At 70.6% G+C, this 57671-nt stretch carries 44 protein-coding genes (2 of these 44 running past the window's edge); 19 read left to right on the top strand and 25 right to left on the bottom strand.

From position 1 onward, the window contains the following. The 3 genes from OG266_RS14265 to sodN form a co-directional block, all read right to left on the bottom strand. Positions 1-415, bottom strand: partial view of a hypothetical protein gene (locus OG266_RS14265; protein ID WP_371545977.1) — the 5' portion only. It extends 14 nt beyond the left edge of the window; the window shows 415 of its 429 coding nt (coding positions 1-415); its start codon is at positions 413-415; its stop codon lies beyond the left edge, outside the window. A 13-nt stretch (positions 416-428) separates the two neighbouring features. Continuing rightward, complete coding sequence (locus OG266_RS14260; RefSeq protein ID WP_371545975.1) at positions 429-2699, bottom strand: N-acetylmuramoyl-L-alanine amidase; 2271 nt, start codon at positions 2697-2699, stop codon at positions 429-431. Positions 2700-2932: 233 nt separating this feature from the next. After that, a complete protein-coding gene (gene sodN, locus OG266_RS14255) occupies positions 2933-3328 on the bottom strand; it encodes a superoxide dismutase, Ni (RefSeq protein WP_266454427.1) in 396 nt (131 codons plus the stop codon). Positions 3329-3473: 145 nt separating this feature from the next. Between sodN and sodX the strand changes: the two genes are divergently transcribed. Continuing rightward, complete coding sequence (gene sodX, locus OG266_RS14250; RefSeq protein WP_266463747.1) at positions 3474-3908, top strand: nickel-type superoxide dismutase maturation protease; 435 nt, start codon at positions 3474-3476, stop codon at positions 3906-3908. Here the strand turns inward: sodX and OG266_RS14245 are convergent. Then, positions 3812-4441, bottom strand: coding sequence for a CGNR zinc finger domain-containing protein (locus tag OG266_RS14245; protein ID WP_266454424.1), 630 nt, complete (start codon positions 4439-4441; stop codon positions 3812-3814). The two genes, sodX and OG266_RS14245, sit on opposite strands and share 97 nt — an antisense overlap. A gap of 115 nt (positions 4442-4556) precedes the next feature. Between OG266_RS14245 and OG266_RS14240 the strand changes: the two genes are divergently transcribed. Continuing rightward, complete coding sequence (locus OG266_RS14240; protein ID WP_371545973.1) at positions 4557-5315, top strand: trans-aconitate 2-methyltransferase; 759 nt, start codon at positions 4557-4559, stop codon at positions 5313-5315. Positions 5316-6727: 1412 nt separating this feature from the next. On the opposite strand, the gene OG266_RS14235 is transcribed toward OG266_RS14240, so the two are convergent. From OG266_RS14235 to OG266_RS14220, 4 genes are all read right to left on the bottom strand, one after another. After that, a complete protein-coding gene (locus OG266_RS14235) occupies positions 6728-7123 on the bottom strand; it encodes a hypothetical protein (RefSeq protein WP_266454419.1) in 396 nt (131 codons plus the stop codon). 415 nt (positions 7124-7538) lie between these two features. After that, entirely contained in the window at positions 7539-8342 is an 804-nt protein-coding gene (locus OG266_RS14230) for an amino acid ABC transporter ATP-binding protein (RefSeq protein ID WP_323178270.1), read from the bottom strand. Beyond that, positions 8339-9268, bottom strand: a complete 930-nt coding sequence (locus OG266_RS14225) for an amino acid ABC transporter permease (RefSeq protein ID WP_266454416.1) — start codon at positions 9266-9268, stop codon at positions 8339-8341. The genes OG266_RS14230 and OG266_RS14225 overlap by 4 nt, the downstream gene beginning before the upstream one ends. A gap of 33 nt (positions 9269-9301) precedes the next feature. Next, positions 9302-10264 (bottom strand): ABC transporter substrate-binding protein, encoded by a 963-nt coding sequence (locus tag OG266_RS14220; protein WP_266454414.1) that lies wholly within the window; start codon positions 10262-10264, stop codon positions 9302-9304. A gap of 540 nt (positions 10265-10804) precedes the next feature. Between OG266_RS14220 and OG266_RS14215 the strand changes: the two genes are divergently transcribed. From OG266_RS14215 to OG266_RS14205, 3 genes are all read left to right on the top strand, one after another. Next, positions 10805-12055 (top strand): NADP-dependent malic enzyme, encoded by a 1251-nt coding sequence (locus OG266_RS14215; RefSeq protein WP_371545972.1) that lies wholly within the window; start codon positions 10805-10807, stop codon positions 12053-12055. 288 nt (positions 12056-12343) lie between these two features. Beyond that, the gene (locus OG266_RS14210; RefSeq protein WP_371545970.1) at positions 12344-13309 is read left to right on the top strand and encodes a zinc-binding dehydrogenase; all 966 of its coding nucleotides are present in this window, start codon (positions 12344-12346) and stop codon (positions 13307-13309) included. Between the two features lie 338 nt (positions 13310-13647). Then, positions 13648-15600 (top strand): zinc ribbon domain-containing protein, encoded by a 1953-nt coding sequence (locus OG266_RS14205; RefSeq protein ID WP_371545968.1) that lies wholly within the window; start codon positions 13648-13650, stop codon positions 15598-15600. Positions 15601-15831: 231 nt separating this feature from the next. On the opposite strand, the gene OG266_RS14200 is transcribed toward OG266_RS14205, so the two are convergent. Beyond that, positions 15832-16953 carry a helix-turn-helix transcriptional regulator gene (locus OG266_RS14200; protein WP_371545966.1) on the bottom strand — a complete coding sequence of 374 codons (1122 nt, stop codon included), beginning with the start codon at positions 16951-16953 and terminating at the stop codon, positions 15832-15834. Position 16954: 1 nt separating this feature from the next. Continuing rightward, on the bottom strand, positions 16955-17866 hold the full coding sequence (locus OG266_RS14195) for a DUF4097 domain-containing protein (protein WP_371545965.1): 912 nt from the start codon (positions 17864-17866) through the stop codon (positions 16955-16957). 193 nt (positions 17867-18059) lie between these two features. Here OG266_RS14195 and OG266_RS14190 point away from each other — a divergent pair, with 193 nt between their 5' ends. Next, positions 18060-18887 (top strand): hypothetical protein, encoded by an 828-nt coding sequence (locus OG266_RS14190; RefSeq protein WP_371545964.1) that lies wholly within the window; start codon positions 18060-18062, stop codon positions 18885-18887. A gap of 84 nt (positions 18888-18971) precedes the next feature. On the opposite strand, the gene OG266_RS14185 is transcribed toward OG266_RS14190, so the two are convergent. Beyond that, positions 18972-19157 (bottom strand): DUF6104 family protein, encoded by a 186-nt coding sequence (locus OG266_RS14185; protein WP_371545962.1) that lies wholly within the window; start codon positions 19155-19157, stop codon positions 18972-18974. Positions 19158-19341: 184 nt separating this feature from the next. On the opposite strand from OG266_RS14185, the gene OG266_RS14180 reads away from it, so the two are divergent. The 8 genes from OG266_RS14180 to fxsT all read left to right on the top strand — a co-directional run bounded on the left by OG266_RS14180 (position 19342) and on the right by fxsT (position 33442). Then, positions 19342-19914 carry a CU044_2847 family protein gene (locus OG266_RS14180; RefSeq protein ID WP_371545960.1) on the top strand — a complete coding sequence of 191 codons (573 nt, stop codon included), beginning with the start codon at positions 19342-19344 and terminating at the stop codon, positions 19912-19914. A gap of 68 nt (positions 19915-19982) precedes the next feature. Continuing rightward, complete coding sequence (locus tag OG266_RS14175) at positions 19983-22073, top strand: trypsin-like peptidase domain-containing protein (protein ID WP_371545958.1); 2091 nt, start codon at positions 19983-19985, stop codon at positions 22071-22073. 227 nt (positions 22074-22300) lie between these two features. Beyond that, complete coding sequence (locus tag OG266_RS14170) at positions 22301-23335, top strand: AAA family ATPase (RefSeq protein ID WP_371545956.1); 1035 nt, start codon at positions 22301-22303, stop codon at positions 23333-23335. 7 nt (positions 23336-23342) lie between these two features. Continuing rightward, entirely contained in the window at positions 23343-26765 is a 3423-nt protein-coding gene (locus OG266_RS14165; protein WP_371545954.1) for an SAV_2336 N-terminal domain-related protein, read from the top strand. Between the two features lie 27 nt (positions 26766-26792). Continuing rightward, positions 26793-26978, top strand: a complete 186-nt coding sequence (gene fxsA / locus OG266_RS14160; protein WP_266454380.1) for an FxSxx-COOH cyclophane-containing RiPP peptide — start codon at positions 26793-26795, stop codon at positions 26976-26978. Positions 26979-27456: 478 nt separating this feature from the next. After that, complete coding sequence (locus OG266_RS14155) at positions 27457-28602, top strand: FxsB family cyclophane-forming radical SAM/SPASM peptide maturase (protein ID WP_371552787.1); 1146 nt, start codon at positions 27457-27459, stop codon at positions 28600-28602. Beyond that, a complete protein-coding gene (locus tag OG266_RS14150) occupies positions 28599-30284 on the top strand; it encodes an HEXXH motif-containing putative peptide modification protein (RefSeq protein WP_371545952.1) in 1686 nt (561 codons plus the stop codon). The genes OG266_RS14155 and OG266_RS14150 overlap by 4 nt, the downstream gene beginning before the upstream one ends. Positions 30285-30433: 149 nt before the next feature. Beyond that, positions 30434-33442 (top strand): FxSxx-COOH system tetratricopeptide repeat protein, encoded by a 3009-nt coding sequence (gene fxsT, locus OG266_RS14145; RefSeq protein ID WP_371545950.1) that lies wholly within the window; start codon positions 30434-30436, stop codon positions 33440-33442. A 77-nt stretch (positions 33443-33519) separates the two neighbouring features. Here fxsT and OG266_RS14140 read toward each other — a convergent pair whose 3' ends face one another. The 6 genes from OG266_RS14140 to OG266_RS14115 form a co-directional block, all read right to left on the bottom strand. Further along, a complete protein-coding gene (locus OG266_RS14140) occupies positions 33520-37326 on the bottom strand; it encodes a multifunctional oxoglutarate decarboxylase/oxoglutarate dehydrogenase thiamine pyrophosphate-binding subunit/dihydrolipoyllysine-residue succinyltransferase subunit (protein ID WP_371545948.1) in 3807 nt (1268 codons plus the stop codon). A 294-nt stretch (positions 37327-37620) separates the two neighbouring features. Next, positions 37621-38781 (bottom strand): ATP-binding protein, encoded by a 1161-nt coding sequence (locus OG266_RS14135; RefSeq protein WP_371545947.1) that lies wholly within the window; start codon positions 38779-38781, stop codon positions 37621-37623. A gap of 40 nt (positions 38782-38821) precedes the next feature. Beyond that, on the bottom strand, positions 38822-39559 hold the full coding sequence (locus OG266_RS14130) for a response regulator transcription factor (protein ID WP_266454356.1): 738 nt from the start codon (positions 39557-39559) through the stop codon (positions 38822-38824). Between the two features lie 113 nt (positions 39560-39672). Next, on the bottom strand, positions 39673-40350 hold the full coding sequence (locus OG266_RS14125; protein ID WP_371545945.1) for a spermidine synthase: 678 nt from the start codon (positions 40348-40350) through the stop codon (positions 39673-39675). A 120-nt stretch (positions 40351-40470) separates the two neighbouring features. Beyond that, a complete protein-coding gene (locus tag OG266_RS14120; RefSeq protein ID WP_371545943.1) occupies positions 40471-42225 on the bottom strand; it encodes a glycoside hydrolase family 3 protein in 1755 nt (584 codons plus the stop codon). Between the two features lie 44 nt (positions 42226-42269). Further along, complete coding sequence (locus tag OG266_RS14115; RefSeq protein WP_371545942.1) at positions 42270-43574, bottom strand: MFS transporter; 1305 nt, start codon at positions 43572-43574, stop codon at positions 42270-42272. Positions 43575-43858: 284 nt separating this feature from the next. Here OG266_RS14115 and OG266_RS14110 point away from each other — a divergent pair, with 284 nt between their 5' ends. Next, the gene (locus OG266_RS14110; RefSeq protein ID WP_371545939.1) at positions 43859-44578 is read left to right on the top strand and encodes a TetR/AcrR family transcriptional regulator; all 720 of its coding nucleotides are present in this window, start codon (positions 43859-43861) and stop codon (positions 44576-44578) included. Positions 44579-44694: 116 nt separating this feature from the next. Continuing rightward, on the top strand, positions 44695-45570 hold the full coding sequence (locus OG266_RS14105; protein WP_371552785.1) for a rhomboid-like protein: 876 nt from the start codon (positions 44695-44697) through the stop codon (positions 45568-45570). On the opposite strand, the gene OG266_RS14100 is transcribed toward OG266_RS14105, so the two are convergent. The 6 genes from OG266_RS14100 to OG266_RS14075 form a co-directional block, all read right to left on the bottom strand. Beyond that, on the bottom strand, positions 45537-46241 hold the full coding sequence (locus OG266_RS14100; protein WP_329545510.1) for an ATP-binding cassette domain-containing protein: 705 nt from the start codon (positions 46239-46241) through the stop codon (positions 45537-45539). The two genes, OG266_RS14105 and OG266_RS14100, sit on opposite strands and share 34 nt — an antisense overlap. Continuing rightward, positions 46238-46840, bottom strand: a complete 603-nt coding sequence (locus tag OG266_RS14095) for a hypothetical protein (RefSeq protein ID WP_371545937.1) — start codon at positions 46838-46840, stop codon at positions 46238-46240. Before OG266_RS14095 ends, OG266_RS14100 begins: the two co-directional genes overlap by 4 nt. After that, the gene (locus OG266_RS14090; protein ID WP_371545935.1) at positions 46834-47769 is read right to left on the bottom strand and encodes a zf-HC2 domain-containing protein; all 936 of its coding nucleotides are present in this window, start codon (positions 47767-47769) and stop codon (positions 46834-46836) included. Before OG266_RS14090 ends, OG266_RS14095 begins: the two co-directional genes overlap by 7 nt. Beyond that, on the bottom strand, positions 47766-48392 hold the full coding sequence (locus OG266_RS14085; RefSeq protein ID WP_371545934.1) for an RNA polymerase sigma factor: 627 nt from the start codon (positions 48390-48392) through the stop codon (positions 47766-47768). Before OG266_RS14085 ends, OG266_RS14090 begins: the two co-directional genes overlap by 4 nt. Positions 48393-48699: 307 nt before the next feature. Then, on the bottom strand, positions 48700-49377 hold the full coding sequence (locus OG266_RS14080; protein ID WP_371545932.1) for a GNAT family N-acetyltransferase: 678 nt from the start codon (positions 49375-49377) through the stop codon (positions 48700-48702). A gap of 38 nt (positions 49378-49415) precedes the next feature. Next, entirely contained in the window at positions 49416-50189 is a 774-nt protein-coding gene (locus OG266_RS14075) for a GNAT family N-acetyltransferase (protein ID WP_371552784.1), read from the bottom strand. A gap of 265 nt (positions 50190-50454) precedes the next feature. On the opposite strand from OG266_RS14075, the gene lon reads away from it, so the two are divergent. Next, complete coding sequence (gene lon / locus OG266_RS14070; protein ID WP_371545930.1) at positions 50455-52875, top strand: endopeptidase La; 2421 nt, start codon at positions 50455-50457, stop codon at positions 52873-52875. A 93-nt stretch (positions 52876-52968) separates the two neighbouring features. On the opposite strand, the gene OG266_RS14065 is transcribed toward lon, so the two are convergent. Continuing rightward, the gene (locus tag OG266_RS14065; RefSeq protein ID WP_371545929.1) at positions 52969-53811 is read right to left on the bottom strand and encodes a lysozyme; all 843 of its coding nucleotides are present in this window, start codon (positions 53809-53811) and stop codon (positions 52969-52971) included. Positions 53812-54139: 328 nt separating this feature from the next. On the opposite strand from OG266_RS14065, the gene OG266_RS14060 reads away from it, so the two are divergent. Then, positions 54140-54631, top strand: a complete 492-nt coding sequence (locus OG266_RS14060) for a MarR family winged helix-turn-helix transcriptional regulator (RefSeq protein ID WP_371545927.1) — start codon at positions 54140-54142, stop codon at positions 54629-54631. Between the two features lie 210 nt (positions 54632-54841). Here OG266_RS14060 and OG266_RS14055 read toward each other — a convergent pair whose 3' ends face one another. Then, entirely contained in the window at positions 54842-55630 is a 789-nt protein-coding gene (locus tag OG266_RS14055; protein ID WP_371545925.1) for a protein phosphatase 2C domain-containing protein, read from the bottom strand. A gap of 368 nt (positions 55631-55998) precedes the next feature. Between OG266_RS14055 and OG266_RS14050 the strand changes: the two genes are divergently transcribed. Continuing rightward, positions 55999-57671 carry the 5' portion of a nitrate- and nitrite sensing domain-containing protein gene (locus OG266_RS14050; protein ID WP_371545923.1) on the top strand. 1540 nt of this gene lie beyond the right edge of the window, so only the first 1673 of its 3213 coding nucleotides appear in the window; the start codon lies at positions 55999-56001; the stop codon falls past the right edge of the window.

Here is a 57671-nt window from a genome sequence, read left to right as displayed (position 1 = left end):
GCCTCGCTTCCCAATGTTCCGTAAGGATCCCCACCTTCCGGTCGAACCGGCCGTCGATGAAGGACGTCGGGGCGCGCAGCACCGTGCGTCGGCCGTCCCTGGTGTGCACGACGACCTGACGTACGCCGAGGACGCGTCGGACCTCCAACCGGATGATGTCGGTCCAGGGGATCCGCCGACGCCGGTTGCCGCGCACGACGAGAGCCTCCTCGGTGAGGCTCACGCCGTGGTGCCTGTTCAGGAGGGCGATGCCGGCGGCGGCCACCACCGCCGCCGACACGCATACTTTGACCTCGCTGAGCGGCATCGGATCGGCGGTGAACGCAAGGCCCGCACAGACGAGCGCCGTGCCCCCGAGAATGCCGAGGAAGGCAGGAAGGGCCAGCTGGAGAGGCCCTTGCCTGAACGTGATCACCGCGTCCTCCGCCCTACTTGAGGTAGACCAGGCCGTCCGTGGTCACCGTCGGTCGGCCGCTGGTGCCGACGACCACGATCTTGACGGTGTGCTTCGCGCTGGAGGTCCAGGTCTTGGTCCAGATCGCGTCGCGGTACTTGGTGGTGGCCGACTTCAGGTCGACGGTGGTGACCTTGATGCCGTCGACGTAGATGTTGGCCTGGCCGGAGGTGGCGGCGCGCGAGACCGTCCAGGCGACCGAGCGGCCGGTGAAGGTCCAGGTCAGGGAGGCGTTCTTGGCGGAGCTGGTGTACGACTTGCCGCCGAGGTAACTGGCGGAGGACTTGGCCGTCCAGGTGCCGGACTTGGTGGCGGACGTCTCCTGGAGGATCACCGGAGTGCCGGTGACCGCGGCCGTGCCGGTGTTGCCCGCCCGGTCGTAGGCGGTCAGCGACCAGGCAGTGGCGGCGCCGGACTTGGCGGTGTGGGCGGCGCTGGTGACGGTGGGGCCGTACGTCGCGGCGACCGGAGCGGTGAGCCGGACCTCCTTCAGCGCGGTCGTGTCCGTGGCCTTCCAGTTCAGCGTCAGCGGGACGGCGGTGGTGTTCACCGTGCCGGTGCGCAGGGCCAGGCCGGGCTTGGTGGAGAAGGTGGGCGGCGTGGTTTCGGCGACGACCGTGGCCGCTGCCGTGGTCGTCGTCTTCCCGGACTGATGGCGGGCCCGCACGGTCACCTTGTGCGTGCCCGCGCCCAGGGTGGCCTTCGCGGAGGTTGCCGTACCGGCCGTCGTGGCGACGACCTTGCCGTCCACCAGCACCTCGTACGACGAGATCAGCGCGGCAGGCGTCGTGGCCGACCAGTTCACCGTGATGCCGGCCTTGGTGTAGTACGTCGAACCGGAGAGGCCGGCGCCGCCGATGGACTTCAGCGTGAGCCCGGCGACCGGACCGCCCGCCCAGCTGCGGATCGTGGCGAGCTGGCTGTAGAGGGCGTCCCCGGGACACTGGGTGTTGTAGCCGTCACGGTGTCCGTGGATGACCGGAAGGCTCAACTGGGCGCCCTTCACCCAGGACTTGTGGAAGTAGTTGGTGCCGTCCGCGCCCGCGGTCGGGGTGGCGGTGCCGGTCGGGTCGACGCCGTACTGGCCGAGCTTCCAGGCCGCGATCCGGGCGACCGAGGTCATCGCCGCCGTCGAAGGGGCGGTGTCGGTGTAGGTGCCCAGGACGGAGATGCCGGTGGTCTCGGAGTTGAAGCCGTAGGCGTGCGCGCCCATGACCGGCAGGTCCACGCCGCCCTTGCGGCCCTCATAGACGGTGCCGCACTTGTCGACCAGGAAGTTGTAGCCGATGTCCTTCCAGCCCAGTTCCTTCACGTGGTAGGCGTAGATGCCGCGCACGACCGCCGGGGCCTGCTCGCAGGTGTAGTCGTTGGACTCGGCGGTGTGGTGGACCACCACTGCCTTGATCTTCCCGTCGGGCAGATAGCCCGGCTCCTCCGGGCTGATCGACTCGTCCGCGCCCCAGCCGGCACGCGAGGTGATCGCGGGCTTGGGCGCGGTGGACGGCGGAGCCGAGGGGACGCTCGTGGAGGGGCTCGGCGAGACCGAGCCGGAGGCCGTCGGTGACCCGCTCGGTGTGGAACTGGAACTCTCCGATGCCGACGCCGACTCCGAGTCGGAGGGCTCGGACGTCACCGTCTCGGAGGTGGTCGCCTCCGGCGAGGTCGTCGCGGTGGCCGATTCCGTGGCGGTCTCGGTGGTGGACTCCCCGGGGGAGGGTGTGCCGGTCTCCTCCACCACGTACGCGGCCGGTTCCAGCCCCGAGACCGTCCCGCTCCCGGGGTCGACCATGTCGAGGCGCAGTCCCTCGGGCAGCCGCGCCGATCCCTTGCCGTCCACCCGGACTTCCACCCCGTCGGAGGGCCCCACCCAGGCCGGCTCGGTGCCGCCGCGGGCCGCGCCCGACTCGCCCTGGCCGCTGTTCCCGTCCAGCGCCAGCCAGCTCGACCACGTGCCGGTCTCCGTGCTCCGGGTCCGGATCTCGACCGCTCCCGCCACCGCCGCGGACGGATCCGTCCAGGTGACGCCCAGCATGCTGAACGGTTCGGTGTCCCGCTTGCCCAACTGGGCGGACGCACCGTCGTCGGCCACCGCGAGGCGGGCCGATCGTGTCTTGCTCTGGACGGGCCCGGACTTCCCGTCGTCCGCCGAGTCGTCACTCGACCCGCCTGTGAGCCCCTGTACGGCCAGAGCCCCGGAAACCGTCGCGGCCACCAGAGCGGCGGCACCCCACCAACGACGTCTCATGTCGACGCGCACTTCCTTCTCCCGCGAGCGGGCGGTCAAAAAAGATCGAAGAAGAGCCAGACCCTATGCCCTGTGGGGAGGCTGTGGATCAGTGTTGATCGGCTCAGGACAAGCGGAAGGGACCCGGCCGGTTTTCCGGCCGGGTCCCTTCCACATATGAAGGCCCGCTGACCTGCGAGGGTGCACCGCTCGCCGGTCTTGGCGAACTTGTACTACTGGTAATCGGCCCTGGATCAGGCCTTCTTGGTCTCCCAGAAGATCTTGTCGATCTGGGCGATGTAGTCCAGCGCCTTCTGGCCCGTCGCCGGGTCGGTGGACGCCTTGGCGGCCGAGAGGGCCTTCAGGGTGTCGTTGACCAGCTGGTGCAGCTCCGGGTACTTCTCGAAGTGCGGGGGCTTGAAGTAGTCGCTCCAGAGCACCGAGACGTGGTGCTTGGCGAGCTCGGCGCGCTGCTCCTTGATAACGGTGCCGCGGGCCTGGAAGTGCGGGTCGTCGTTGGCGGCCAGCTTTTCCTGGACGGCCTTCACCGACTCCGCCTCGATGCGGGCCTGGGCAGGGTCGTACACACCGCAGGGCAGGTCGCAGTGCGCGCTGACCTTGACCGTGGGGGCAAACAGGCGGGAAAGCATGCTGCTGTCCTTCCTCGTGATCGTCTTCTCAGGTGGGACATTACTCCGTAGGAGACGGGTTTTCGCGAGTGCCCCCATGGGCTTAGGACAAAAGTCCAGGGTGAGACTGGGACTCGTGGAGGATAGGACCGGGGAGGTGCCGGTGATGCCGGAGCTGTCGCAGGAGACCGAGCGTGGGAGGAACGCCCTGCCGTTTGGGGCGGCGGAGGTGACGGGGCCGTCGATGGTGCCCACGCTCGAGCACGGGGACCGGCTCGTCGTGCAGTACGGGACGCGGTTCAGGCCCGGTGACGTGGTCGTTCTGCGTCATCCGTTCCAGCAGGACCTGCTGGTCGTGAAGCGGGTCGCGGAGCGGCGTGAGGGCGGGTGGTGGGTGCTCGGCGACAACGCGTTCGCCGGCGGGGACAGCACCGACTACGGCACCGTGCCCGAGGAGCTCGTCCTCGGGAAGGTGCGGTTCCGGTACCGCCCGCTGAAGAGCGGTCAGCGGTCGCCGTTCGCGCTGGTGCGCTGGGTGCTCGGTGCCGCCAGGCCCGTGCTGTCCGACCGGTCGGCCTCCAGGCGCTTGCGGGCGCGGTAGGCGGCCACGTTGGCGCGGGTCGCGCAGCGGTCCGAGCAGTAGCGCCGGGAGCGGTTGGTCGAGGTGTCCAGGAAGGCGTTGCGGCAGGGGGTCGCCTCGCACTGTCCGAGGCGGTCGACGCCGTACTCCGTCAGGTGGAACGCCAGCCCCATCGCGGCGATCGCCGCGTAGCCCGCCGTCGCGTTCGACGGGTGGTCCGCCAGGTGCATGTGCCACAGCGGGCGCCCGTTGTCGTCCCGGTAGTCGTGGCCGGAGATCTGCGGGCTGACCGGGAACTCAAGGAGGAGTGAGTTCAGCAGGTCCACGGCCAGGGTCTCGTTGCCGCCGTCGGCCGCCTCGAAGACCGCGCGCAGACGGGCCCGTACGGAGCGGAAGCGGGTGACGTCCGCATCCGTGGCCCGGCGGGCCGCCGAGGAGTTGCCCCCGAAGAGGTCACGGACGGCGTCCACCGAGGTGAGCGAGTCCTTGCCCCGGAGTGGTTCCTCGCTGTTCACGAGGCGTACCGCGTAATCCGAGTAATAGGCCAGTTCCACTTGTAGTCCTTACGGTGGCGCTCTATCGTCGTGGCTGCGGAGAAGTAACGGATGACTCTGCTTCAAGGGTATTACGGGCTGTGCCGGTATCACGCGGCCGAGTGAAGGGGCTTTCATGACCACCACCACCGGAACCGACTGGGGCGCCTGGCAGGAGAGCTGGGACCGGCAGCAGGAGTGGTACATGCCGGACCGCGAGGAGCGCTTCCGGGTGATGCTCGACATGGTCGAGGCCCTCGTCGGGCCCGAGCCGCGCGTCCTCGACCTCGCCTGCGGCACGGGCACCATCACGGCCCGGCTGCTCGACCGCTTCCCCGGGGCCACCAGCACCGGCGTCGACCTCGACCCCGCGCTGCTCACCATCGCCCGGGGCACCTTCGAGGGCGACGACCGGGTCTCCTTCGTCACGGCCGACCTCAAGGACCCGCAGTGGCCCTCGCTGCTGCCGCATGACTCGTACGACGCCGTTCTGACCGCCACGGCCCTGCACTGGCTGCACAGCGAACCCCTCGCGGCCCTCTACGGTCGGATCGCGGAACTCGTCCGCGACGGCGGTGTCTTCATGAACGCCGACCACATGATCGACGAGACGACGCCCCGGATCAACGCGGCCGACCGCGCCCAGCGCCACGCCCGTATGGATCAGGCCAAGACGAACGGCGTCCTCGACTGGGCCGAATGGTGGCAGCTGGCCGCCCAGGACCCCGTCCTCGCCGCACCGACCGCCCGCCGGTTCGAGATCTACGGCGAGCACGCGGAGGGCGACACCCCGTCCGCCGACTGGCACGCGCGCGTACTGCGCGAGCGGGGGTTCGGCGAGGCCAGGACCGTGTGGCGGTCGCCGTCCGACGCGCTGGTGCTCGCGGTCAGGTAGGCGCTCCGGTACGGAGATTCAGAGGTGGTACAGGAAAATTCGTACCGCCTCTTCCGTGTCCTGCGGTCCCCGCCGCACTGGAAGGGTGAGACCGCCCATGAACGCGGGCAGGGGAAGGGACGGGATGACGCGCGGTGAGAGAGCTGCTCTGTTTGCCTTCGTGGAGGGCAGGCGTGCGGCACTGTCCGTATCGACTACCTGGTGTGCGGCAACCGTGAAGAGGCGGAGGACCGAGACGGGTACGGCGAAGTGCCGGACGCGGCGGAGCGACCGTGGGCAGTGACACGTGGCTCATGGTGCGGGCTGCTCTCGTGGGGCTCCCGCTCAAGCAGCAGGCGGTGCTGGTGCCGTGTTTCCGGGCCGCGGCCGCCGCCGAACTGCTCGGGATGCGAGCGAGCAGGGTCAAGAGCCAGGCGGCCAGGGGACTCGCGGTGCTCAGGGCCGCAGCGCGGGAGGGACGCGTATGGACCACAAAGAGGTTGAGACCAGCCGGGTCAGGGATCTGCTCGGGCGCGCCCTTGCTGACGTCCGGGCGCCCGTCGGCCGCGGCAGCGAGGCCCTCTTCGCGCAGCCTCCCTGCTGCGGGCGGCGCGCGGGGCGGCAATCAGCGTCGCGCCGGTGGTGGTTGCCGCCGGGCTGGTTCTCGGCCCCGGCCTTCTGAACGGTGGTGAGAGCCGGGAGAGCGTCGCTGGTGAACTCGCCTCCGGCGCGTCCGGGTTCGGGAAACCGCTTCCCGCCGGAACCGGTGAGATCCGCGAGGTGTCCTTGACGCGCCTGATCATGCAGGTGCCCAAGGCGCCGCCGCCGAAGCCGGTCGGGCCCTACGGCGGGGACTGCGCGGTGAGCCGCGACGGCGGTACCGGAGGCATCACCGTGCGGGTGGGCCAACCCGAAGACCGACCCCACGGCCAGGACATGATCGGGGAGGGTCCCTGCGAGGCCTGTCCTCAGGAGGGCCAGCTGGCCTGCACGTCCGAGAAGCTCTCGGACGTGCAGGGAACTCCCCAGGGGCGAGGAGTGCGAAGTCGTCCTCAAGCATAAGAACGACACCATCCTCCACATCCGCGACAGGTTCCGGCTTCCTTGGTGCGGATGTCACCACTGCGCGAAGAAAGGGCGCCACGGAGTTCCCGAACTAATTGCTGGACGGAGCTCCACTGCCGGTCCGGGAGCGGAAAATCGAATCGGAGGTCGGCTGCAGTTGAAAGACGGCATGTTGCTGAAAGTAAATGACTCGACGGATTTCAGCGAGACGGGTGAAAAGGGCCCGATGCTAAATGAATTCTCGTTGACGCCGGAGCAATTGTGCGAGCCGGTGCTCAAGCCGGACCTGTTGCCGTAGCTTCCCGACACGAAGAGGGGGCGGTGTGGAAGCCCCGCGCCGCCCCCTCGGCGCGCTGTGTAAAACGACCTTATCGACCGGATATCCATGCCGTCATCAGATCGGATTCAAACTCATCTGCGCCATTGGCGCCGTTCCGTACCACCGTGGTGAACATCAGAGTGTGCCCTTCCGTAAAGTCGTAATCACACTTCGTGGGAGGGTTGTTGGCGCCATTTGCGTCATGGCACTCGCCACTGCGCCCGTAGTCCGTCGTCCATTTGAGGACGGCACGCTTTCCGTCGACGCGCATGTCCTGGACAGTGAAGTAGTCGCCTGTTGAGTAGAAACATCCAAGGGCAAAGGCGTAAGGGGGGCCACAGAATTTTGTGGTTGCGGCGTGAGCCGGTGTACCGATGGCAAGCAACGCCGCCACCGAAGCGGCCGCTGTTGTTGAAGCCGTAATGATCCTTCGTGTGGCTCGCATATAGGGTCCTTAGCCTTGAGGGATGGGGATGGCGGAGCCCCTAAGTGCTCCAACTCTCTTTGACCCTAAGTTGCTTGATGCATAAGTTGCAAGAGGATTCCGTTCCCTTCGCGTTTCACCGTGTTCGCGGAAGGCTGGCGTGGTGTAGATTGCGCCACTTTTCTGTCTGAATCAGGGGGAGCCCGCCTTGGTCTGTGATTTCCACCACCTCTCATCAGAGGGTGTGTCCGCTGCGGTGACAATTGCGGCCGGATACGCGACAGCAGTCCAAGGGCACCGTCGGGCTTCGAGCACCGCGAAAGTGCTTCCTTGTTCTCGTGAAGCTGCTGCGGTAACAGAGGCGTAGACGGCACCAGGGCACGAAGGAGGGGCGGTACGGATTTCCCGTACCGCCCCTGCTCAGTTGCTCAGTCGGTCACAGCACCTTGGACAGGAACGACTGCGTCCGCTCGTGCTGCGGATTCGTCAGTACGTCGCGGGGGTTGCCGGACTCGACCACCACACCGTCGTCCATGAAGACCAGCGAGTCGCCGACCTCGCGGGCGAAGCCCATCTCGTGGGTGACGACGATCATCGTCATGCCGTCCGCCGCGAGGTCCCGCATGACGTCGAGGACTTCGCCGACCAACTCGGGGTCGAGGGCCGAGGTCGGCTCGTCGAAGAGCATCAGCTTGGGCTCCATCGCCAGCGCCCGCGCGATGGCCACGCGCTGCTGCTGGCCGCCGGAGAGCTGGGCCGGGTAGTGGCCCTTGCGGTCGCCGAGGCCCACCCGGTCCAGGAGCCGCTGCGCGCGCTCCCGGGCGACGGCCTTGGTCTCACCCTTGACCTGGAGCGGCGCCTCCATCACGTTCTCCAGCGCCGTCATGTGGGGGAAGAGGTTGAAGCGCTGGAACACCATGCCGATGTCCCGCCGCTGCGCGGCCACTTCCCTTTCCTTGAGCTCGTAGAGCTTGTCGCCCTTCTGCCGGTAGCCGACCAGCTGGCCGTCGACCGACAGCCGGCCCGCGCTGATCTTCTCCAGGTGGTTGATGCACCGCAGGAAGGTCGACTTGCCGGAGCCGGACGGGCCGATCAGGCAGAACACCTCGCGGGCGTTCACCTCCAGGTCGATGCCCTTGAGGATGTGCGAGAGCCCGAAGGACTTGTGCACGCCCTCGGCTTTGACCATGGGGTGGCCGCTGCTCGTGCTCGGGGCGATGTCCTTGCTGAGACCGCTCATCGGGTCACCTCCGGGCGGCGGAACGAACCGAACAGACGGAGGTTCTTGCGCAGGCGCTGCAGTGGCGTCGGTGGCAGGCTGCGCGACGAACCACGGGCGTAGCGGCGCTCCAGGTAGTACTGGAAGACGCTGAACACGCTGGTCAGGATCAGGTACCAGATCGATGCCACGAAGTACATCTCGACGACCGCGAGTGAGGTACTGGAGACGTCCTGCGCCCGTTTGATGAGTTCGTTGAACTGGACCGCGTAGGCGAGCGACGAGGTCTTGAGCATGTTGATGAACTCGTTGCCGGTCGGCGGCACGATCACGCGCATGGCCTGCGGGAGGACCACGCGCCGCAGCGTCTTGCCCTGGGTCATGCCCAGCGCGTGCGAGGCCTCCGTCTGCCCCTCGTCGACCGACTGGATGCCGGCCCGGACGATCTCGGACATGTACGCGGCCTCGTTGAGACCGAGACCGAGCAGCGCCGCCAGGAACGGCGTCATCACGTCGTTCATCTCGTCCTTGTAGAACCCCAGATTGAGGATGGGGAACACGAGGGCGATGTTGTACCAGAGAAGCAGCTGCACCAGCACCGGAGTGCCGCGGAAGAACCAGATGTAGAACCAGGCCACGGTGCTGGTGACCGGGTTCGAGGACATCCGCATCACCGCGAGGATGACGCCCAGGACCAGTCCGAGCGCCATGGCGAGTACGGAGATGTACAGCGTGTGCCAGACCCCGGACAGGATCGTGCCGTCCGTGAGGTAGTCCGGGATGATGTCGTAGTTGATGTTCGCGTTGGAGAACGCGATCCCGATCAGCACCAACACGGCGATGACCGCCGCGCCGGCCACCCAGCGGCCGTAGTGGCGCACCGGGATGGCCTTGATCTGCTCCGGCGGCACGGACGGCGCCGGAGCCTTGTCGACAGTGTCAGCCACAGTGACTGCCCTTCAGTGTTGCGTCAGGCAGGGTCAGGAGCCGCCGTTGATCTTGGCCTCGGTCACCGCGCCGTCCGTGACGTTCCACTTCTCCAGGATCTTCGAGTACTCACCGTTCTCGATGATCGCGCTCAGCGCCGCCTGAAGGGCGTCCCGCAGCTCGGTGTTCTCCTTGCTCACACCGATGCCGTACGGGCCCGCCTCGATCTGGTCGCCGACGACCTCGAAGTCGTTGCCGCCACCCGACGTCTTCGCGTTGTAGGCCGCGACCGGGAAGTCGTTGAGGTCCGCGACGGAAGCGCCCTGCTTGAGGCGGAGCAGAGCCTCGGGGTCGGTGTCGAAGGTCTGCAGCGTGATGGCCTTCTTGCCGTCGTCCTTGCACTTCGTGCTCTGCGCCTTGGCGATGCCCTCGGACGTGGTGCCCTTCTGCAGGGCCACCACCTGGCCGCACAGGTCGTCCAGGGACTTGATGCCCTTGGGGTTGTCCTTCTGGACGAGGATCGAGGTGCCGGCGGTGAAGTAGTCGACGAAGTCGAGGCCGTTGCCGGCCTTCTTGCCGGTGTCCGAGTCGATGCCTTCCTGGCGGTCCTTCGTGTCGTTCATCGCCGACATGATCACGTTGAACCGCTTGGACTGCAGGCCCACGATCAGCTGGTCGAACTTGCCGTTCTGGAACTCGAACTTCACGCCCAGCTGCTTGCCGAGGGCGTCCGCGATGTCCGGGTCGATACCGACGGCCTTGCCGCCCTCCATGTACTCGACCGGCGGGTAGGCGATGTCCGATCCGACCTTCAGGGTGCTTCCCGGCTTGATGTCCGCGGGGAGCTTGTCGGCGAGCGGTGCCGCTGAGGTCGACGCCGTGTCCGAGCTGCTGCTGCTGTCGTCCGTCTGGTCACCACAGCCGGCGAGCAGCAGGGCACCCGCGACCGCGATCGCGCCGACCGCGGCTGTCCGGGAGCGCGTGACGGTCGTACGACGGGTGGAGCTTGCGGTCATGTTGGGTCCTCCGGCGGATGAAGTGAGATGCCGATGGGTCGACGAGAACACACACCTTCGGGTGTCGCGACCTTGTGTGATTACGGCATCTTGCCATTCGGACCTCGTCATTCAGACGACCAGCTATGTCAAAATCGGATAACGGGTGACCCCCGGAGCGCTGCGGGCCTGTACAGCAAGGCCGGATCTTGTGCGGGAACTGATCCTTCCGGCCGGAGGATCTTCGGTGTACCTCAGGATGCAAGCGGCCGCTACTCGGCATTTGCGGAGCCATGCGGGCAAGTCAGGGACTTGTCCACATATTCCGCCATGAGTCATCTCACCGGCGTGTGACCTTCGCGCTATGGACTCGCCGTCGGCACGGTCCGTCGGGTAGGAAGGTTCTTTACACCCCTCATCCGGGGCTCAGGGCGCGTGTGCGGCGCGCCCGTCGCGTTTGGCCCGTACGCAACCACGGCGGCAGGGCTTACGCGGTGCCCGCCCACCCCTCAACCAGGAGTGGTCACCCTCAAACCATGAAGACTTAAGGGGTAAAACAAAGTGGCAGCGGAGATTGTCAATCCTCGCACCGCGAGCAGTGGTGACAGCAGCGGCGACAGCGGAAGTACCGATCAGGATCGCCTGGGCGAGCCCCTCGATTCCTTCGATCCCGCGTTCGCCCTGCACCGTGGCGGCAAGATGGCCGTGCAGGCCACCGTGCCGATCCGCGACAAGGACGACCTTTCCCTGGCGTACACGCCCGGCGTCGCGAAGGTGTGCAGCGCGATCGCCGAGCAGCCGGAGCTCGTCCACGACTACACGTGGAAGTCGTCCGTCGTCGCAGTGGTGACGGACGGTACGGCGGTGCTCGGACTCGGGGACATCGGTCCCGAGGCCTCCCTTCCGGTGATGGAGGGGAAGGCGATCCTCTTCAAGCAGTTCGGCGGGGTCGACGCCGTGCCGATCGCGCTCGCCTGCACCGGCGTCGACGAGATCGTCGAGACGGTGGTCCGGCTCGCGCCCTCCTTCGGGGGAGTGAACCTCGAGGACATCTCGGCACCCCGGTGCTTCGAGATCGAGCGCAAGCTCCAGGAGCGGCTGGACATCCCGGTCTTCCACGACGACCAGCACGGGACCGCGGTCGTGACACTGGCGGCCCTGCGGAACGCCGCGAAGCTGACCGGGCGGGAGCTGGGTGACCTGCGTGCGGTGATCTCCGGCGCGGGTGCGGCCGGTGTCGCCATCGCCAAGTTCCTGCTCGAGGCCGGGCTCGGCGATGTCGCCGTCACGGACCGCAAGGGTGTTGTGTCCACGGACCGGGACGACCTGACGGACGTCAAGCGCGAGCTGGCCGAGATCACCAACAAGGCGGGCATCTCCGGGTCGCTGGAGTCCGCCCTCGCCGGTGCGGACGTCTTCATCGGCGTCTCCGGCGGTACGGTGCCGGAGCCGGCGGTGGCCTCCATGGCCGAGGGCGCGTTCGTGTTCGCCATGGCCAACCCGAACCCCGAGGTGCACCCGGACATCGCCCACAAGTACGCGGCTGTCGTCGCGACCGGGCGGTCCGACTTCCCGAACCAGATCAACAACGTGCTGGCGTTCCCCGGGATCTTCGCCGGGGCGCTGCAGGTGCGGGCCTCTCGGATCACCGAGGGGATGAAGATCGCGGCGGCCGACGCGCTGGCCGCGGTCGTCGGGGACGACCTTGCCGCGGACTACGTGATTCCCTCGCCGTTCGACGAGCGGGTGGCTCCGGCGGTCACGGCCGCGGTGGCCGCGGCTGCTCGGGCCGAGGGTGTGGCCCGGCGCTGAGGTGTGGTGTTCGGCCCCGCCGGGAGGTTTCCGGCGGGGCCGTTTTTTCGCCCCCTCCGCCCCTGCCCGTCCCTTGCTTCCGGGCTACGCCCGGTTTCAGCCCGTCCGGCGTTTGAGGACGAGGCCGTTCAGGCCGAAAGCGGGGGTCTGGGGGCGCAGCCCCCAGGTACGGGACGGGCAGGGGCGGAGGGGGCGAAAACCCTGTGACGTGAGCCCCGTACACGGCGGGACGTGTGTCACAGCGGGGCATGGTTCCGCCAGGCGGCGGCGGAGCCTATCGTCAAGGTCATGTTCGCTGCCTACGCTTCCCGAATCGACCGTGACCAGCCGCTCAACGGCCTGGAGTTGGGGGAGCGCCCGGCCCCCGAGCAGAGGCCGGGATGGACGACCGTGAACGTCCGGGCCGCCTCCCTCAACCACCACGACCTGTGGTCGCTGCGCGGAGTCGGCCTCGCCGAGGACAAGCTCCCGATGATCCTCGGATGCGACGCCGCCGGCATCGACGAGGACGGCAACGAGGTCGTGCTGCACTCCGTCATCGGGCAGACCGGCCACGGCGTCGGCCCCAAGGAACCCCGTTCCATCCTCACCGAGCGCTACCAGGGCACCTTCGCCGAACAGGTCTCCGTGCCCGCGTGGAACGTACTGCCCAAGCCCAAGGAACTGTCGTTCGCGGAGGCCGCCTGTCTGCCCACCGCCTGGCTGACGGCGTACCGCATGCTCTTCACCAACGCCGGCGTGCGCCCCGGCGACTCCGTCCTCGTCCAGGGCGCCGGCGGCGGCGTGGCGACGGCCGCGATCGTGCTCGGCAAGGCCGCGGGGCTGCGGGTGTTCGCCACCAGCCGCGACGAGGCCAAGCGGAAGCGGGCCGTCGAGCTGGGGGCGGTGGAGGCGCTGGAATCCGGGGCTCGGCTGCCGCAGCGGGTCGACGCCGTCATCGAGACGGTGGGCGCCGCCACCTGGTCGCATTCCGTCAAGTCGCTGAAGCCCGGCGGGACCCTCGTCATCTCGGGCGCCACCAGCGGCGACCGGCCCTCGCACGCCGAACTGACCCGCGTCTTCTTCCTCGAGCTCAAGATCGTCGGCTCGACCATGGGCACCAAGGACGAACTGGAGGACCTGCTGTCCTTCTGCGCCGCCACCGGCGTGCGGCCCGTCATCGATGAGGTGCTTCCGCTCGACCGGGCCCGCGAGGGGTTCGAACGGCTGGAGTCGGGCGATCAGTTCGGGAAGATCGTTCTGACGGTGAGCTGACCGCATTTGGCTGCTCCCTGCGGCGGGCTCGGGTTCCGCGAGCCCGCTGTTGCGTGTCAACCGTGGTTGACAGCGTGACCGAATGGACGGATCTAGCCGAGCGTGCATGTGGCGTGATCCGCACATCGGACTGCGGGCGGTCGCCATGCTGCGGAGGCTCACGAACTTCCTTGGATATCCGCAGCGTTTCGTCAACTCTGGGCGTCACGCCGTCCGTCCGGTGTTGATGTCGCACTTGAGTTCGATGGTCGAGTGTGTGACCTTTCCGCGGTGCTGTCGTTGATCGGATGTCAGCATTAAGGGTGGGGACGGGGGCGGTGGTGGGACGGAAGCTGCAGATGGCCGACGGGGAGACTGCTCGTACGGCTTGCGCCCGTGGCCTGCTGCGCGCCGCAGTCGACGAGAAGTCGGGTGAGGTCCTGTCGGCTGTCGTGTTGGTGGAGCGGGTGGGCTGGGCTGCTGATCTGGTGTCCGGGATGGTCGCCGCCCTGCTGACCGAGCACTGGAATGCCGCTGATGTGGATGTGCTGGCGTGCGGTGAGGATGCCGGGGGCCGCGCGCTGCCGTCGAATGCCTGGATGGCCTTGCGCCGCCTGGGCTGGACTGTTGGCCCGGCCGAGGGCATCCGCGCAAATGACCGCATAGTGCGGATGGCCCAGGAGACGGCTGGGTGGACGCTGCGCTCGGTGAAGTGGCGCGCAGACCTCACCGGCGCAGTCATCGAGACCTGGCCTGCCGACCCTGCCAAGCGCACCTCTGAGGAATGGGACGCGGTGCGTGAGGCGGTGCTTGGCGGTCGGGTTCTGCCGTCCACTGCCATCAAGTCGCGTACCCGGCAGATCGCCGCCTTCGTCAAGAGGCACGGCCGGATGCCGGGCGATGTGTTTGAGCTAGAGGCCGCGCCCCGCGTGGCGCGGATGCTGTTGCTGTCTGCCTGCGACGGGCAGCAGGCCACCATCGAGCGCACCGACGATCCGATCCGGGCGCTGCTGCGCCTGCAACTGCCCACCCGCCCCGACCCGCGGTCCTACGCGGACTGGACGTGGGTGGCCTGCCGCATTGCGCTGCCGCCGACGATCCCCGCCAGTGCAGTGCTGCACCTGCCCACCCTGCGCCTTCATCAGGGCAAGGTGCGGGCCGATCTCGCCTACACCCACGCCGTCCCGAAGCCGCAACGGAGCGGGCATGTGATCGCGCTGGGCGTGGACTGGGGCCTAAACACACTGCTGTCCGCCGGAGCTGCCCGACTCCACAACGACGGCACCATCACCGCCCTCGGGGCCGGGGCCATGTTCCGCGCCGCAGGGGTCCTCGCGAAGCAGCACCGTCTGCGCCGTCTGTCCGAGCACCTGCATGCTAAGGCCGACCACTACCAGCAACTCATTGGCAGAGCCGAACATCACCATCTGACCAGCAGATATGCGGTCCTGGCCGAGGAGATCCGGCGCGTCTGCGACAGGCGGTCGAACCTCAATGACGCTCTGGCCTTGGCTGCCGCCCGCTGGGCCGTGGACCAGGCCATCGCTGCCGGGGCGAGTGTCATCTACGTCGAAGACCTCCGCTCGATGGAAGCGCGCGGCATGGGCCGCACCCACAACACTCGCATGTCCCAGCAGGTGCGCGGCCAGATCGTGGACCGGATGCGGCACCTGGCCGCCGAGACCGGTATCGCCGTCGTCACCGTCCCGGCCCGGAACACCTCGAAGCACTGCCCGCAGTGCCTGGTCCCGCTGCGGCACCGCAAGGCCCCCGACCGGCCCACCGCACCCGGCTGGAAATGGGCTCGGTGCGGCGCCTGCGGCTGGCAAGGCGACCGCGATCAAGGGGCCTGGCAGCGCATCGCTGCACGCGGCCTCACTCACCAGACCAAAACCGCGACCGACCGCACCAGCGGGGCCATGGTCATCCGCGCGGTGGTGGACAGACTCGAAGCGCGTGCGGTGATCACAACGCCCGCGCCGAAGACCCGCCGGACAGACCGGTCCAAGACCGGATCCACCCGGCGACGCGCAGCAGGTCCGACGCCCAGGCGACGCCGGACACCCTCCCCCACCAGACCTCCGGGTCCGGCGGGCCAGCGTCCGGAGGGACACGCTCACACGGACCGGACCCGGCTGCCCCGTGCAGCCCACCGGCACCAGGGCGTGACGACGATCAGCACACCCACCAACCGGCACCGGCCGCGAGGAGCAGCACTGGGCGCAGGCTTCCACCTGCACGCCCACGCCACCCCTCCACAGTGGGCAGAACCCGTCCCAGACACCACGTCCGGCATGGGATCGCTTAGCTAGTCAGAGACGCTGCTGGAGCAGTTGGGCAAGCTCGGTAGGAGTGATGTTCGAGCGGTGTACGTAAGGATGCGCGCGGTGGTCGAGGGTGCGGTCGGGCATAGCGAACGGGTGAGGGAGAGAGCGAAGAGGCACATGGGGTAGGCGCGTTGGAGTCGGGGATGGGGGCGGGGCGGCGGGCCGAAGGACTCGTCCTCAATTACCGGACCGAGAGGCTCGGACGGAGCTGAAACGTCAGCCCTTCGTTTTCCTCAGCGCCACTCCGATGTGCGCCGCCGCCGTCGACAAGTGGCGGCGGGTCTCGCGGAGTTGGTCCTCCGTCACGCCGTGGTCGCGGGCCGCGTCGCGGATGTCGTCGCGGAAGCGGTCCAGGAGGCGGTCCAGGTCGCGGGCCGGGTTGTCGGTGGAGTCCTCGTGGGCCCAGGAGGGTTCGTAGCCGGCGGGGAAGTCGTCCGGGGTGACCGTGTACTCCGGCTCCTTGTCCGTCCGGGGTTCCTTGGCCGTCCTGGTCCCGCCGGCCGGTCCGGCTGCCGTTTCCGGGCGACCGAAGCCGAAGTCCTTCCCGAAGTCCTTGCTCAGGTCCTTGCCGAAGTTCTTCCCGAACTCGCCGAACTCCTTGGCCAGTTCGGTCAGGCCCTCGCGGACGCCCGTCGGCCAGTCGCCCCGTGCGAAGTGGTCCTGGACCTGATCCTGGACATGCTTGGCCATGCGCTGCATCTCCTCCTGGGCCTGGGCGCGGACCCTTTCCTGGGCCTCCTTGGCCTGGCGGCGGGCGCGCTGCGCCTCGTCGCGGGCGCGGCGGCTCTCGTCCTTCGCGCGGCGGGCCTGCTCCTTCCACTCCTGCTTGACGCGCCGCATCTCCTCCTTCGCCACCCGCCACGACTCCTTGTCGCGGTAGTCGCCGAAGTCCCCGAACTCGCCCTGCGCGCCGTCGTGTTCCTTGGCTCCGGCGCCGCCCGAGCCGCCCCGCCGGGCCTCCGTGGCCGCCGCTCGCATCTCGCGTCGCAGATCGCCTGCCGCGCCCCGTACATCGGCACGGATCTCCGCCGCGAGCTCCGCCACCGACTCGCGGATCTCCAGCTCCAGGTCGGCCAGCTCGCCACCGCGGTCGGCCAGTTCGGCGCGGCCCGCGTCCGTGATCGCGTACACCTTGCGACCGCCCTCGGTGGTGTGCGTGACGAGTCCCTCGGCCTCCAGCTTGGCCAGCCGCGGGTAGACGGTGCCCGCCGAGGGGGCGTACAGGCCCTGGAAGCGCTCCTCCAGGAGCCTGATCACTTCGTACCCGTGGCGCGGCGCCTCGTCCAGCAGCTTCAGGAGGTAGAGCCGGAGACGGCCATGGGCGAAGACGGGGGCCATCTCAGAGCACCTTCTTGTCGGTCGGGCCGTCGGTCGGGGCGGCGGAGGGAGCTTCGGCCGAGGCCTTGAGCGCGGCGTCCTGCGGGTCCTCGGGCGGCTCGTCCTCCGTCGGTGGCCTGCGAAGCAGGGCGATGGAACCGGAGACGGTGAGCGCCTTCAGCTTGCCGTTTCCGGCGCCAAGCCGGCCGGTGATCTTCTTGGCGCCCCACTGTCCGTTGACCCGGAGATCCTCGAAGGCGTTGGAGACTTTGCCGCTCGTGGTGTTCGCCTCCACCACCGCGTCCGCCGGGTGCGGGAGCCGGATGGCGATCTCGCCCGAGACGTTCGACAGCTGGACGTCGGTCGGGGAGCCCGTGGTGTCCAGGTCCACGATCATCGAGCCGCTCACCGATTCGGCCCGCACGGAGGAGCCCGAGCCCTCGACGACCGTCAGGTCGCCGGAGACGGAGTTGAAGCGGAGGTCGCCGGTGACGGCCTGGGCCTCCAGGTTCCCGGACACCGTGTCCACGCGTACCTGGCCCGCGATGCGGACCAGCGTCGTGTCGCCCGTGACGCCCTTCACCTCCACCCGTCCGTCCGTCCCGGACACCACGGCGTTGGCCCCGACGACGCCCACCTCGACCCGCGTGCTCGCGGGGACGGCCAGCGAGACCACCACGCTGCGGCGCCAGCCCTTGCGGTCGAGCCACTTGAGGAAGCCCTTCCAGGGAAGGTCCTCGTACGCCACAGTGAGCGTGCCGTCCTTCTGGGTCACCACGAGTGGCGGGCCCTCCAGCTCGGACACCTCGAGCCGGGCGGAACCCTCGTCGGTGCCCACGACGTTCACTGTTCCGTTGACCACGCGCACATGCAGTGCCGTCACGGGGGCGTCGAAGGTGAGCTTGCTGGGCTCGGCTACGGACCACTCGGACATGGTGCGACCTCCTCGACCGGATCGGGATGTGACGCGCCATATCGCGTCTATCACTGAACACGATATATCGCGGATACGGAAAGTCAAGACACCTTTTCCGGTGATCTCGCCCGACGGCTCTGTGGTGGTCTTCTGACGCCCTCCGGGTGGACAAAAGGGGCAAGTTGCTCCTGGGTGGGCCTACCGTATGACCATGTCCACGACGTCCGGCGGGCCCTCGGGCCAAGCCCCCGGTGCCCTGCTCCTCTGCCGGGCGCAACCCTCGTCGGTCGGGCCCGCGGCACAGCTGTTGCGTGAGCGGATGCTGCTCACCGGGGCCGGAGACGAGTGGAGCGTGCTGGTTCCCGAGGGCAGGCCATGGCTGCACGGTGCCGAACCCGTCGACCGGGTGCTCACCGGCTGGGCCACGGCTCTCGGCGTCGGCGCCCCCTGGCCCGTACTCGCCCTCTGGTGGGACGCCGACCACAGCGGCTACACCCTCGCGTCCGGGTTCCGGCGCACCGTCGGCTATGAGTGGCTGGCGAACGGCACCCCGGTCGGCGAGGACGAGGCGATGCGCACCTTCGCGGCCCGCCTCGGGCTCGATCCCGTGCTCGACATGCAGTCCCTGGAGCAGTTGGCCAAGCCCGACGCGGCCGCCGACGCCCGCGCGCGTATGCGCGGGCTGCTCGCCGTCCTCACGCGCGCGGGGGTGGTACTTCCGGCCGGGCTCACCCCTGGCGAATCCGTCGGGCGGCTCCGCGAAGTGGCCCGCCTCCAGCCCGGCGCCGAGCAGATCGAGTGGACCGGGTGGCGTGCCGCGGTCCGTGCGGAGCTCGACGTGGTGGAGGGCGGCAGCCTGGGACCGTGGCTGCGCGGCCCGAAGGCCCGCGCCCTCGCGGTGGCCCAGCTGGCCGCCGGCGTCCCGCTCGCCGCCTGGGGCGTACGGCGACGCAGCGGCGGCTGGATCGCGGCGGGGGCTCTGCTGGTGATCCACGGCGCCCTGGGGCTGGCGTACGACCGGCTGCGGGCCTTCGACTGACGTCTACGAAAGCGCGCGCCGGCGACTGACGTCTACGGAAGCAAGCTCCAGCGACTGACGGCACGACACGGAACCGCCCCGCCTCTACTCCTCGTCGTCGTCCTCATCGTCCAGCCGCGCCAGCCACGTCGCCAGCCGCTCCACCGGGACCTCGAAGTCCGGGTTGAGGTCGACAAACGTACGCAGCTGCTCGGCGAGCCACTCGAAGGTGACCTCCTGCTCGCCGCGCCGCTTCTCCAGTTCCTCGATGCCGCGGTCGGTGAAGTACATGGATGGTGCTCCGTGAGGTAAGTGGTGGGCGGGAGTCTTCCCGTAAGGGAAGGCTGGGAAAAGGATAGGCGGGGGCGGGTGCCGCCCCTGAGGTCCTCTCGCGCGGCCGTGGGCCTGCCACTAGCCTGCGCAACGGGCGGGTGGGACCACGGGGGCGTGGGGGGAACGGGGGAACGGGGATGTCATGGGTGATGGAGTGACCCGGATCGCACGGATCGAGATGCCCGACGGGACACCGGTGTGGGCCCGGATCTCGGGGGCCGAGGAGCTGGAGGCGCCGGCCGGCGGGCTGTCGTACACGGACACGGGGTTCGGTGAGCGGATCGAGGCACAGGTCGAGAGCCTGCAGTCGGTGATCACCAGCGTCGCGCGCTCACTGGCCGCACCGCTGCGCGCCGTCCGTCCCGACGAGGTCAGCGTCGAGTTCGGCATCGAGCTGACGGCGAAGGCCGGCAAGGTGATCGGCCTGCTCGCGGACGGCGAGGCCAAGGCCGGCCTCACGGTGACCCTCACCTGGAACGGCGGCCCACCGGACCTCGACTCGGTCGACGGGGGTGGAGACGGACCGATCCTCAACCCGGTCGACGGGGGCGGAGGCGGACCGGTCATCAACCCGGTCGACGGAGCCGACGACGGACCGGACCTCGCCCCGACGGACGGGAGTGCCGGTTCGCCGCGCGCCGTCCCAGGGGGCGCGCCCCCCGGCGCCCCGGCGCACGGTGTCGGTGGGGACGCGGCGCTTGGGGGCCGAGGATGACGGACGGGCACGCCCCAGGCGCATCGGGCGGGCTCGGGAACGCTCACCGTGCGCTGCGTGATCTCGTCATGGCGGCGACGGTCCGCATCCATCGGGCGGGGGCCGGGTATGACCTGGACGAACCCGGCACGTTCCTCGGGAGCGGGTTCTTTGTCGCTCCCAACTGGGTTCTCACCTGCGCGCATGTGGCACGGAGCGGGGAGGGGGGCGAGGTCACCGTGGTGTACGAGACCGGGCCGGGACGCGGTACGTCCGCTGTCGCCGGTGAGGTGGCGACGTCTCTCCCGGAGCACGTCGAGCGTGCCGTACGGGGCAGTTGGCCGGCCCCGGACCTGGCGCTCGTGCGGCTGCGCGAGCCCGTCGACCACGACTGCGCCTATGTCACCGAGCGTCCGGCCGCGTACTACGGGGAGGCGAGAGTCTTCTACTCGGGATGGTCGGTGGTGGGCGGGGAGCTGACCCGTCTGAACGGCACCTGCACGGTGCAGGGCACCCTCGGTGGCTGGTCCGCGGACGAGCAGATACGGCTGGGCGGCGATGTGCTGCCGCCGGGCGTCTCGGGCGGGCCGGTGGTCGATCCCGTGAGCGGTGCGGTCGTCGGCGTACTGAAGTCGCAGGCGGACCGCGGGCTCGGCGGCACCTCCACGGGCGTGGAGCAGCTGCGTTCCCTGGCCGTGCCCGCTGAAGAGGTGCGGGCCGAGCACGACGACCTCTACCAGGCCGTCTTCCACGCCCATGACAGATACCACCGGGACCGGCAGCGCCACCCCGACAACGACCGCAGCACCTGGGCCGACGTGCAGAACCAGCTGGGTGCACGACCGGGCCGCGCCCTCGACCCGGACGAGCGGACCCAGTTGCTCGGCCGGCTCGCCGACCTGCCGCCGCCGGTCAGCACCCGCGCCCTGCTGGACATCCTCGAATCCCTCCTCGGCGGCCGGGCCGCGATCCCGCACCCGGCGCCGCGCGGCTGGCGCGACGGGCTGGGCGCGCTGTACGAGAGCCCCCGCCAGGACGGCGCGCTGGAACTCGTACTGGACTATGCGATGCGCGTGCTGTCCGCGGAGCGTCCCTTCGTCACGCCCGGCACCCAGAGCGCGGAGCGGTCGCTGTGGGAGTGGGTGCGGCAGACCGCGGAGGGCCGCGCGGGTCCCGAGTACCGCCGCCGCCTCGGCCGGCAGCGGATCGAGCGGCTCCAGGCGCCGCAGCGTGAGCCGTTCCCTTCGGAAGCACAGCCGGCGCACGACTCGGCGCACGCGACGGCACACGCCGCCCACGGTGCGCCCCACCCCTTCGCCCTCGTCGAACTGGTGCAGCTGGGCTGGGAACCGGACCGCTGCGACTGGCGGGTCTCCGTGAGTCGGCCGACCGGGGAGGTGGTGCGCTTCGGCGACGGCGAGCGCACCCCGCTGACCGGCCTGCCCGGTGCCCTCGCGGCGCCCCTCGCCGAGGCGTTCCGCGAGTGCGACGAACCCGGACGGCCCGCCGTGCTCCAGGTCGCGCTGCCGCATCCGCTGCTCGGACTGGACGTCGACGCCTGGAAGTTCGGACCGGACGAGCCACCGCTCGGCGCCCGCAGGCCCGTCGTCGTGCGCTGCGCCGACCGGGACCAGTTGCCCGACGCGGACCGGCTGTCCGACGGGGACGATCGCCCTTCACCCGGCGGGGGGCAGGTTCCCGTGGAGGAGGAGCACGACGCGCACGACGGACGCGAGGCCCGCTGGCACTTCATCCACGCGTACGGCGCGAGGGCCGAAGTCCTGGACTGCGAGGACGGGTTGCGGGTACCCGTGCCACCCGCGGGGTCACTGCGCGACCTGTCGCACAGAACGGTTCCGGTGCTCTGCCGCTACGGCGACCAGCGCTTCGAGGACGATCCGGTGGCGCTCGTACGGATCGTGCACGGAGGCTTCGGCGTCGCGCTCTGGCGGCGCTGGCGGGGCCAGACGGACGCCGTCTGCGGCGAGTTCCACCGGCGGGCGGGTGACACCGTCGCGGGCGCGGGCAGCGCGGAGCGGCTCCCCGAGCTCGTCCACGCGTTGCGGGCGGGCCTGCGCGCGGGAAAGCCAGAGACCTTCTGGGCCAAGGGAATTGCCCTGTTCTACGACGATCCACGCCAGCCCTTGCCGGGGACCGGAGACCTGTTGGAGGCGCCATGACCGGAGGATCCGGCACCCCGCCGTACAGAGCCCGTACGAGGTGGCCCCGCCGGGCCCGTACGGCATGGCCGAGCAGGGCCGGGACCACGTGGCCGAACACGGCCGTACGGCGCCCAACTGGGCTGCCATGACCTCGCACTTGGCTCTATCGAGGCCCCCCGAGGGTCGATACCGTGATGCACGTTCGACGGCTGCCGTGGTGGACGAGTGACGACGAGGACTGGGCAATGACCGAATCCAGCGAGTGGCTCATCTACCGGGGCGCCGGTGAACCCCACGACGGCATAGACCGCCTCCCGGACCCGCCTCCGTGGCGCGATTTCGCGAGCCGGGCCGAGGCCGCGGCCGGGACGAACGGTGACGGTTCCGAGGACCGCAGGCTGGGCGCGCACCGGCACCTGGCCGAACTGCACCGGCCGGGCGCCGAGGAACTCGAGATGATCAACGCGGCGCTCTATCTGCGCCGGCCCCTCCTCGTCACCGGCAGTCCGGGCGCGGGCAAGAGCACGCTCGCGCATTCCGTGGCGTACGAACTCGGTCTGGGCAATGTGCTGCGGTGGCCGATCGTCAGCCGGTCCACGCTCCAGGACGGGCTGTACCACTACGACGCGATCGCCCGGCTCCAGGACGTGCAGATCGCCGCGCCGCAGGGCGCCGACCCGGCCACTCCCGGGGCCCCCGGCTCCGTCGAGGGCATCGGCAGCTACATCCGCCTCGGCCCCCTCGGAACCGCGCTGCTGGCGTCCGACACCCCGCGTGTGCTGCTCATCGACGAGCTGGACAAGAGCGACATCGACCTGCCGAACGACCTTCTCAACGTGCTGGAGGAGGGCGAGTTCGCGATCCCCGAGCTGGAGCGCGTCGCCGACCGGCTGCCGGACGGCGAGGCCCAGGTGCTCACCGCCGACGGCACCAAGGCGCGGGTGCGGGACGGCCGGGTGCGCTGTCGTGCCTTCCCGTTCGTGGTGCTCACCAGCAACGGCGAGCGCGACTTTCCCGCCCCCCTCATGCGCCGCTGCATCCACCTGGAACTCGGCCGCCCGGATCACAAACGTCTCGCCACCTTCGTACGCGCCCACCTCGGCGACGAGGCCGCGCGGGCCGGAGACGATCTCATCACCCACTTCCTGGAACGCTCCCGCAGCGAACTAGTCGCCGCCGACCAGCTGTTGAACGCCATCTACCTCACCGACGCGGCAGCCCCGCCAAGTCGCGACCGTCTCGCGGACCTGCTCATCCAGCGACTCGACCGCCCGAGGTGAACCGCTGATGCCTGACGCAGCGGCGCGCCACGGGCCCGTCCCTCCGATACCGACCGGAAGCGGGTCGACACCTTCCGGACCTTCCGGGCCCTCCGGATCCTCCGGGCCTTCCGGCGGCGACCCGATCGCCGAACTCGTCGTCCGGCTGCGGCGGATCGGGCTCGACCCCGACGCCGAGCAGCTGTGCGACACCCTCTGGCTGGCCCGCTGGACGCGTCCGCCGGACGCCGGTGACGTGCAGGAGGGAGCCGTCCCGTCGCCCGGTGCGCTGCCCGCCGGTCGTGACCCGGTCACCGATCGGCCGGACACCCGGGACACCGTTGCCGTCCCGCCCGGCGACCGGCCGGAGCCTGAGCAGGGTGCGGGCGCGGACCGCCGTGTCGCGCTGTACCCCGTACCGCTGGACGGCGGCGCGCGGACGCGTGGGTACGGCCGGGCCACGGCGCTGCCGATCGGGGTGCCCGCCGCGCCCGCGTTCCCCGCGCCGCTCGAACTCCAGCGCGCCTTACGGCCGTTGCAGGGCTACCGGACCGCCGCCCCGCCCCTGCGGACGGTCCTCGACGAGACGGCGACCGCGGAGCTGAGCGCCAGGGCGGGCGGTCTCGTGCTGCCGGTGTTCCGCGGGGTGACCCGGGCCGACGCCGCGCTCCAGCTGGTGATGGACGCCTCCTCGTCGATGCGGGTGTGGGACCGGATGTTCGCCGAACTGGAGCAGGTCTTCGGCCAGTTGGGTGCCTTCTGGGACATCCAGGTCAGCCATCTGCACCCCGGCCCGGACGGCGCGCCGGCCGTCAGCCGCAGTCCGGAGCCGCACGCGGCCCCGCTGCACTCCGCGGACCGGCTGAGCGACCCCACGGGCCGCCGGATCACCGTTCTGGTCAGCGACTGCGCGGGCCCGCTGTGGCACAGCGGCCACGCCCACCGGCTGCTCCACCACCTGTCCCGGCAGGGCCCCGCCGCCGTACTCCAGCCGCTGCCGCAGCGCATGTGGAACCGCACCCGACTCCCGGTCTCGTACGGCGAGTTGACGCGCGGCGAGGCGCTCGCGGGCGCCGCCACGCTGAAGGTCCGGCTGCCGGCGGGCGCCCCGCCGGAGGCCCGCGAAGGCGCGCTCCCGGTGCCCGTACTGCCTCCGGAGCCCGCCGCGCTCGGCGCCTGGGCGCGGCTACTGTCCGGCGCCGGCGCCGGTCCCGTCGCCGGAGCGGTCGGCTGGGTGCGCGCGAACCACGCGCCCGCCCGGGCGGCCCGCCCCGGACGCACACTGTCCGCGCTCGAACTGGTCAGCCGGTTCCGCTCCAACGCCTCCCAGACCGCCGGACGACTCGCCGGCTATGTCGCGGCGGCGCCGCTCAGCCTGCCCGTGATGCAGCTGGTGCAGCGGACCATGCTGCCCGACTCCGGACCCTCCGAACTGGCCGAGGTGCTGCTCAGCGGCCTGGTCTCGCGTGCCAAGGAAGAGGAGTACGGGGCGGACGGCGCCCAGTGGTACGAGTTCGCGCCCGGCGTGCAGGAGGCGCTGCTGTCGCCGCTGGGCCGGGACGAGGCCATGCTCGTCCTCAAGCACTGTTCCGAGTACATCGAGAACCGCTTCGGCAAGGGCGGCCCCAACTTCCCGGCCCTGGCGCTCGCGCAGCTCGGCGAGGGCGGTTCCGGGCGGCCGTACGCGCCCGGTGACGGATACCAGAGCGGGCACGGAGACAACGGGGACAACGGCGGCGGCACCCTCGTGCCGCAGCCCTTCGCCGAGGTCGCCGCACGGGTATTGGAGCGCTTCATGCCATTGCCGGAACAGTTCGCGCTGTACGGCGGCCGGGGTCGGACGGACCTCGTCGACGACCGCCCGACCCACACCGCGGTGATCCGGGCCCGCTCCCTGGTCGGCCAGTTCGACACCGACGGCATGGTGCAGGACCTCATCGACGCCGTACAGCTGCTGCGCGGCGCCACCGAACACGAACGACCCGCCGGGGCCGACCCCGAACTCTGGGCCGAGTACGCCACCAGCCTGCTGCGGCTGTGGGAGGTACAGGGCGGCCCGGAGCTGCTGCGGGAGGCGGAGGCGGCGGCCGAGCGAGCCGTCGCGCACCCCAGGGCGCTGCGTGAACGGGCCGCGCTCGCAAGGGTGTTGCACTCCGCCGCCATCGACCGCAGGCGCCGCGGCGACAATCGCGGCGCGCTCGACCTCCTGCAGCGCGCCGACCGCGAGTACGCGGTGGCCTGCGCGGCGACCGAACTGGAGACCGAGGAAGCACTCGGGCTCACCCTGGAGCGGGTGCGCGCGCTGGAGACGCAGTGGCGGCTCGGCGGCGACAGCGCGCTGCTCCAGAGCGCGGTCGGCATGCTGGAGGCATTCGCCGACGCCTGGCCCGAACGGAGCCAACGCCCGCCCGAACTCCCGCTGGCCCACGGCCGCGTACTGCTGCACCTGTCGGGAGACACCGCCGACGACGAACAGGCCCGGCTGTACGCGGAGCAGGGCGCGCACTCCCTGCGCGACGCCCTCGACCCGGGCCCCGGCCATGTGCTCCCCCTCGCGGGCGAACCCTCCCGCGCCCGCGTCCGCATCCTCCTCGACCTCATCGACGCGCTCCTGAAGTCCGGCGGCGCCCTCGACGACGCCCAGGCACGCGTCGACGAGGCCCTGGGCCTGACCCGTGAACAGGGCCTGCGTGCCTCGCTGTTGGTGCGCGCGGGCCGCATCAGGGTGGCGCGGTACGCCGAGTCGGGCGACCCGGGTGAACTGCGGGCCGCCGCCGAGCACTTCGAGCACGCCGCCCGAGGTGTGCCCAGGGACGCCCCCGCGCACGCGGACGTCCTCGCCGAGTGGGGCGAAGTGCTGCTGCGCCGCGCCGTGCTCGACACCGGACCCGGTGCGCGCGAGTCGCTCTCCCGGGCCATCCGGGTGCTGCGCGACTGCCGTACGGAGACCCCCGCGGGCAGCGGCCACCTCGCCCGCCGCCTGCTGCTGCTCGGCCGGGCCCTGATGCTGCGCCACCGCGACCGGGGAGACCGCGTCGATCTGCGCGAGGCCGAACACCTTCTCGGCCTCGCGGCTCAGGAAGCCGGCGAACCGCTGATGGCCGCGCGCTGCTGGCTGGAGCTCGGGCAGGCCCATTTCGAGGCGTACCAGAGCCTGGGCCGCCCCGCGCGCCTCGACGAGGCCGTCGACGCCTTCCGCGCCGCGGCGGAGTCGGCCCGCGATGCCGAGGAGGTCGCCGAGACCGACCGGCGGCGCCAGGAGGCCATGGAGTTGGGCGCGCAGGCGCACCACTGGCGGGGTATGTCCTACGAGGCGGCCGCGCGCCCGCGCGCCGCACGCGAGGCGTACCGGGCTGCCCGGGCCGAGTGGTCGAGGCTGCCCGACGGCGCGGTGGCCACGGGTGAGCCGACCGCCCGGCAGACCGCCCAGCGGCTGGCCGAGCTGGAGTGACCGGAGTGAGCGAAGGAGGGGGAAAGCATGGGCGTACAGAGTGATCTGCCGGGTTCCGGGGAGGAGCTGCCGGAGTTGCCCGATCTGCTGTCGCTGGATCTGGCGGACCTGAGGACGGTTCAACACCCGGTGCTGGCCGAGGTGTTGGCCGAGCTGACGGAGCGGGCCGGGCAACCGAGCGAGATGCTCTGGGGGTTCAACAACGCGTTCTGAGGCGCCTCTCGGTGAGGAACAAACGTACTCAAACGGAGCCCGCGGGGCGGTGGTTCCGGTCTGCCTTGTGGTTGAACCGGACAAGTTCGATTGGGCGGCGTTTGCGTCCGGTCCCCTTCAGGGAATGCGGCCCCGTACGGGTCAGGGGGTCGTGGCGCGGGCCGTACCGTGGGATCACGGGCCGTACATCATGGGGGTGGCCTGAGTGTCTGAAGAGGTGACCTCCGGGGCTTCGGGTTCGACTTCGGTGGGTTCGGCGGGTTTTCCGGGTTCCGTGAGGGCGGCGGCAGCTTTCAATTCGGTGGTTTCCGCGATGCCGACGACGGCTCCGGTGATGCCGACGGGTTCTGTGGTGTCTGGGTCGTCCGTGGCGTCCGTGGCGTCTGCGACATCTCCGGTGCCTGTGGATTCCGCCCCCTCCGGCCCCTCCGTATCGGAGCTCGAACTCCCGTTCCCCTTCCGGCAGTTCATCGTCAAGATGCACGGTCGCTGCAACCTCGCCTGCACCTACTGCTACCTGTACGAGGGCCCAGACCACACCTGGCGCGCGCGCCCCGCCGCCGCCCCGCCGGCCGTCCTGGCCCGCACCGCGTCCCGTATCGGCGAGCACGCGCGCGCCCACGGGCTCACGGCGATCTCCCTGGTCCTGCACGGCGGCGAGCCCCTGCTCGCGGGCGCGGACACGCTCGCCCGCTTCACCGATCTCGTCCGTGACGAGGTCCCCGCCTCCTGCACGGTCCACGCCACCGTCCAGACCAACGCCACCCTCCTCACCGAGGAGCGGCTCGCCGTCCTGGCCCGGCACGGCATCCGCGTCGGCATCAGCCTCGACGGCGGCCTGCCCGCGCACAACACGCGGCGCACCGACCACGCAGGACGCCCGTCCTGGCCCGCCGCCTCGCGCGGCACGCGCCTGATCGCCGACCGATTTCCGGGGACGTACGCCGGAATCCTCACGGTCGTGGACCCCGGGACCGACCCCGTCGAGCTGTACGAGTCCCTGCTCGACCTGCGGCCACCGGCCATCGACCTGCTGCTGCCGCACGGCAACTGGTCGGCGCCACCGCCGGGTTGGGATTCCTCGGGTGCCCCGTACGGGGACTGGCTGTGCGCCGTCTTCGACCGCTGGTGGGACGCCGGGCGACGGGAAACCCGCGTACGGCTCTTCGAGGAGTGTCTCGCCCTGCTCCTCGGGCTGCCCGCCGCGACCGAGTCGCTGGGCCTCGCGCCCTTCGACGCTGTGGTGGTGGAGACCGACGGGTCGATCGAGCAGGTCGACTCGCTCAAGTCCGCCTACGAGGGCGCCGCGCGGACCGGCCTCGACGTCTTCCGCCACACCTTCGACGCGGCGCTGCGCCACCCGGGCGTGGCCGCACGACAGGCGGGCGCCGCCGCGCTGGCCGCGGGCTGCCGGGCCTGCCCACTGCTCTCCGTCTGCGGCGGCGGCAACTACGCGCACCGCTACCGCACCGGACAGGGCTTCGCCAACCCCTCCGTCTACTGCGCCGACCTCGAGCGCTTCATCCGCCATGTGGCGGGGCGGCTGGCAGAGAGCGCCGCCCCCGCTCGCCCGGTGTCCGCCGCCGCGGCACCGTCCGCCTCTTGCGAAGGGGGCACCCTGTGACACTTTCGCCGGTCCCGGACCGCGCCTTGGCCGAACTCGGCCGCACCGAGGGCGGCCCCGATACTCTCGCGCTCCTGGTGCGCGACCAGGACACCCGACGGCTGGTGATGCTGCGGGCGGTGCTCGACGCGGCGGAGGGTGCCGACGCGAGGGTGTGCTCCGCCGACGCACGGGCGCGGGTACGGGATGACTGGGCGCTGCTGGCCGAGGCGGACCGGGTGGCGCCTGCGGGGGGCGGCGCGGCAGCGGACCGGGGGTCCGCCTTCCCCGGGGACCTGGCAGCGGATCCGGCGTCCGCCTCGGCCAGAGACGCGGCCAGAGACACGGCCAGGGACTCGGTCATAGACACGACGGCAGGCCCGACAGCGAAACCGGCGGCGGCAGCCCCAGCCGACGGCCCGATACCGGACCCGGCGGCCACAGCCGCAGCCACCGGCCCGACACCAAACCCGGCGACCACCCCATCCGGATACATCCCCCCGCACGCCCCTCTCTCGCCGGCTCGCGCCCGCCTCCTCCACCCCCTGGTCGGACCATGGGCCCGGCGATGTCTGCGCGAACTCGGCGCGGCGGCCGGCCCGCCCACCGCGGAGGGGACACGCGAACTGGCACACGACCTGGCCCACTTCAGCGCGCTCGCCGCGGTGGCAGCCGCGCGCGCCGGGATTTCGTACGCCGTGCGGTTGTCGGCCCGGGACGGAGTGCTCGTCCTGCCCTCACTCGGCGTGCTGCGTACCGCCGCACCCGGGGACGTCCCGGTCGACGTCGTCCACCGCCGGGGGTGCCTGACCCTGCGTCAGTCCGGCGCCGCGGACATCACCGTACGTCTGGAGAGCGGGACGGGTGCCTGGTCCGCGGCCCCCGCCTGGACACCCTCGTACGCGCTGCCCGGCCTGCTGTCCGGTGCCGGGCCGATGCCGCTGGACGACCTGGACCCGTACCGCACGGCGCGCGGCGGACCGCGTCACCACGGGCTGAGCGGCCCGACCACGCTCGACGACGCCGGACGCAAACGCTGGCTGCACTCCTGGTCGGGGACCGCCGCCGCGCTGGGTCTCGGCGGTGAGCAGCGGGTCGGGGAGGTCGTGGCCCTGCTGCGGTGCCTGGTTCCGCTGGCCGATCCTCCCGGCTCGGCCGGCGGTGGCCGAGCCGGCGGAAGTTGCAGCGGCACCCGTCGCGAGGCCTTCGGGGCCGTGCTCAGCAGTACGCCGCCCACCCCGGCGACCTTCGCGGCGACGCTCGTGCATGAACTCCAGCACACCAAACTGGCCGCGCTCAGCGACATGTTGACCCTGCATCACGCCGGGCCGCAGCAAAGGTATTTCGCGCCATGGCGCCCGGATCCGCGCCCGTACGACGGCCTGCTGCAGGGCGCGTACTCGCACCTCGCGCTGGCGGACTTCTTCCAGCGCTGCGCGCTCACCGCCACCCGTCCGGCCCACCGGGAGTCGGCGTGGACCCTGCACGCCCGCTACCAGGAGCAGGTCGGGGCGGTGCTGCCGACGCTCGTCGGATCGGGTGACCTGACGGCGCGGGGACGCCGGTTCGTCGATCAGATGGTCGCTGTGCATGAACGGCTGGAGGAACACCCTCCTCCCCGTGGACAGGCGGCGCGGGCGAGGGCGTACGTCGCGGCGGCACGCGCTCTGTGGGCGGGCCGTCGAATTCGCCCAACGGGGTGAATTCCGTTGCCGATTCGGGTGAAGATCGTTGCGCACGCGGGAAGAGATGTGAACCGCGGAGTGCGAGTGCGACGGATGCCCGTCCGTACCTATCGCGGTGCCGCGCCCAAGTTCTAAAGTTCTGATATTACGTGCGGGGAGGCCGCTGCATGTCTGGAGCTCGAAAGCCGGTCGGGCCAGCCGAAAGGGGGGCCGCGAAGCAGACCGTTACGATCAGTTTCGCGGGCTTCAACCGGCCCTGGGCGGCATGGATGGGGGACCGTCTGCAGCGCCGCGGCCACCATGTCGTGTACGCGCGGTGGGATTCCCCTGCCGAGACTCCCCTCGTGGACCTGCTGCGGGACCTGAAGGACGCCGAGGGCCGGATCCTGGTCGTCGTCAGCGAGTGGTACTTCCGACTCGGCCCGCGCACCCACGAGGAGTGGAACGCCGCGCTGCGCGAGGTGGTCGCGCCCGACGTGTCCCGCTTCGCGGCCGTCTCGGTCACCACGGCCGCCGTGCCCACGGCCACCGCGGTGCTCGCCGCCGTCAATCTGACCAACATGGGCGCGGACGAGGCCGAGCGGCGTCTCCTGGAGCGGCTCGACCTGCCCGGTGATCCGCTGCCGCAGTCCGCGGAGGACCTCCGTCGAGGGACGCGCTTCCCGGCGGCCATGCCCGAGGTGTGGGGCGGGGTGCCGCGCCGCAACACCCGCTTCACCGGCCGTGAGTCGCTGCTCAACGAGGCCTACCACCTGCTGACGGGCGCCGATCCGGGCGCCGGTGTGGTCACCATGCACGGCATGTCGGGGGTCGGCAAGACCCAGCTCGCCGCGGAGTACGTGTACCGCTTCGGGCCCGAGTACGACGTGGTGTGGTGGGTCAACGCCGAGAGCCGGGTCACCTACCGACGTCATCTCGCCGAACTCGCCCCGAGGCTGGGCCTGTCCACGGGCCAGGAGTACGGCGAACGGCTGCGCGCGGTGCGGGAGTCGCTGCGCCGCGGTGATCCCTACGCGCGCTGGCTGCTGGTACTCGACGGTGCGGACGACCCGAACCAGATCTGGGACCTGGTACCGACCGGCCCCGGCCATGTGCTGATCACCTCACGCAACCCCGAGTGGGGGGAGCACAACAGCAGACTCCTTGAGGTGCCGGTGTACGACAGGTACGAGTCGGTGGCGTTCATCCGCCGCCGTGCGCCCCGGCTGACGGAGCCAGAGGCCGACCAGCTGGCGGAGGCGCTGGAGGATCTGCCCCTGCTCCTTGACCAGACGGCGGGCTGGCTGAACGACTCCGACCTCTCCGTGCAGGACTACATCGCCCTCCTGGACGGAGGCATCGACGAGGACGTGGTCAAGGTCTCCGGCGACTTCCCACTGGCCTTCCAGACCGCCTGGTCGATACTGCTGAACAAACTCCGCGAGACCGTCCCGGAGTCCGTCGACCTGCTGCGCCTGTGCACGTTCTTCGCGCCCGGCTTCATCCCCGTACGTCTCCTCAAGGAGATGCCGCACGACGAACTGCCCGAGCAGGTCGCCGGACTGCTCAACGACCCGCTCCTGTGGAACAAGGCGATCAACCAGCTGCGCCAGTACTCCGTGGTCCGCCTGGAGTCCCACGAAGTACCGTCCGACGACGCGGCGGCCACCGGAGAGGCCCTGTACCTCCACCGCATGGTGCACCAGATCGTGCGCAACGACATGCCTGCGGCGGACCGGCGCGAGTTCACCGACGTGGTGCGGGGCGCACTCGCGGCCGCCGATCCACGCAGGCCCACGGACCCCGAACTGTGGAAGGGCTACGCGGACATCGTCCCGCATCTGGAATACGCGGACGCGCTCAACAGCACCGACCCCGCCGTCCAGCGGCTGGTCTTCAACTGCCTGCGCTACATGTACTTCTCCGGCGAGTACGCGTCGGGGATCGCACTCGGCAGACGCGCCTTGGATGCGTGGCGCTCCCTGCTCGGCGAGACCCACCCTCGGGTGTGGGAGCTGACCCACCACTACGCCAACCTGCTGCGCGCGGTGGGCGACTACGGCAGCACGGAGGAGATCATGCGGGCCGCCTCGGAGCATCTCCGAGAGGAACGCGGACCGCAGGACCTGGAGCACCTGCGAGCCGCCGGTGGCCTCGCCGCGAGCCTGCGCGGCCTCGCCCGCTACGACGAGGCCATGGAACTGTCCGGCTGGATCCTGGCGGCGTACCGGGAACTCCTGGGAGACCAGGACTCGCGCACCCTCAACGCGCAGAACAACCTCGCGGTCTCACTGCGCCTGCTCGGCCGCTACGACGAGTCCCTCGACTGGAACCAGCGGACGATGGAGGAGCGGCGGCTGCTGCTGCGGGCACGGCACCCGTGGACGCTCTACTCCGAGTACGCCTACGCGACCGATCTACGTCTCCTCGGCCGCTACGCGGAGGCCGAATCGGTCCAGGCGAGGAACGTACGCGAGCAGAAGTTCGTGATGGGCCCCGACAACCCGCAGACGCTGGAGGCCGAGCACAACCTCGCTCTGTGCCAGTACCGCAGCGGCGAGCGCGAGAAGGCGGGCGCGCTCCTCACGAGCGTGCTGGAGCGTTGCGAGCGCGTCCTGGGCGAGACGGACCCGCTCACCCTGAGGTTCGCCGTCACCCAGAGCTGTTTCGTACGGGAGCACGGTGACATCGACCGGGCACGGGAGCTCGGCGAGTCACTCCTCGCCCGCTACGAAGTGATGCTGGACGTGCACCCCTTCGTCTCCGGAGCGCGTGCCAACCAGGCCCTGATCCTGCGCAGCGTGGGCGAACGGGAGCACGCCCACGTCATGATCGAACAGGCGCTGGCCGACATGACCGAGGCGGTGGGGGAGAACCACCCCTGGGCTCTGGGGTGTGCCATCAACGCCTCGGCCCTGCGCAATCTCGTCGGAGACACCGAGTCCGCCGCATCGCTCAGCAAGGACACCATCACCCGGGCCATCGAGGCGCTCGGCCGAACCCATCCGCTGACCCTGTCCGCCCGTATCGCGTACGCGGCCGACCTCCGCGGCCTGAGGGACCGCCGACAGGCGGAGAAGGTCGAGCAGGAGGCTCTGTCGGACCTCGACACGACCCTGGGCAAGCAGCACGTCCACACCATCTCGGCCCGCTCCCGCAACCGCCCCTTCTGGGACTTCGAGCCGCAGATCACCTGATCCGGCACCCGCACGGACCGGAGGCCCGGCCCCCTCGGAAGGGGACCGGGCCTCCGGCGTCGTACGAGCTTCGAGACCTACGCCTCGAACACCTCCCGAACCAACTGCTCCTGCTCCGCCTGGTGCCGCTTAGCCGACCCCACGGCAGGCGACGAGCCGGCCGGGCGTGAGATGCGGCGCAGGCGCTCGCCGTGCGGGATGTCCGCGCCGACCGCGAGGTCGAGGTGGTCGATCAGGTTGAGGGCGATGAAGGGCCAGGCGCCCTGGTTCGCCGGCTCTTCCTGGGCCCACAGGTACTTCTCGGCGTTCGGGTACTTGGCGATCTCCGCCTGGAGCTCGGCACCCGCGAGGGGGTACAGGCGCTCGATGCGGATGATGGCCGTGTCCGTGCTGCCGCGCTTCTTACGCTCGGCCTCGAGGTCGTAGTAGAGCTTGCCGGCGCAGAAGACGACCTTGCGGACCGCGGCGGCGTCGACGGTGTCGTCGCCGATGACGGGGCGGAAGCCGCCCGTCGTGAACTCCTCCGTCTTCGACGCGGCGGCCTTGAGGCGCAGCATCGACTTCGGGGTGAAGACCACCAGCGGCTTGTGGTGCGGGTTGTGCACCTGCCACCGCAGGAGGTGGAAGTAGTTCGACGGGAGCGTCGGCTGGGCGACCGTCATGTTGTTCTGGGCGCACAGCTGGAGGAAGCGCTCGATGCGGGCCGAGGAGTGGTCCGGGCCCTGGCCCTCGTAGCCGTGCGGCAGCAGCAGGGTGACGCCGGACGTCTGGCCCCACTTCTGCTCCGCCGCCGAGATGTACTCGTCGACGACCGTCTGCGCGCCGTTGACGAAGTCGCCGAACTGCGCCTCCCACATCACCAGGGACTCGGGACGGGCCAGCGAGTAGCCGTACTCGAAGCCCATGACCGCGTACTCGGAGAGCAGGGAGTCGTAGACGTTGTAGCGCGCCTGGTCGTCCGCGAGGTACTGGAGCGGGGTGAAGTCCTCGCCCGTGCGGCGGTCGATCAGCACCGCGTGGCGCTGGCCGAAGGTGCCGCGGCGGGAGTCCTGGCCCGACAGGCGGACCGGGGTGCCCTCAAGCAGCAGCGAGCCGATGGCGAGGGTCTCGCCCATGCCCCAGTCGATCGTGTCGTCCTCGATCATCGCCGCCCGGCGCTGCAGCTGCGGAAGCAGCCGCGGGTGCACGGTGACGTGGTCGGGGATGTTCACCTGGGACTCGGCGATGCGCTTGACGACCTCCTGGGAGATCGCGGTCGCCACGGCCACCGGGAACTCGGGCTGCACCTCCGGGACATGCGCCTCGGGCGCCTGCGAGATGGCCTCGCGGACCTCGGTGAAGACCTTCTCCAGCTGGCCCTGGAAGTCCTGCAGGGCCTGCTCGGCCTCTTCCAGGGTGATGTCGCCGCGGCCGATGAGGGACTCGGTGTACAGCTTGCGCACCGAGCGCTTCTTGTCGATCAGGTCGTACATCAGCGGCTGCGTGAACGCCGGGTTGTCGGACTCGTTGTGGCCCCGACGGCGGTAGCAGATCAGGTCGATGACGACGTCCTTGTTGAACGCCTGGCGGAACTCGAAGGCCAGCCGGGCGACGCGGACGACGGCCTCGGGGTCGTCACCGTTCACGTGGAAGATCGGCGCCTCGATCATGCGGGCCACGTCGGTGGCGTACATGGAGGAGCGCGACGACTCCGGGGCGGCGGTGAAGCCGACCTGGTTGTTGATGACGATGTGGACCGTGCCGCCCGTGCGGTAGCCGCGCAGCTGCGACATGTTGAGCGTCTCGGCGACCACACCCTGGCCCGCGAAGGCCGCGTCACCGTGCAGGGCGACGGGGAGGACCGTGAAGTCCGTGCCGCCCTTGTTGATGATGTCCTGCTTGGCGCGGGCGATGCCCTCGATGATCGGGTCGACCGTCTCCAGGTGGGACGGGTTCGCGGCAAGCGAGACCTTGATCTGCTCGCCGTCGAGACCGGTGAAGGTGCCGTTGGCGCCCAGGTGGTACTTCACGTCGCCGGAGCCGTGCATCGACTTCGGGTCGAGGTTGCCCTCGAACTCGCGGAAGATCTGCGCGTACGACTTGCCGACGATGTTCGCCAGGACGTTCAGCCGGCCGCGGTGGGCCATGCCGATGACGACCTCGTCGAGACGCGACTCGGCGGCGCTGTCGAGGACGGCGTCGAGCAGCGGGATGACCGACTCGCCGCCCTCCAGGGAGAAGCGCTTCTGGCCGACGTACTTCGTCTGCAGGAAGGTCTCGAAGGCCTCCGCCGCGTTCAGCCGGCGCAGGATCCGCAGCTGCTCCTCGCGCTCCGGCTTGGAGTGCGAGCGCTCGATGCGGTCCTGGATCCACTTGCGCTGCTTCGGGTCCTGGATGTGCATGAACTCGACGCCCGTGGTGCGGCAGTACGAGTCGCGCAGCACGCCGAGGATGTCGCGCAGCTTCATCAGGGACTTGCCCGCGAAACCGCCGACCGCGAACTCGCGCTCCAGGTCCCACAGGGTGAGCCCGTGCTCGGTGATGTCCAGGTCGGGGTGCTTGCGCTGGCGGTACTCCAGCGGGTCGGTGTCGGCCATGACGTGGCCGCGGACCCGGTAGGAGTGGATCAGCTCGAAGACGCGGGCGGCCTTGGTGACGTCGTCGTCGTGGCTGGCGTCGATGTCCTTGAGCCAGCGGACCGGCTCGTAGGGGATGCGCAGGGCCTCGAAGACCTCGTCGAAGAAGCCGCTCTCGCCGAGCAGGAGGTTCGCGACGATCCGCAGGAACTCGCCGGAGGCGGCGCCCTGGATGACCCGGTGGTCGTAGGTCGACGTGAGCGTCATGACCTTCGAGATGCCGAGCTTGTTCAGGGTGTCCTGGGAGGTGCCCTGGAACTCCGCCGGGTAGTCCATCGAGCCGACGCCCATGATGACCGACTGTCCGGGCATCAGACGCGGGACCGAGTGGACGGTGCCGAGGCCGCCGGGGTTGGTCAGCGAGACCGTGACACCGGTGAAGTCGTCCATCGTCAGCTTGCCGTCACGGGCGCGGCGGACGATGTCCTCGTAGGCCTGCCAGAACTCGAAGAAGTTCAGCGTCTCGGCCTTCTTGATGCCCGCGACGACCAGCTGGCGGTCGCCGTTGGGCTTCACCAGGTCGATGGCGAGACCGAAGTTGACGTGCTCCGGCTTGACCAGGGTCGGCTTGCCGTCCTTCTCCGTGAAGGAGTAGTTCATCGACGGCATGGCCTTGATGGCCTGCACCATCGCGTACCCGATGAGGTGGGTGAAGGAGATCTTCCCGCCCCGGGCGCGCTTCAGGTGGTTGTTGATGACGATGCGGTTGTCGAAGAGCAGCTTCACCGGGACGGCGCGCACGGACGTGGCCGTGGGCACCTCCACCGAGGCGTTCATGTTCTTCACGACCGCGGCGGCGGGGCCGCGCAGCGTCACGTACTCGGGACCGGCCGGAGCCTCGGTCGCGGGCGCGGCCTTCGCTTCGGCCGGCTTGGCGGCGGCCGGAGCGGCCTTCACCGGAGCCGGAGCAGCGGCGGCGGGCTTCACGGGAGCAGCCGCCGGAGCAGCCGCCGGAGCAGCCGCCGGAGCGGGCGCCGGAACGGCCGGAGCCACCTGGGCAGGCGCTGCGGGAGCGGCCGGAGCCGCTGTAGTGGTTGCTGCGGCCCCCGCGGCCGCAGTACCCGCCGGAGCCGAGGCGACAGCGGCGCCCGGCTTGTAGTCGGCGAAGAAGTCCCACCAGGCTCGGTCTACGGAATTCGGGTCCTGGAGGTACTGCTGATAGATCTCGTCGACGAGCCACTCATTGGGGCCGAACGCTGCTGCCGGGTTCTTCCCGGCGGCCTGCTCTTCGGTCGAGATGCTCGAGTTACTGGGGGACTGTGGCGACACGGCGGCAACCGCCCTCTTCCGCTTCTCACAAGGTGATGGACAGCGGGAATTAAGGCTACGCCCCCCTGGCCGGGAAGGTCAGGCCGGGCCGGTCCATCGTCGTGTAAGTCACATCGGAAAGTGTGTTTCGGGGGTGGAAATGGCGGGAAACAAGCGTGGTTCCGGTCTGGAACGGGCACGCCGGGATACGCCGATCCGAGGGCGCGGCACGACTCACGCGGCCCTCTGCCTGATCACACGTGTCCGCCAGTGACGGGCGCCGGTGGATCTTGTGGCTCCGGTTCGAACTTTACGTCAACTTGGCAAATATGGAAGACCCGGAAGGACGACCTGGATCCGGCAGCCCCGCTGGGATTCGGCCACTCCGATGCGGCCGCCGTGCAGGTCGACCGCCCAGCGGGCGATGGCCAGGCCAAGACCCGTACCGCCGTCGCTGCCCGGGCCGTGCGGTGAGGGGACCCCGCCGCGGTTGAACCGCTCGAAGACGCGGTGCCACTCCGACTTCGGAATGCCGGGCCCCTCGTCCAGGATCTCCAGGGCGAGGGACTCCGGGTGGTCGCCCCGTCTGGCCTTGACGGTCACACGGCCGTGCGGCGGGCTGTGCTTGACCGCGTTGTCGATGAGGTTGGCGACGACCTGGTGGATCCGCTCGGGGTCCGCGTGCGCGGTCAGCTCGGGCGGGGACACGTCGAGGTGCAGATGGACGTCCGTGCGCGTGTGGCTGCCGGAGCCCGAGGCGATGCCCGCGCGCGCGGAGGAGACCATGTTGGCCTCCTTCAGGACGCCGGACAGGTACGGCCACACCTCGAAGCGGCGCTGGCGCAGCGGTACGACGCCGTTGTCCAGCCTGGACAGGTCGAGCAGCGTCTCCACGAGCCGTCCCAGACGCTCCGTCTGCTTGAGCGCGGTCCGCATGGTCTCGGGGTCGGCGGCGGAGACGCCGTCCACGACGTTCTCCAGGACCGCGCGGAGCCCCGCGATGGGGGTACGGAGCTCGTGGGAGACGTTCGCCACGAGCTCCTTGCGCTGGCGGTCCTGGGCCTCCAGCTCGTCGGCCATCAGGTTGATCGTCTGGGCCAGGTCGCCCAGCTCGTCCCGGCGGTCGTCGCGCACGCGGCGCGTGTAGTCGCCGTGCGAGATGGATCGCGCGACCGCGTTCATCTCGTCGAGCGGGGCCGTGAGTGAATGCGCCACGAACTGCGTTATCAAAAGTGTGGCGATCATCGAGAAGACCGTGATGAAGCGCAGCTCGGTCTGCGTGCGCGCCGCGATGATCGACAGACCGGTGGTGATGAAGACCGAGACGACGACGAGCACGCCGAGCTTGGTCTTGATCGAGAAGGGGCGCACACCGCTCCAGGGGCTCTCGCTCCTGCGCTCCCCGAACCCGGAGTCCGCGCCGTGGCGCCCCCCGAGCCCGGAGCCCTGGCCCTCGCGCTCCCCGAACCCGCTCATCACATCAGCCCCCTCACAAAGGTCCGGGCAGAGGCCCGGCTCAGGGAGTCGGGGTCTCCAGGGCGTAGCCCACGCCGTGGACCGTACGGATCCGCTCGGCGCCGATCTTCCGGCGCAGTGCCTTGATGTGGCTGTCCACGGTCCGCGTCCCGGACGCGTCCGCCCAGTCCCAGACCTCGGCGAGCAGCTGCTCACGCGAGAGTACGGCCCGCGGGGTGTTCGCGAGGCACACCAGGAGGTCGAACTCGGTGGGCGTGAGATGCACGTCCTCCGAGCGCACCCGTACCCGGCGCTGCGCGTGGTCGATCTCCAGCTCGCCGAGCCTGAGGATCCCGCTGCGCGGTGTCGAGGCGGCCACTACGGCGCGCTCCACCCGGCGCAGCAGGACATGCACGCGGGCGGCCAGCTCGCGCATGGAGAACGGTTTCGTCATGTAGTCGTCGGCGCCGACGCCCAGACCGACCAGCATGTCGGTCTCGTCGTCGCGCGCCGTGAGCATCAGCACCGGCACCGGGCGCTGGGCCTGCACGCGGCGGCAGACCTCCAGCCCGTCGAAGCCGGGCAGCATGATGTCGAGGATCAGCAGATCGGGCTGCCAGGCCTCGGCGGTGTCGACGGCGGCAGGGCCGTCGCCCGCGGTTTGCACCAGGAATCCCTCGGCGCGCAGACGTGCCGCGATGGCGTCGACGATCGTCGGGTCGTCCTCGACGACCAGGACCCGTCGTTGAGCGCCGGGCGTTGCCGCCGCGCCGTTTTGGGAGGTGTGTGTCTGCTCCATCGCCCGCCCCTGAGGTGTGCTTTCCGGAATCCGTGGGGTGATCCCATGACTGCGCTTGACGCTTGAATGATCTGCGTCAGGGAAGCAGAGTACGGGCAGTCACCACGCCTCGGCTATCCAGGTCTGACCGCGAGGTGCACGACGTCCGGAACGCCCCGGGCAACCGGGATCTCTTCGGTACGCACCCGCTTGAACCCGGCATTCCGGAGGGTTCCTTCAAATTCCGGAGAGGGTTGCGCCGACCATACCGCGAGTACCCCTCCGGGCCTCAACGCCCTTGCACAGCTTGCGATTCCGGCCTTCGAGTAGAGGCTTCCGTTGCCCTCAGTGACCGTCCAGGCGGGCCCGTTGTCGATGTCGAGGCACAGCGCGTCATATGTGTCGCAGATCTCATTGACGTAGGCGAGCAGATCCGCTGCGACGATCTCCGTACGGGGGTCGGCGAGCGCCTCGGCGGACAGTGCGGCCAGCGGTCCGCCCAGGTGCCAGTCGATGACGGCAGGCTCGCGCTCCACGACGGTGATGCGCCCCCAGCGCGGATCCGAGGCCGCGTGCGCGAGCGAGAACCCGACACCGAGGCCGCCGATCAGCACACTCGGTTCCGCCCGTCCGTCCAGCGCGCCGTACGCGGCGTCGACGAGCAGCCGTTCGGAGCGGCCGTCGGAAGTGTCCATCAGGAAGCACCCGTTGGAGATGATCTGCAACAGCGCACCGTGGCGCCGCAGCACGACCTCGCCGTACGGGCCCTCGCGACGGTCGATGACCACAGGGATGTCGTACGAGGCAGTCATGGCTCCCATCCTGGCAGTTCAGCAAGGACGGGAGGCCGAATTACCCGGGGCCCGGCCCCCCAAGGTCCGGGCCCCGGGTATCGCGGGGCGGTCAGGCACCCCGCGGTCCTACGGCGGGTCCTAGAGCTCCAGCCCGTGCCCGTACGCGAACACCGGGTCCTCGGTGTCGTTGGGCACGTCCGGGCGGGAGGCCTCGACCGCCGCCATCGAGCGCGGGAGTTCGAAGGGGAGCCGGCCCTCGGCGCGGGCGCGTCCGAAGGCGACGTCGAGCAGCGCCGTGTCGCTCGCGCCGAAGTCGGCGACCAGCGCGGCCGCCTTCTCGGCGATCTCGGGGATTACGGCGGGCCGTTCGAGGTTGACGCACACCAACGTGGGCGTCGCGTCCAGGAGTCGCAGGATGTCCTTCAGCTCGTCCTCGGGGAAGGCGAGCGAGCCGGAGTGGAAGAAGGACTCGAAGACGCCGGGCCGCTGCTCGTGCGGGGTGCGCAGGCGCAGGATCGCGAGGTCCGCGTGGACGGGGTCGGCGACGATATTGCCGTACGCGGAGGCGACCTGCTCGGAGACGCCCCGCACGTACAGGTTGGGGCGGTCGGTCAGCGGCAGCAGGGACCGGTTGGTCAGGACGGTGAGCGAGCGTCGCTGGGCGGCCTCGCCGAGTGCGGTGAACTCACGTGCGCCGACGACCTCCTCGGCCCGGTCGGGGTCGACGTACGGGTTCTCGAAGAGGCCGAGCACGAACTTCTCGCGCAGAAGTCGACGTACCGATTCATCAATGCGCGCCTCGGTGATCCGGCCCGAGCGGACCAGCTCCACGATCACCTCGGGGCACTGCTCGCCGCCGAACTGGTCGGAGCCCGCGTCCAGCGCCTTCGCCGCGCGCTCGGCGACGGTCAGGTGCTCGACGCCCCAGGCGCGGGCCGGGAACATCTCGCCGAGGATCGACGCATCGCTGAGCAGCCCCCAGTCGGTGCAGATGACGCCCTGGAAGCCGAGCCGCTCGCGCAACAGGCCGGTCAGGACGTCGCGGTTGAAGCCGAAGCCGACCTCCTCCCAGTCCGTGCCGACGGGCTGGCCGTAGTACGGCATCATCTGCGAGCACCCGGCCTCGACGGCCGCCTTGAAGGGCGCCAGGTGGTAGTCGCGCAGACCGCCCGGGTAGACCTGCTCCTTGCCGTGCGCGAAGTGCGGGTCCTCGCCGTCCTTCTGCGGGCCGCCGCCGGGGAAGTGTTTGACCATGGCGGCGACGGACTCGGGGCCGAGCACCGGGCCCTGCAGACCGCGTACGTACGCCCGTACGAGCTCGCTGGTGGTGTCGGCGGACGAGCCGAAGGTGCCGGACTGGCGGGACCAGCGCGGCTCGGTGGCCAGGTCGATCTGCGGGTGCAGCGCGACCCGGAAGCCCACCGCCAGGTACTCGCGGCGGACGGTGTCGCCGAACTTCTCCACCAGCTCCGGGTCGCCGATCGCGGCGAGGCCCAGCGGCTCGGGCCAGGCCGAGAAGGCACCGGAGTTGAAGGAGGCGCCCGGGTTGTCGGTGAAGGCGTGGCGCGGGTCGGTGGACAGGGTGACGGGGATGCCCAGACGGGTGCTCGCCGCCAGCTCCTGGAGCCGGTTGACCCACTCGGCCGTCTCCCGCACGCCGTGCTGGCCGAGCAGGTTGAAGTGGCTCAGGCGCAGGCCCTCGACCAGGTCGGTGGTGCTGTGGCTGACGAAGGGGTTGGCCGTCGTGTCGGTGACGAGGGTTCCGTCGGGGTTCATCGTCAGCATCGCGTGGAAGAGCTGGCCCGCCTTCTCCTCCAGGGTCATGCGGGTCAGGAGGTCCTCGACACGCTCGTCGACGGGCCGGTTCGGATCGCGGTACTTGGGGGTCGTCATCCTCAGCTGCCTTGCGTACGTAGGGATTTCTCGGAGGGACTGACTTACTTGACCGAGCGGATGAACTGGACGGCGAAGGCGCCCAGCATGGCGGCGACCGCACCGAAGAGGAACAGCGCCCCGTAGTTGCCGCTGCCGCCGCCGATCGCGAGGAGGCCGGGGGCGACGATGGGGACGAGGGACTGGGGGAGGGCGTTGCCGATGTTGAGGACGCCCATGTCCTTGGCGGACTCGTCGGGATTCGGGAGGACCGCGGCGGCGAGCGCCATGTCGACAGAGAGATAGAGACCGTTGCCGACACCGAAGACGACCAGGGCGGCGACGTACATCCCGAAGGACTCGGCGGAGGCGATCATCGCCAGGCTGACCGCCATGACGAGCGAGGCGCCGAGCACGTACGGCTTGCGGCGGCCGGACCTGTCGGAGAGCTGGCCGCCGAGGAGTGAGCCCGCCGCGGTGGCGGTGACCATGACGAGGGTGCCGACGAGGACCTTGCCGGTGACCTGGTCGTCGTCGTAGCCGAGGCGGTCCATCAGAAAGTAGACCTGGTAGCTGGTGACGCAGGCGGCGCCGGTGTAGACGAGGAAGCGGCCGGCGAAGTTCCAGGCGAAGTCCGGGTGCCTGCGCGGGTTGACCCAGAAGCTGCGCAGGAACTCCTTGACGCTGTACGGCTCGAAGGCGCCGACGCGGGCCGGGCGGTCCTTCATCACGGCGGCCAGGGTGGCGACGGCGGCGAGGCCGATGACGCCGGGGACCAGGAAGGCGAGGGCCATCGAGCCGCTGAACACCTGGGCGAGGGCCGAGCCCCCGATCATCGACAGCGAGGTGCAGATGCCGCAGATCGCGGAGACCCGGGCCTGCTGGTGCGGCGGGATCAGGTCCGGGACGCAGGAGGTCAGCGCGGCCAGGGCGGCGTTGATACCGAGCTGCGCGAGCGCCCAGCCGAGCATCAGGGTCGGCACGCTGCTGCCGAGCGCCACCACCAGGAGGCCGGCGACCCCGGCGGCCATACCGCCGATCAGCCAGGGGCGGCGGCGGCCGAAACGGCTGGTGGTGCGGTCGGAGAGGGCTCCGAAGACCGGGTTGCCGAGCATCGCGAGCAGCGCGCCGACGGACAGCACCTGGCCGAGGGCGGCGCCGCGGTCCGCCTCCGGCACGATCTGGCTGACCCGCAGGGCGAGGGTCACCATCACGGGGGTGAGGACGGCGAGGTAGGCGCCGAACTGGGCGAAGGCGAGGCCGGCGACCAGCTTGGCGGGGGCGTTCGCGGGGGCCTCGGGGGAAGGCGCGTCCTGCGAGGGGAACTCGGGCGAGCGGGCACCGAGCGAGGCGTCGGGAGTGACGGCCATGGCGGCTCTCCATGGGGACGAGGGCGGCTTCTTTGCCGCACCGGCGCCCTTAGGGAAACATCAAAACCGAGTGGGTAGTAGGTTTTTCTCCTGTGGCCAGAATCACCGTGCACGTGGCTTGAATTGGGAGGGTTGTTGACTCGTGTAACCGACGGTTGGGGGCGGGTCAGGGGAAGGGCAGGGACCGGGTCAGGGGAGGGGGTATGGACCGGGGTCGGGCGGGGTCGGGGACGGGGTCGGGGACGGCCGGAGTGGCAGTCTGTGCGGCGGCTATGGTGACGGGCATGGTGCAGAACCAGAGCCCGAGCCAGAGGCCGAAGGGGCGTGCGGTGCCGGAGCCGGAGGGGCGTGCGGTGCCGGAGGGGAAAACCCCGGCCACCGCCCGGGGCACGTACGCCGTGGGCGACGAACGCCGGCTGCGCATCCTCGACGCCGCAGTCGAGCACTTCGCGCAATGGGGCTTCCACGCCTCCTCCCTGGCCCGGATCGCCAAGGACGTCGGCATCACCCAGGGCGGGCTGCTGCACCACTTCCGCAGCAAGGAGGACCTGCTCGTCTCGGTGCTGCGGCGCAGCGAGGAGCACGACGCCGAGAAGTACTTCGCAGTCGAGGCCCACTCCGCCACCGAGTTCTTCGCGGCGCTGGTGGAACTCGCCGAGTACAACAGCAGGCGCCCCGGCCGCACCAAGATGTTCAACGTGCTGCTCGCCGAGGCCGGCGATCCGGGGCACCCCGCCCACGCGTTCTTCGTGAAGCGGTACGCCGAGCTCGTCGAGCTCACCTCCGACGCGATCCACCAGGCCGTCGGGACCGGCGAACTGAAGCCCGGCACCGACGGGGTGGCGCTGGCCCAGGAGTTCGCCGCGGTCATGGACGGCATCCAGCTCCAGTGGGCCCTCGACCCCCAGGGCGTCGACATGGGCGCCCGCCTGCGGACGTATCTGGACCGGCTGCTGCGCTCGATCACCTCCTCGGGCGCGGGGCTGCCCGCCGAACCGGCGTGAACGCGACGCCGTCCGCGCCTCTCAGGTTGCTGTGAATCCCCGCCCGCGTGGCGTCGGTCATAGACGGCGACGCGCGGGACGCGAAGGGTGGGGCGGGACGGAAGGAGCGCTTCGCCGTGGACCGGAGTGGGAGTGAGCGGGCCGAGGCCGCGGCTTCCGGGGTGCCCGTCACCGGGGCCCCGGTCCTTGAGGCGCCGGCTGTCGTGGACGGCGTCGATGCGCCGCTGCTGGACGGAGTGCCGCGGCAGCGACGCGACTCCTTCGCGGAGGGCGTGCGCGAGTGCGAGCGCGTCGCCTCACCGCGGGCTACCCGCCCTGTGCCGATACGCCCCTGGCGGCTGCTCCCCACCCCCACCGCCACACCCTTCACCTTCGCCTACGCTGCCGTCCTCGTCGTCACCTCGCTGGTCGCGGAGTACGCGAGCCCCTCGCTCGTACACGCGCTGCACCAGGCGTCCAGCACGGACGTCGCACACCTCGTACGGACCCCGGTGCTGGTGCTGATCGCCAGCGCCCTCTGGATCGCGGGCGGGATGTTCTCCCCGTACGCGATCGGGTTCCTGCTCGTCCTCACCGCGCTGGAACGGCGCATCGGCGGTGCCCGGACCGCCGGTGTCTTCCTGCTCGGGCATGTGATCGCCACACTCGCCACCGAAGTCCCCGTCGGGCTCGCGGTGTTGGCCGGACAGCTGCCCGACAGCTCCCTGCACCGCCTCGACTACGGCGTCAGCTTCGGCGTCGCCGCGAGCGTCGGGGCGCTCGCCGGGCTGCTGACCCCCTGGCTGCGCTGGCCGCTGCTGATCACCTTCGGCGGGATGCTCGTCGCCGACCTGATCGCTTTCACCGACCCGATGACGAACTGGGGGCATGTGATGTCCCTGGCGATCGGGGTCGCGGCCTGGCCGTTGGTGCGGCGCCGACGGCGAGCCCGCGGCCGGTCCTCGGGATGGGCCCGGCTTCAATCGCCGCCGTCCCCCACCACGGCCGAGTAGCCGCCGGCCGCCGCGAGGGCGGCGACCGGTCCGTGGAAGCGGATCCTGCCGGACGCCAGTACGGTCACGTCGTCGCAGGCACCGGTGACGTCCTCCATGAGGTGGGTCGACACGACCACGGTCGCCTCCCGGCCGATCTCGCGCAGGAGGGCGTGGAACCGCTCGCGCTGACGGGGGTCGAGGCCGGTCGTGGGCTCGTCGAGCAGGAGCAGCGCGGGGTCGTTCACCACGGCCTGGGCGATTCCGACGCGCTGTTTCATGCCTCCGCTGAGCGTGCGCAGCCTCGTGTCGAGGCGGTCGGTGAGGTCGGTGCGGTGCGCGGCGCGTTCCACGGCCAGCGGGACTTCGCGGCCGGGTACGTCCTTCAGCCAGGCCGCGTAACCGAGGAACTCCCGCACCGTGAAGTGCCGGTACACCCCGAACTCCTGCGGTAGATAGCCGAGTTGGCGTCTTACCGCCTGGATTCCCGCGTAGTGCGTGGGGTCCTCGCCCAGGAGGCCGAGGCGTCCCGCGGAGGGGGAAGCGGCGGTGGCCAGGACCCGCATCAGCGACGTCTTTCCGGCGCCGTTCGGGCCCAGGAGGCCGTGGACCCCGGTGGAGAGGTGGAGGGTGATGCCGTCGACGGCGGTCCTGCGGCGGTGTCGAATGGTCAGGTCGTCCGCGGTGATCACGGTGTTTCCTCCGGGCGGGGTACGGGGGCGGGCTGGTCCGTTTCGGTGGCGGCGGGCTTCGGTTCCGGTGTGCTCACCGGGTCCGCGGTGAGCGAGCCGACGTACAGGAGTGCGAGGAGGTAGTAGGCGCCGACGGCGAGTACGGGGGCCAGTAGTCGGAACGGCACCAGGCGGCCCAGCGCGAACGCTGCCAGCGTCCCTATCGCAGTGGCCTGGGCGATGGCGGCGCCGAAGTAGAGGAGGCCGAGCGGATCGCCGCTGAAGCCCGGCTGCAGCAACGGCAGGGCGGCGGCGAGTGGCCAGAACACGGCCGGTACCGCCGCCAGCAGGAAGCGGTGCAAGGCCGAGCGGACCGCGACCTGTCCCAACCACCGGGTACGACACCGCCGTTCACGCGCGCCGTGCCACCCCGCGCACACCGCGAACGCCGACATCGCGAGCAGCAGGGTCGGCAGGGACGACTGGTCGAAAAGCGTCCTCGTTGCCTTCAGCACCACCTGCACCGCCACCACGGCGCAGAACACCTTGAACGCCGGACCCCGGCGCAACTCGGTCAGCAGCGGGCTGACCCGAGCCCTGCCCCGCGCAGATCTCAGCACGCCCCCACCGCCCCGCCGAACGCGCGACGACGGGCGAACAGCACCACACAGCAGACCCCGGCACCCAGCGCCCACCCTCCCTGCGCCGTAGGGCTCATGAGCGGCGACAGGGCATCGAGCAGCAACGCCACTTCGATCCGGGGACGTACCGCAGGGTCCACCATCAGCCGTGCCGCCACCGGTACCCCCACCGCCGCCAGCCAGCCACCGCCCGTCAGCACCGCGGCCGGCCCGCAGCCCAGCCACGAGCCGAGCGCCAGCGTGGCCAGGGTCAGACCGAGGGAGGGCAGCAGCCAGGCCGCGGCGGACAGCGGCACCTGGCCGCGCGGGAGCAGGAAGCCCGTCAGCGTCAGCACCGGCAGACAGACGGCGAGGATCTGGCCGGTACGCCACAGCAGCAGTTTGATCCCGCCGGACGGCGAGACCGCGGCCACCTCGTGGAAGGGGTCGGCCTGCGGCCCGTAGCTCATGGCCACGCCCAGCAGCGGCAGCAGGGGAGCGCACATCAGCAGCCACGGAAGCAGCCACCCGGTGCTCAGATCCCGTGCCCCGGCCAGCTGCGCCAGTACGACCCCGGTGGCGCAGACGCCGAGGAGCGCCGCCGCCCAGGACCAGCGCAGGGCGGGGGCGGCGCTCAGTCCGGGCAACGAGTGGCGGGACGGTGAGCCGAGGGGCAGCGGGCGGCGGGGCGGTGAATCCACGGCCGTCATGACTCGGACGTGCAAGGCGTCGAGATGTGCCGCGTACGGGCCGCGGCGCACCTGCCGGACGATGATCCGCGTGCAGTCGTCGCAGGCGTCCAGATGCGCCTCTGCCGCGGCGAGCCCCGGATCCGGGCCTGTGCCCGGTCCCTGACGCCGGTCCGGACCCGTCGGCTCGCCGAGCGCGTATCGAACGAGCCACTCGTGCGGTGGGCATCCGGCGGTCATCGTCGTTCACCCCCTTGGCGGCGCAACGCGCCCAGCCGGCCTCGGAGTTCTTCGCAGGCGCGGCTGGCCCGGCTCTTCACCGTGCCCTGGCTGATGCCGAGCCGCTCCGCCGTCTCGCGCACGCTGAAGCCGTCGACATAGCGGAGCGTCAGGATCTCCCGCGCGTCGTCGGGCAGGGTCGTCAGCGCGTCGCCGACGGAGGTGCCGGTGAGCTGCGTGCCCAGGGCGGCGTCCTCGGCGGAGGGCGCGACCAGAGTGGTGGCCGAGCGGGCCAGCGCCCCCTCACGCTCGACGGCCGCGTCAAGTCGGCCGCGTTTACGCAACTGGTCGACGAGCTTGCGCTGGGCGATGGTCCACAGCCAGCCGCGCGCGTTGCCGTCGCGGTAGGTCCCCGCGCTGTAGTTCACCGCGATGAACGTTTCCTGCAGTACGTCGTCGACCACGTCCAGCGCGATACGGCGCTGAAGCAGTCTCGCCTGCAACCAGGGGCTGTTGCGGACCATCAGCCGGTGCAGGGCGTACGGGTCGCCCGCCGCGACGGCCTGGATCAGTTCTGCGTCGTACGTGGAGGCCGGCGGGCCGGGCGGGTCGTCCGCCGTCCCCTGGGCCGGAGTTGACGTCATGGTGCCCCGGTCGGATCGTTCGCGAGCCGGGGCCTCCCCAGCCACGGCAGCAAGTGCAGTCACGCTTCGCTATCGTCCGCATGCTCTGCGTTGGTTCCATGGCGAGGGAAGGCGCGCTCGGGGGGCGCGCGAAGTACGGCTACCGCGTGGGGGGAGCCCGGCGGTCGGGCGCGCCGGGCTCCGGGCGGTCGATGTGCCGGTTCGGGGATGCCGGGTCGGCCCTCCCCCTGCCGAGCAGTGGGTGTCCGTCGTGCGGGGGGCTTGCGAAGCCGTGGCGGTACCGGCCTGAAGGAGGGAGGCTCCGGCGTCAGGCGCCGCCCGTGAACTTCGCGCTCGTCAGCGTCGCCTCCACGCGCCACCCGAGAGACTCGTACAGCGCCCGCCCATCCGGCGTTCCGCCCAGTACGCCGGTCACGGCGCCCTGCGCGACCGCCGCGTGCGTCAGCGTGCGCATCACCAGGCGGCCGAACCCTCGCCTGCGGTGCCGCGCGGACGTCTCTATCTGGTCGACCACCGCGGTCTCGCCCGTGGGGGCGATCTGGCCGCGCGCGGCCCAGGAGCCGTCGGGCGCGGCGAGCAGGACGCGGGTGACGCCGCCGCGAGACCAGGTGCGCAGGCGGTAGCCGTCGGGGACGGATACGTCGAGGGCGTGGCCGTCCTGGGTGGCTCGCCCGGGCGCGCCGGCGAGCGGCACCGACATCAGATAGCCGGGCTCGGGGTCGACCCACCAGCCCTCGCCGAGCCAGGGCCCGACGGTGGACGGCTCGGCGAACACCTTGAGCCACACCCCGGCCCCGGTCACCCCGTCGGCGACCTTCCGGACCGTCGCCTCCTCGACCGCTTCGTTCGTCATCCCGAGAACGTGCCGCGAGACGTGCTCCGGCTGCCCCACGTCGACCGTGTATCCCCACGGCTCGACCATCGGCGGAGCCGCCCCGCGCGAGACGACCCAGCCGTCGACCCAGGCCCGTACGATCTTGTCCACCAGGACCCCCTGTAATGGTTGCAATCCACTATCAGGGGTTACTTTAGCGGCGGCGCCGGGGAGTCCGCCGGGGGCGTCCACACATACGGCGTGGTCGTGGTCACGGCATGGAAGCCCAGCCGCCGCAGGATCGGGGCGCTGTCGTCGGAGGCGTCCACGTGGAGGAAGCGGACGCCGCGGGCGGTGGCGAGGGCGGCGCGGGTGGCGACCAGGGCACGGTAGATGCCCCGGCCCCGCCACTCAGACAGTGTCGAGCCGCCCCACAGGCTCGCGAACTCGGTGCCCGCACGGAAGACTAGCCAGGCCGCGGAGACCACCTCACCGCCGGCTTCCGCGACGTACACGGCGATCTCGTCGGGGGCGGCGTCGATCCGGCCGATCAGGTCGTCGGCGAGCCAGCTCCAGTCCTCCCCCCACACGGCCGACTCCATCGCGGCGATCCGGTGCATGTCCAGGTCCGCGGTGACCCGCCGCACGACGACACCCTCCGGCGCGACCGGCTGCCGTACGGCCATCTCCTCCGCGAGCCCGACGACCACCGTCTCCCGCTCCTCGGGCACGAAACCCGCGGCGCGCAGCCGTTCCGTGAGATCGGCGGGGTGATCATGTCCCCGCGTCTTCCACTCCACCGCCTCACCGCGCCCGGCGAAGTAGTCCCGCTGCCGGGCGATCAGGCGATCGAGTTCCGCCCCGCCCACTCCGAGCTCGCGCGGCCCGCTGACGAGCCCGCGGAACTGCCCGACGATCCGGAGCAGCGGCCCGTCCTGTTCGTACGTGACTCCCGTGGGAGGGATGGGAGGGGCGCCGCGCATCTGGTCGTCGTAGGCGGCGAGAAGGGTGTCGGTGTTCGTGTCTGTCACCGGGAAGACGCTACGGACCGTGCGGGTTGAGGCAACTGAATATCGGGGTGCGCAGCCGGAGCTTCTAGAGGTGCGCAGCCGGAGCGCGGAGCCTCCTCCGCCCTGGTCCTCCAGCCCCCACGGCGACGATCGCTGACAGCGAACACCCCCGGGGAACACCAGAGCGCTCACAAGCATTGAGTCCATGTAGCTCAACTTGCTTGTCGAGAGGAAGATCATGGCTGCCGATACGACGTCCACACCGCTCACCCTGCCCGTGCTGCCGCTCGACGACGAGGTCGTGCTGCCCGGAATGGTGGTTCCGCTGGATCTGAACGACACCGATGTGCGTGCCGCGGTGGAGGCTGCTCAGGCCGCCGCCCGTTCGACGCCGGGGAAGCCGCAGGTGCTGCTGGTGCCGCGGATCGACGGGACGTACGCGCGCACGGGTGTGCTCGGTACCGTCGAGCAGGTCGGCCGCCTTGCCGACGGCGACCCGGGCGCGCTGATCCGCGGACGTGGGCGCGTGCAGATCGGCGCCGGGACCACGGGTCCTGGAGCCGCTCTCTGGGTGGAGGGGACACGCGTCGCCGAGACCGTGCCCGAGCCGCTGCCCGGCCACGTCACCGAACTCGTCAAGGAGTACAAGGCCCTCGCCACCAGCTGGCTGCGCAAGCGCGGCGCCTGGCAGGTCGTGGACCGCGTGACGGCCATTGACGACGTCTCCGCCCTTGCCGACAACTCCGGTTACTCACCGTTCCTCTCCACCGAACAGAAGGTGGAGCTGCTGGAGACCGCCGACCCGGTCGCCCGTCTCAAGCTCGCCACCGAGCAGCTCCGCGAGCACCTCGCCGAGCAGGATGTCGCCGAGTCCATCGCCAAGGACGTACAGGAAGGCGTCGACAAGCAGCAGCGCGAGTTCCTGCTGCGACGCCAGCTCGATGCCGTACGCAAGGAGCTCCGTGACCTCAACGGGGAGGCCGGGGAGGACGAGAGCGACGACTACCGCTCCCGTGTCGAGGCCGCCGATCTTCCTGAGAACGTCCGCGAGGCCGCCCTCAAGGAGGTCGAGAAGCTGGAGCGCGCGAGCGACCAGTCGCCCGAGGGCTCCTGGATCCGGACCTGGCTCGACACCGTGCTCGAACTGCCGTGGAACGAGCGGACCGAGGACGCGTACGACATCCAGGGCGCCAAGGCGATCCTGGACGCCGAGCACGCGGGTCTCGAGGACGTGAAGGAGCGCATCACCGAGTACCTCGCCGTGCGCAAGCGCCGCTCCGAGCGCGGTCTCGGCGTGGTCGGTGGCCGCCGCGGCGGTGCCGTGCTCGCGCTCGTCGGACCTCCCGGCGTCGGCAAGACCTCGCTCGGCGAGTCCGTCGCGCACGCCATGGGACGCAAGTTCGTACGGGTCGCCCTGGGCGGCGTACGCGACGAGGCCGAGATCCGCGGACACCGGCGTACGTACGTCGGCGCGCTGCCCGGCCGTGTCGTCCGCGCCATCAAGGAGGCCGGGTCCATGAACCCGGTCGTGCTCCTGGACGAGATCGACAAGGTCGGCTCCGACTACCGCGGTGACCCCGCGGCGGCCCTCCTCGAAGTGCTCGACCCCGCCCAGAACCACACCTTCCGCGACCACTACCTGGAGGTCGAACTCGACCTCAGCGACGTCGTCTTCCTGGCCACCGCCAACGTCCTGGAAGCCATCCCGGAGGCCCTGCTCGACCGTATGGAGCTGGTCCGCCTCGACGGCTACACCGAGGACGAGAAGGTCGTCATCGCACGCGACCACCTGCTGCCGCGCCAGCTGGAGCGGGCCGGTCTGGAGAAGGACGAGGTCACGCTCGAGGAGAGCGCGCTGCGCAGGCTCGCAGGCGAGTACACCCGGGAAGCGGGCGTACGAAACCTGGAGCGCGGCATCGCCCGGCTGCTCCGCAAGGTCGCGGCGCAGCACGAACTCGGCGAGCGGAAGCTGCCGTTCACGGTGACCGAGGACGATCTGCGCGGCCTCATCGGGCGTCCGCACCATGTGCCCGAGTCCGCTCAGGACCCGGCCGAGCGCCGCACGGCGGTCCCCGGTGTCGCGACCGGACTTGCCGTCACGGGTGCGGGAGGTGACGTCCTCTTCGTGGAGGCGTCGCTCGCCGATCCCGAGACGGGCGCGGCCGGTCTGACCCTCACCGGTCAGCTCGGTGATGTGATGAAGGAGTCGGCGCAGATCGCGCTGAGCTTCCTGCGGTCGCACGGAGCCGAACTGGAACTGCCGGTCGGCGACCTCAAGGACCGGGGCGTGCACATCCACTTCCCGGCCGGGGCCGTCCCCAAGGACGGTCCGAGTGCGGGCGTCACCATGACGACCGCCCTCGCCTCGCTGCTCAGCGGCCGGCTGGTCCGCACCGACGTGGCCATGACCGGCGAGGTCTCCCTCACCGGCCGTGTCCTGCCCATCGGCGGCGTCAAGCAGAAGCTGCTCGCCGCGCACCGGGCCGGCGTCACGACGGTGATCATCCCGAAGCGCAACGAACCCGACCTGGACGACGTCCCGGCCGAGGTCCTGGACAAGCTCGACGTCCACGCGGTGACGGATGTCCGCCAGGTGCTGGAGCTGGCGCTCGCGCCGGCGACGAACGGCGCGACCGCGGAGGTTCCGGTGGCGGCGTGACGGACGCCATCGGATGAGGAAGGCCCGGGTCCCGGAAAGGGGATCCGGGCCTTCCCATGTCCGGGGTCCCGGAAAAAAGGGGGGTCCGGTCCGTCAGCCGTTGGCGAGCGCCACCACCCGGTCCAGCGCCCCGTTGAACTTGTTGTGGTCACCGACCGTCGGCCCCGACGACGTGTACTGCCACATCGTGTAGTAGCTCCAGCCCGCCGGCAGCGTGCCCACGGCGGTGGCGTAGCGGGCGACCCACAGCGGGTTGGCGGTCGCGAAACCGGCGTAGTTGCCGGTGCACTCCGTCCACCAGCTGGTCGCCGTGTAGATCACGGCGTCGCGCCCGGTACGCGCCTTGTACTGGGTGAGGAAGCTGCTGATCCAGCTGACCATGGCGCTCTGCGTCTTCCCGTAGCAGGAGGCCCCGTACGGGTTCCACTCGATGTCGAGCACGCCGGGCAGCGTCCTGCCGTCCTTCGACCAGCCGCCGCCGTGGTCGACGAAGTAGTTGGCCTGGGTGGCGCCTGTCGTCGTGTCGGGGGTCGCGAAGTGGTACGCGCCGCGGATCATGCCGACGTTGTACGAGCCGTTGTACTGCTGGGCGAAGTACGGGTTCGTGTAGTACGTCCCCTCCGTCGCCTTGGTGTAGGCCCACTTGACGCCGCTGCCCCACAGGGTCGCCCAGGCGACGTTGCCCTGATGGCTGCTGACGTCCACGCCTTCCGTCTGCGTGGCGTCGCCGGTCGCCGGGGTGCCGCCCTGGCCGTCGTGGGCGACGACGCCCATGCCCAGGTGGGCGGAGCCGCGGGCGGGGATGTCGGCGGCCTGGGCCGGAAGGGCGAGGAGGAGGGAGAAGGCGGCGAGCAGGATCCCCAGGGCGGAGAAGCGCTTCGGCGAGTGTGAGCGGCCGGTCGTTCCGGATCTGTGTCTGCGTCTGTGCGCGGGCATGTCGTGCCTCCGAGGAGATCGGTGGTGCACGGTGGTGCTCGGTGGGGGAACGCCTGCGGCATGCGCCCGCTCTGTATGTGGGGGGGCAAGTCCTCATCGACTTGCCGGTGGCGTGGCCGGCCATGCCGGGAAATTCCTGCTGTGGCATCTTCTGCTGTGGTCATGCCAGAAACTGCCTGCCATTGAAGCTACGCACGCAGCGGACCACGCGGGAAGAGGGCCCGGACGCTGCCGTTGGTCTACGCCTGCGAAATACTGGCGGAGCTGCGGCGATAGCGCCTCTTGGCAGAAACTTTCAGGATCCGGAAACCGAGTCAGGGGTGCTGACGTGCACGAGGACCCGAACGGCGACGGACGTCGTGTCGAACCCATGGCGTCCGGGAGTGGTGTGGACCAGGAATTCCCCGCACTGGAACGCGAGTTGACGGTGTTCCTGCGGCGTGCCCGGGCCTCCTCCGGCGAGATGGCCCGCGAGGTCCATCCCGACCTGGAGTCCTCCGCGTACGGCCTCCTCTTCCGCCTGGAGGAGTGCGGCAGCCAGCGCGCCACGGAGCTCGCCGCCTACATCGGCGTCGGCAAGGCCACCATGTCCCGCCAGCTCCGCGCCCTGGAAGACCTGGGCCTCGTCGCCCGCGAGCCCGACCCCGCCGACGGCCGCGCCTGGCTCGTCCACCTCACGGAGGAGGGCCGGACGCGTTTCAGCACGGTGCGGGAGGCGCGTCGGGCGCGCTACGTGCGGCAACTGGGGGGTTGGGACCCCCGGGAGGTCGCGGAACTGGCGCGGTTGCTGCATCAGCTGAACAGCGGGATGGAGAAGTAGCGGACCGAGCGGTGAGGCGGCCCGTCACGAGGAGAAGCGGCGGACCGCGGACCGAGCGGCGGGGCGAACGCTTGTCGGGTCACCTTCCATCCGACTGGAAACGGGTGGCGGAGCGGGCGGGCGAACACCGCCGCGAAGCGGCGGGCTGCCCCTCACGCGGAGGAGCGGCCGACCACTCGGAGAAGCGCGCTCGCACGAAGCGGCGCCGGCTCACCACTCCACGAACACCACCGTCGCGTCGTCATGCGTCTTGCTCCGCCCCAGACGCACCCGCCGCTCCGCGTCCGCCGCCTCCAGCGCCCGTACGCGATCCACCAGCGCCTGAGCCCCTTCCTTCCGTACGACGGTGAACAGGCCCGCCCAGTCGCCCTCCTGGAACTTCTCCACCCACCGGGTGGCGCCGTCGGTCAGGGCGGCCAGCGCCCGGACGGACGATCGCGGCACCGTCCCCGTCACCGCGCGCGACGCCACCGAGGGATCCGCGGCGGCCGTGAAGAAGCCGCCCTCCTGGTTGCGGAGGGTCGAGTCGGTGAGGGCGGCGGAGGTGAGGGTCGCGCGGGGGACGTGGGAGAGGCGGTCGTCGAGGAGCGGGGTGACGGAACCGTCGGGGGACTCGAGGAGCAGTGCCGAATCCGACAGGACCAGATATTCGACCTCGGCGGAGGACCAGCGGGCGAGGACGACGGTTGCCTGAGGTGTGCGCGGGTGAGAAAGGTCACAGGTTTCGGCGTGGGCCTCGGCGGTGCGCGAAATCGAGCGGGAGAGGACCTCCCGCAGCGTCAGATCCCGGTGGGAAAGGGACAGTTCGGTCAGTGCTCCGCCGAGACGGGCGGAGAACCAGGCGACGGAATGCACGCATCCGTCGCCCCCCTCGGGGGGTGTCACCCCGTCCAGGACGACCAGTGCGCCCCCCTGTCCTGAGGCGGGAAGTCCGACCGATGCGAAGTCCTCATTGGGGCGGGCCGGGCCGCCGGGTTCCGAGACGAGTTCGGTACGCATCCGGCCAGTCTGCACGAGCCCTTCACAAGGTCCACGAGAGGCTGGCATCGACCGCCGGATGGGCGCGGACCGGCAGCTCAGCCGCCGGGTTTGGCATGGAATGATCGACTCCGGCGAAGCGTGGCGGCGAATACTGCCAAAGCCCGTCGCTCACGTCCAACCGGCCCGCCGTGCGGACGAACCGCACAGGCCAGAGGGACTTGCCCGCCAACTCCCGTCCGATGTTCACTCCTTCGGGTGGCGGGCCAGATGATGCGGGACCACTGCCCACCGGCACTGGGAGGGTCGGGAGCCGTACTGGGCGAACGCCCTAGTTGACGGAACGTCACCCGGGCCCATGGGTACACGAGTCAGGAATGCGAGCACCGGTGCAGAAGACGCGGCCGAGGCGCACAGGCAAGCAGACGGCCTCCAGCTCGACCGGGGGTGGCGCCACCGGCGACACCGCCGACTCGGCGGGCAGGGGCCGGACCGCCCACGTACGTAACCGGCTGATCGTCGCCGTTGCGGTCGTCGCGGCAGCCATCGCCGGCGCGGGCGCCCCCACGATCCTGACCGCCTCGGGTCAGCTGAACGACTCCCAGAACCTGGTGACGCTCGCGCAGCGCACCCAGCAGGCGCTGACCCTCGCGCACTCGCTGGCCGACGAGCGCGACGAGGTCACCTCGTACATCGCCGCGGGCCGCCCGAAGGACAAGGCGCCCTCGGAACAGCGCGGCGCCCGGGTCGACCGCCAGGTCGAGGAGTTGCGGGCGGACGAGGACGCCCCCGCCGCCCTCCTCACGGACCTCGACACGATCGCCTCGCTACGGAGAGCAGCGCTCACCGGCAAGAGCACCGCTCTCGAAGCGCACCGGTCGTACTCCGACGCCATCACCGAACTGCACGCCCTCGCCGAGGACCTGGCCGAGAAACTGCCGCCCCGAGCGGGCTCCGGCGCGCACTCCCTCGCCGAACTGGACACCGCAGTCCAGCAGTCCGCCGCCGCCCGCGGACTGCTCCTCGCGGCCCTCAGCATCCCGCGCACCACGCAGACCACCGTCGACCCGTACACCGGCCTGTCGACCACCACCAGCGTCTCCTCGGATGCCGAAACCAAGCAGCGCGACGCCCTCAGCGCCGCCGCCCAGCAGGCCCGCCTCCGCTCGGACGCGGCCCTCGCCGAGTTCCGCGAGCGGGCGCCCAAGGCCGACAAGAGCTCGTACGACTCCACGGTCACGGGGCCCGACGTCACCAACGCCGACAAGTACCTCTCGGGCCTCACCGACCAGCCGACGATCTCCGACGCCGAACTCGACACCAGTACCAAGAAGCTGGACGCGGCGCTCTCCGCCCGCGTCGACCTGATGCGCGGCGCCGAGGCCTCCCTCAACAGCCATCGCATCAAGGACCTCGAAGCGCTGCGGGACGAGGACGTCACCGCGCTGGAGATCCGCATCGCGATCATCGGCACGCTGCTGCTCGTCGCGGTCGGCGTCTCGATGGCCATGGCCCGCAGCCTGACCCGTCCGCTGGCTGTCCTGCGGCTCGGCTCGGCCCGCCTGGCCGCCGACCCGGGCGCGCAGGAGCCGGTCAAGTTCACCGGCCGCAACGACGAGTTCGCCCAGGTCGTCCGCTCCGTGAACGCGCTGCATGCGCACGCCGCCGCGCTCCACGAGCGGCTCACCACGCTCGAAGGCGACCGCAAGCACCTCATCGGCCAGCGCCAGCTGATGGCCGACGAGCGCGACAAGCTCCGCGTGGAACTCGCCGCGGCCGCCGCCCACTTGGAGCAGGTCCGCGGCAGCATCCACGGCACCTTCGTCAACCTCGCGCTGCGCACCCTCGGCCTCGTCGAGCGTCAACTCGGCGTCATCGAGGGCCTGGAGGAGCGCGAGCAGGACCCCGACCGCCTCGCCACCCTCTTCAAGCTCGACCACTTCGCGACCGTCATGCGGCGCCACAGCGAGAACCTGCTCGTCCTCGCGGGCGCCGAGCACGGCCAGCAGCACGCCGGGCCGGTCCCGCTGGTCGACGTCGTACGCGCCGCGGTCAGCGAGAT

Origin of the sequence: Streptomyces sp. NBC_00554 (genome assembly GCF_041431135.1) — a bacterium.
Lineage (GTDB): Bacteria > Actinomycetota > Actinomycetes > Streptomycetales > Streptomycetaceae > Streptomyces.
The sequence above is the reverse complement of the archived record's forward strand: the minus strand, read 5'-3'. Positions and strand labels throughout refer to the sequence as shown.

Bases quoted from the DNA above. Each gene is read 5' to 3' on its own strand.
- OG266_RS14075 (WP_371552784.1), bottom strand. From the start codon at position 50,189: ATGCGCGGCGCCCCTCCCATCCCTCCCACGGGAGTCACGTACGAACAG.
- OG266_RS14220 (WP_266454414.1), bottom strand. From the start codon at position 10,264: ATGACCGCAAGCTCCACCCGTCGTACGACCGTCACGCGCTCCCGGACA.
- OG266_RS14200 (WP_371545966.1), bottom strand. From the start codon at position 16,953: ATGGCCCCCGTCTTCGCCCATGGCCGTCTCCGGCTCTACCTCCTGAAG.
- OG266_RS14110 (WP_371545939.1), top strand. From the start codon at position 43,859: ATGGTGCAGAACCAGAGCCCGAGCCAGAGGCCGAAGGGGCGTGCGGTG.
- OG266_RS14240 (WP_371545973.1), top strand. From the start codon at position 4,557: ATGACCACCACCACCGGAACCGACTGGGGCGCCTGGCAGGAGAGCTGG.
- OG266_RS14180 (WP_371545960.1), top strand. From the start codon at position 19,342: ATGGGTGATGGAGTGACCCGGATCGCACGGATCGAGATGCCCGACGGG.
- OG266_RS14135 (WP_371545947.1), bottom strand. From the start codon at position 38,781: ATGAGCGGGTTCGGGGAGCGCGAGGGCCAGGGCTCCGGGCTCGGGGGG.
- OG266_RS14125 (WP_371545945.1), bottom strand. From the start codon at position 40,350: ATGACTGCCTCGTACGACATCCCTGTGGTCATCGACCGTCGCGAGGGC.
- OG266_RS14260 (WP_371545975.1), bottom strand. From the start codon at position 2,699: ATGAGACGTCGTTGGTGGGGTGCCGCCGCTCTGGTGGCCGCGACGGTT.
- fxsT (WP_371545950.1), top strand. From the start codon at position 30,434: ATGTCTGGAGCTCGAAAGCCGGTCGGGCCAGCCGAAAGGGGGGCCGCG.
- OG266_RS14205 (WP_371545968.1), top strand. From the start codon at position 13,648: ATGGCCGACGGGGAGACTGCTCGTACGGCTTGCGCCCGTGGCCTGCTG.
- OG266_RS14190 (WP_371545964.1), top strand. From the start codon at position 18,060: ATGTCCACGACGTCCGGCGGGCCCTCGGGCCAAGCCCCCGGTGCCCTG.
- OG266_RS14090 (WP_371545935.1), bottom strand. From the start codon at position 47,769: ATGACCGCCGGATGCCCACCGCACGAGTGGCTCGTTCGATACGCGCTC.
- OG266_RS14085 (WP_371545934.1), bottom strand. From the start codon at position 48,392: ATGACGTCAACTCCGGCCCAGGGGACGGCGGACGACCCGCCCGGCCCG.
- OG266_RS14120 (WP_371545943.1), bottom strand. From the start codon at position 42,225: ATGACGACCCCCAAGTACCGCGATCCGAACCGGCCCGTCGACGAGCGT.
- OG266_RS14055 (WP_371545925.1), bottom strand. From the start codon at position 55,630: ATGCGTACCGAACTCGTCTCGGAACCCGGCGGCCCGGCCCGCCCCAAT.
- fxsA (WP_266454380.1), top strand. From the start codon at position 26,793: ATGGGCGTACAGAGTGATCTGCCGGGTTCCGGGGAGGAGCTGCCGGAG.
- OG266_RS14170 (WP_371545956.1), top strand. From the start codon at position 22,301: ATGACCGAATCCAGCGAGTGGCTCATCTACCGGGGCGCCGGTGAACCC.
- lon (WP_371545930.1), top strand. From the start codon at position 50,455: ATGGCTGCCGATACGACGTCCACACCGCTCACCCTGCCCGTGCTGCCG.
- OG266_RS14130 (WP_266454356.1), bottom strand. From the start codon at position 39,559: ATGGAGCAGACACACACCTCCCAAAACGGCGCGGCGGCAACGCCCGGC.
- sodX (WP_266463747.1), top strand. From the start codon at position 3,474: ATGCCGGAGCTGTCGCAGGAGACCGAGCGTGGGAGGAACGCCCTGCCG.
- OG266_RS14235 (WP_266454419.1), bottom strand. From the start codon at position 7,123: ATGCGAGCCACACGAAGGATCATTACGGCTTCAACAACAGCGGCCGCT.
- OG266_RS14175 (WP_371545958.1), top strand. From the start codon at position 19,983: ATGGCGGCGACGGTCCGCATCCATCGGGCGGGGGCCGGGTATGACCTG.
- OG266_RS14065 (WP_371545929.1), bottom strand. From the start codon at position 53,811: ATGCCCGCGCACAGACGCAGACACAGATCCGGAACGACCGGCCGCTCA.
- OG266_RS14155 (WP_371552787.1), top strand. From the start codon at position 27,457: ATGCACGGTCGCTGCAACCTCGCCTGCACCTACTGCTACCTGTACGAG.
- OG266_RS14185 (WP_371545962.1), bottom strand. From the start codon at position 19,157: ATGTACTTCACCGACCGCGGCATCGAGGAACTGGAGAAGCGGCGCGGC.
- OG266_RS14115 (WP_371545942.1), bottom strand. From the start codon at position 43,574: ATGGCCGTCACTCCCGACGCCTCGCTCGGTGCCCGCTCGCCCGAGTTC.
- OG266_RS14195 (WP_371545965.1), bottom strand. From the start codon at position 17,866: ATGTCCGAGTGGTCCGTAGCCGAGCCCAGCAAGCTCACCTTCGACGCC.
- sodN (WP_266454427.1), bottom strand. From the start codon at position 3,328: ATGCTTTCCCGCCTGTTTGCCCCCACGGTCAAGGTCAGCGCGCACTGC.
- OG266_RS14230 (WP_323178270.1), bottom strand. From the start codon at position 8,342: ATGAGCGGTCTCAGCAAGGACATCGCCCCGAGCACGAGCAGCGGCCAC.
- OG266_RS14165 (WP_371545954.1), top strand. From the start codon at position 23,343: ATGCCTGACGCAGCGGCGCGCCACGGGCCCGTCCCTCCGATACCGACC.
- OG266_RS14210 (WP_371545970.1), top strand. From the start codon at position 12,344: ATGTTCGCTGCCTACGCTTCCCGAATCGACCGTGACCAGCCGCTCAAC.